The following is a 56,437-nucleotide window of genomic DNA, read 5'->3' on the forward strand; positions in this document are numbered from 1 at the left end:
TCGCGGTGGCCGCCACCGCGCTGGTCGCCCTCGTGCTGGGAGCGGCGCTGCGCGGCCGGCTGGCCACCCGCGCCCGCCGCCGCCAACAGAACTTCTTCGGGCTCCCCGACAACTCCGAGTGCCTGCTGGTCGTCGGCCGCGACACCACAGCCGACGGCGCCGTCGGCCGCAACGACGTGCTGGCGCTGCTGGAGTTGGCCGCCGTGATCAGGAACTGCGGCGCCACCGCCCAGCTGATATCCGGCGAGACCGCCCAACAGGGCTTCGGGGAGCGCACCGAGTTCTGCCTCGGCGGACCCGTCGCCAACCGCCGCACGGCGGCCCACCTCTCCAGCCTGCTGCCGGGCGTGCTGGTGAACACCGACGCCGAGGGGCCCGACCGCTGGGCCCTGCACATCGGCAGCGAGCGCTACCGACTCGACCCCGGCGTCGCCGAGTACGTCCTGCTCGCCCGGCTGACGGCGGGTGAGGGCGACCGCCCGGTCTTCCTGGCCTGCGGCCAGCGCTCGGTCACCAACCAGGCGGCCACCCGCTATCTGGCCAGGCATCACGCGCGGCTGGCCCGCAAGCACGGCTCGTCCGGCACGTTCTGCCTGCTGCTCAAGGTCGTCAACTCCCAGGCATATGGCGCGGATGTGGTGGAACTGGTCGCCGACGTGACCAAGGCGGCCACCACCCGACCGCCGGGGCTCACCACCAGTAAGGAACTCTGACGCGGTGTGACGTAGCCTGTGCGAACGGGTACGTACGCCTCGTGGCCGTGGAAGGGAGTTCCTGGATGGGCGACAGCCGGCCGATGTACCAGCGCATCGCGGACGATCTGCGTCGACAGATCGACGAGGGAGCCCTGCCGGTGGGGGCGCGCATCCCCTCCCGGGCCGAGCTGAAGCGGACCTACGGGGCCAGCGACCAGACGGTGGACCGCGCGGTGCGCGTCCTCAAGGCGGCGGGGTACGCCACCGGCCAGTTCGGGCGCGGGGTCTTCGTCAGCGACCGCGCCCCCATCGGCGCGCTGCTGCGCTCCACGGACGCCGTGGACTCCCCGCTGGCCGCCGGAGTCACCGCGCTGCTCGGCGAGTTGAGCGAGCAGCCCGAGATCACCTGGGAGGCGGTCTCCACGCCCACGGTCGCCCCGCCCGGCATCGCCGAGCGGCTCGGCGTCCCCCACGGGGAGCCGCTGATGTGTACCCAGTACGAGTACCTGGCCGACCGGCGGCCGCTGCAACTGTCCACCAGCTGGGAGCCGTTGGCCCTCACCGAGGGCACGGACGTGGCCTTTCCCGAGCGCGGTCCCTACGCGCGTCGCGGGGTGCGCGGCCGGTTCGCCGCCATCGGGGTGCGGGTGGTGCGGGCCCGCGAGGTCGTCGGCTCGCGGCCGGCGACGGGCGCCGAGGCGGAGGCGCTCGGCTGCTCGCCCGGCCAGTGCGTGACGGCCGTCGAACGCACCCACTACGACGCGGACGACCGCGCCGTGGAGACCTCCGACACCGTTGTCCCCGGGGACCGTTGGCGCCTGGAGTACACGATCGCCTTCGGCGGCTGAGCCGGCTTGGCCGGGCGCCCACCGTGCCCCTGAACGCGCCCGAACGCGCGCCATCGCCCGAGGCCGCGCCCGCTCCCCGGGCCCGCCCCGCCGCCGTCAGTTCTCGGCCACCTCGGCGTAGACCTGGGACAGTTCGGGGGAACCGGCCTCCGCCCACTCCCGGCCTACCTCGACCACGTCGACCCGCCGGCCGGAGGCCATCTCCACCACCGGGCGCCCGTCAGGACCCGGGCCCCAACGGGCCCCCGGCACGCACCGCACGATCACCGTGCCGAGATACAGCCCCGCGTCGTTGGCCAGCCACGGCAACTCCTCGGGATCGTCCCGCCAGCGCGGCTTGAGCTGGTCGAGCGCCTCCAGGGAGACGGGGGTGTCGGCCAGGACGAGCCCCGCCCGCAGCGCCCGGTCCCGCAGCAGCTCGCACTCGCCGAGCAGCTCCGCCACCCCTTCGGTGTCCGACCAGGCGTCGGTCGCGGTGGTCGGCCGCCTACGCCAGTTGTCCAGGAAAGGGATGTTCATGTCCCAAGGGTCGCACTCCGGACACCAAAGGGCGGCATCGGCGCGCGGTTCACGCCAGCCGACGGCACAACCACCACCCCTCGCCGGCCACTTGACGCCCTCCGCGCGCTCAGCGGGCGTCCAGCGTCAGGTCCACCACCACCGGCGCGTGGTCCGAGGCGCCCTTGCCCTTCCGCTCCTCCCGGTCCACATAGGCGTCCGAGACGGCGGCGGCGAACGGCGCGTTCCCGTAGACCAGGTCGATCCGCATCCCCCGGTTCTTCGGGAAGCACAGCTGGCGGTAGTCCCAGTAGGTGAAGGGCCGCTCGTACTTCAACGGGCGCGGCACCACGTCGGTCAGCCCGGTGCCCCGCAGCTCGGCCAGCGCGGTGCGCTCGGCCTCCGTGACATGGGTGGCGCCCTCGAACTCCCCGATGTCCCACACGTCGTGGTCCGTCGGCGCCACGTTGAAGTCGCCGAGCACCGCGAACGGCACCGGGCCCGCCGCGTCCTTGGCCACCGTCTCCCGCAACGCCGAGAACCAGGCCAGCTTGTAGGCGAAGTGCGGGTGGCCCACCTCGCGCCCGTTGGGCACATAGACCGACCAGACCCGGACCCCGCCGCAGGTGGCCGCGACCGCGCGCGGCTCGGCCGAGCCGTTGAACGCCGGCCCGCCGGTCAGGCCCTGGGCCACGTCGGTCAGGCCGACCCGGGAGAGCACCGCCACCCCGTTCCACCGGCCGTCGGCGTGCACGGCCGCCTCGTACCCGGCGGCGCGGAGCGGTTCCGCAGGGAAGGCGGTGGCGTCGCACTTCAGCTCCTGGAGGCACAGCACATCGGTCTGGCTCCGCTCCAGCCAGGCGAGCAGCCGCTCCAGCCGCACGGTGATCGAGTTGACGTTCCAGGTGGCGATGCGCATGACGGCTCTCTCGGGATCAGTGACGGGGACGACGGGCGAACGGGGCGCGAACGGGCTGGCGCCGGTGGGGACTTGGGCGGCGGCTGCGGAGACGGCCTAGGCGAGGGTGACGGACTCGCCCGGGGCCAGCCGCGCGTACTCCGTCGGCCCGACGCCGGGGCCCTGGGGGCCCATGTTCCGTCCGTAGACGGTGAGGCCGATCTCGGAGAGCAGCCCGTCGTGCACGGCGAACGCCCGGCGCGGCGCCAGCTCGCGGACGTACTCCACCACCTCGGAGAACTTGCTCCAGGGCGCGGCCAGCGGCAGCAGCAGCGTGTCCACCGGGCGGCCGGGCACGGTGAACGCGTCGCCCGGGTGGAAGACGGAGCCGCCCTCGGCGGTGACCAGATAGCCGACGTTGGTCACGCGCGGCAGGTCCGGGTGGATCACGGCGTGCAGCTCGCCGTGCACCTCGACCGGGAAGCCCGCGACCTCCAGCGCGTCCCCGTCCCCGACCACCCGCACCCGGCCGGGGAACGCACCCTCCAGCCGCTCGGCGACGGCGCGCGGCGCGTGCACCAGCAGCCCGGGATCGGCCTCCAGCGCGGTGCGCAGCCGCCCCTCGTCGAAGTGGTCGGGATGCTCGTGCGTGATCAACAGCGCGTCCGCGCCCACCGCCGCGTCCGGCTCGCTGAACGCGCCGGGATCGATCACCAGCGTGCGCCCGCCCTCGGTGAGCCGCACACACGCGTGGCCCTTCTTGGTCAGCTCCATGCGGCCCATTGTGCATCGGAGCACTGACAGCCGCCGGGCTCGGCCCGACGGCTGTCAGAGGAGGACTCGGGGGCGCACCGGTTCTCGGCCCGGCGCACCGGTTCATAGTCCGGCGCGCCGGCGATCGGGACGGCGCGTCAGCGCTCAGGGTTGCGCGCCGGCGCGCGCCTCGCGGCGGTTGTCGCGGAAGGCGTAGACCCGGCGGCACATGGCGAACAGCGGGATCACCGCGCCCAGCACCAGCTGGAGCGAGCAGGCGGTCTGAAGCATCAGCAGGCCGCCGGGGGCGTCGAAGGCCCAGGCCGTCAGCAGCGCCATGCTGAGCACGATCCAGGAGAGCATCGCGACGGCCAGGGTGCCGCGCGGCTTGGGGTACTCGACCCGGCTCACCATCAGCCAGGCCACCCCGCCGATCGCCAGCAGCGTGGGCGTGAACGGCAGTTCCAGCAGCACGATCGAGACGACGGTCAGCGCGCCGAACGGGCTGGGCATCCCCTGGAAGACGCCGTCCGGCATCGTCACACAGGAGAATCTCGCGAGCCGCAGCACCACGGCCAGCAGCACCACCGTCGCGGCCAACGCGGAGAGCGGTTCGTGAACGTCGCCGACCACCATGCCCCAGACCAGCACGAAGTAGGCCGGAGCCAGACCGAAACTGATCAGGTCGGAGAGGTTGTCCAGCTCCGCGCCCATCGGCGAGGAGCGCAGCTTCCGCGCGACCAGCCCGTCGAAGAGGTCGAAGACCGAGGCCAGCAACATCAACAGCACGGCCGTTGCCGCGTTGTTGCGCACCACCCCGGCGTCCCCGCTGTTGGTCAGGTGCGGGATGAGCACGCCGGTGGTGGTGAAGTAGACGGCGAGAAAGCCGCAGGTGGCGTTCAGCAGGGTGAGGGTGTCCGCTATCGACAGCCGCATCGACAACGACATGGCGTCGTCGTCGGCGTCACCGTCCTCCTCGACTCCCACCCATCGTCGGGTGAACTTGCGGTCAATCACGGTCAAGACGAGTCACTCCCGCCGTCGTGCGTTGACCGACCTCGACGGCCGGCTCGATGCCCTCGGGCAGGTAGACGTCGACGCGCGAGCCGAAACGGATCAGCCCGATCCGCTCGCCCTGCTCGACCTTGCAGCCCTGCGGCACATACGGCACGATCCGGCGGGCCACCGCGCCGGCGATCTGCACCATCTCCAGGTCGCCCAGCTCGCTGTCGAAGCGCCACACGACGCGCTCGTTGTTCTCGCTCTCCTTGTCGAACGCGGGGATGTAGCCGCCGGGGATGTGCTGCACGGAGGCCACGGTGCCGGCGACCGGCGCCCGGTTGACGTGGACGTTGAGCGGGCTCATGAAGATCGCCACCCGCGTCCTGCCGTCCGGCCAGTCGGTGATCGACTGCACCACCCCGTCGGCCGGGGAGATCACCCGGCCCTGGCCGATCTCGCGTTCCGGGTCGCGGAAGAACCACAGCATTCCGGCGGCCAGCGCGGTGGTCGGCACGGCCACCGTCGCCCAACGAGCGGAGCCGCGCGCCTTGACCAGACTGACGGCCGCGGTGGCGACCGTGGGGAACAGCCAGGCGGAGGCGCCTCGGGCCAGACGTACCCGGCCGCTGGGCAGAGAGGATGAGCGGTGAGGCATGAGAGACCTTCGTAGCGATGTGTGCCGCGCCCGTCAGAGGCGAGGCGGCTTAGGCCCGATGCTATAGGTCCACGGCGGTAACTCGGCAAGCCAGCGGGCTCATCGGCGGCGCGCGGTGGCTTCGGGACGTCGTTGGACGAACGGATGAAACGGATAATCCGCACGCGCTTTCCGGCGGTCGGCGAGGTCGGGAGGGCGGGCCCGGTTCCAAGATCGTTCCAAGACCCTCGCGGCCCCTGGAGGCCCCTTCTTGCCGGTCAACCGGCCGTTGGTGACGCTCTGCTCCGGCTCCGTCACGCGATCCCGCCCACGGGTGAACCGGGTTCGGGCGATCGCTCCCCGCCGGCCCGGGAAATCCGGGGAACTCCCGGTAATTCCCTCGAACTCCCGAAAAGTCCCGGAGAGATCCCCGAAACTCCGCCATGGTCCCGCCCGCGCGGCTCGACCATCATTCGGCAAAGAATCGGCCGCCGGGCGCGCCGTCGCGCGTTCGGCCCCGATATGGCCGAAACGCGTGGGTCGCCGCGCCGGCCCGGAGGACGCCGAGACGCGCGGGCCGCCGCGCCCGCCCCCGTCGCGCCGTTCCCGTTCCCGCCGCGCCCGCCCCCGTCGCGCCCCGTTCCCCGTCGCGTGGTCAGCCCTCCGGGGGCGTGAAGACCGAGGTGCGCCGCAGCCCGGCGGCCCGGCCCTGCCCCGCCACCACCAGCGCCATCTTCCGGCTGGCCTCGTCGATCATCTCCTCGCCCAGCATCACCGCCCCGCGCGCCCCGCCCGCCACCGAAGTGGCGTGCGCGTAGGCGTCCAGGATCAGCTCCGCGTGGTCGTAGTCCTCCTGGGACGGCGCGTAGATCTCGTTGGCCAGCTCGATCTGGTCGGGGTGGAGCACCCACTTCCCGTCGAAGCCCAGCGCCGCCGAGCGGCCGGCCGCCGCGCGGAAGCCGTCCGCGTCGCGGATCTGGAGGTAGGGCCCGTCGATCGCCTGGAGGTCGTGGGCGCGGGCGGCCAGCAGGATGCGCATCAGGATGTGGTGGTAGGCGTCGGCCGGGTAGCCCGGCGGCTGCTCGCCCACCACCAGGGTCCGCATCCGGATCGAGGCCATGAAGTCGGCCGGGCCGAAGACCAGCGTCTGGAGGCGGGGCGAGGCGGCGGCGATCTCCTCAACGTTGAGCAGGCCCCGCGCGTTCTCCAACTGGGCCTCGATGCCGATCCGCCCGACCGGCAGGCCCATCGTCCGCTCGATCTGGGTGAGCAACAGGTCGAGGGCCACGACCTGTTGGGCGTCCTGCGTCTTGGGCAGCAGCAGGCAGTCCAGCCGGTCGCCGGCGCCCTCGACCACGGTGATCACATCGCGGTAGGTCCAGTGCGTCGTCCAGTCGTTGACCCGGACCGCGCGCACCCGGTCGCCCCAGTCGCCCTCGTTGAGCGCCTTCACCACCAGGGCGCGCGCCCCCTCCTTGGCGGCCGGGGCACAGGCGTCCTCCAGGTCGAGGAACACCATGTCGGCGGGGAGTCCCTGGGCCTTCTCCAGGAAGCGCGGGTTGCTTCCCGGCACCGCGAGGCAGGAGCGGCGCGGCCGGACAACGGGCGGGGCGGCGTCGGTCATCGGGGGTTCCTCCAGCGAACGGGTGGCGGTGCTGCCGCCGTTGACGCGTCGACGATACGACGCGTCCGGCGCGCGGCCGGCTCAGCCCCGCTGGTCGAGCGCCCGCTCGATGGCGCGCATCACCTCGGGCAGCGGGGCGTCCGTGCGCGCCACCGTGACCAGCACCTCGCCGTCGGTGACCGCGCGCGGCGCGCCCGCGCGCTGCCCGGCGCCCGCCGGCAGGTCGCCGAACGCCCGCCGGACGATGGTGAACGCGTGGTCGAGGGCCGCCTCCACGTCCCCCTGCCCGTCGCGGCGCAGCCAGCGGCGCAGCACATGGTTGTGCGCGGTGACCACGGCCGAGGCGGCGACCTCGGCCAGCAGCGGCTCGTCGCCCAGGTGCGAGTGCTCGTCATAGCGGTTCAACAGGTAGCGGGTGAAGAGGCGTTCGTACCGCGAGACGGAGGCGATCTCGCGCTCCCGCAGCGCGGGCACCTCCCGGGTGAGGCGGTAGCGGGCCACCGAGAGGGAGGGCGAGGCGGCGTACATCCGCATCACCTCCTTGATCCCCCGGCAGACGGTGTCGATCGGGTTCTCCTGCGGGGGCGCGTCGAGGAGCACGGCCTCCACCCGCTCCAGGGTGTCGTCGTGGTCCGGGAAGATCGCCTCCTCCTTGGACCGGAAGTGCCGGAAGAACGTCCGCCGCGCGACGCCGGCCGTGGCGGCGATCTCGTCGACCGTGGTCGCCTCGTACCCCTTGGTCGCGAACAACTCCAGCGCCGCCGCCGCGAGGTCACGACGCACCTTCCGCCGTTGCGAGGACTGCGCTGTGCGAGCGGACTTCACCGGACGAGCCATGTAGGGGAACGTACTCCATCCCTCTGACACCGCGCTCAGGGATACCGGCCGGTGAACGGGAGGCCCGCCGCCGGCCCGGCCCGATGATCGGCTCGCGGGGTGATCGGGGCGCCACTACGGTGGAGCAAAGCCCGCCAAAAGGGGCAGAGCCGTGCATGTCGGGAGGTAGCTGTGAAGGCGGTCGTTTACCACGAGCCCTACTCCGTGAAGGTCGAGGACGTCCCCGACGCGCGGATCGAGGACCCCAACGACGTGGTCATCCGGATCACCACCACCGCCATCTGCGGGTCCGACCTGCACATGTACGAGGGGCGGACCGGCGCCGAGCCCGGCATCGTGTTCGGCCACGAGAACATGGGCGTGGTGGAGGAGGTCGGCCCCGGCGTCGCCCGGATCAGGAAGGGCGACCGCGTGGTCCTCCCGTTCAACGTCGGGTGCGGCTTCTGCAAGAACTGCCTCGCCGGCAAGACCGGCTTCTGCCTCACGGTCAACCAGGGCTTCGCCGGCGGCGCCTACGGCTATGTCTCGATGGGACCCTACCGGGGCGGCCAGGCCGAGTACCTGCGGGTCCCGTTCGCCGACTTCAACTGCCTCACCCTGCCGGCCGGCGAGCAGCACGAGGACGACTTCGCGCTGCTGGCCGACATCTTCCCCACCGGCTACCACGCCACCGAGCTGGCCGGCGTCAGCCCCGGTGAGACGGTCTGCGTCTTCGGCGCGGGGCCGGTCGGCCTGATGGCCGCCTACTCGGCCCTGCTGCGCGGCGCCTCCCGGGTGTTCGTCGTGGACCGGCAGCCCGACCGGCTGGCGCTGGCCGAGCGGATCGGCGCCATCCCGATCGACTACTCGAAGGGCGACGCCGCCCAGCAGATCAAGGACCAGACCGGCGGCGAGGGCACCGACAAGGGCATCGACGCGGTGGGTTACCAGGCAACGGTCCAGGAGGGCGAGGAGCAGCCGGCCATCGTCCTCAACACCCTGATCGAGACGGTGCGCGCGACCGGGGCGCTGGGCGTGGTCGGGCTCTATGTCCCGGCCGACCCCGGCGGGCCGAGCGAGAGCGCCAAGCACGGCGAACTCCTGGTCAAGATGGGCCGGTTCTTCGAGAAGGGCCTGCGCATGGGCACCGGCCAGGCCAACGTCAAGCAGTACAACCGCCAGCTGCGCGACATGATCATCGCCGGCCGGGCGACCCCCAGCTTCGTGGTCTCCCACCGGCTGCCGCTGGCCGAGGCGCCGGAGGCGTACGACCACTTCGACAAGCGCGACCCGGGCTGGACCAAGGTGCTGCTCAAGCCCGACCTGGTCCCGGCCTGAGGGCCTGAGGGCCTGAGGGCCTGAGGGCCGGCGCGGGGGCGCGCGAGCGCTCCGGCGCACGAGCCGGCGCGGGCGGCGACGGTCATCCCCTTCCGTGGACCGTCGCCGCCCGCGCCAACCTGTGCCCCGGGTCCTGGGTCAACGCCCGGTGCCGCACAGGGCGTTGTCGATCAGTTCGAGGGTCGCCTCGTCCTGGGCCTCCTGCCCCTCGGTGTCATCGAAGCGCAGCGTGAACACGGCCGCGCTGGCTGCCGCCGATCCGTCCTCGGTCACCGCCCCCTCGGAGATCGTGCCGAACGACGTTCCGCCGTGGAACCACAGCTCCGGCCCGTCCTCCCCGCAGCGCGGCGCCTTCACCAGGCCGAGACCGTACTCGGCGTCCTCGCCGAAGTCCGGCGCGGGAACGGTGCGGCGCATGTCGGCCAGCCGTTCCTCGGACAGCAGCGTGCCGTCCATCAGCGCCCGCAGGAACGTGTTCCGGTCCGCCGGGGTGCTGATCAGCGCGCCGTCGGCGCCGGCGTCCACCGACAGCGTGGTGTCCGTCAGCTCCTCGTGCCCCGGAAACTGGAGGTAGGCGTGCGCCGTCGGCTGCGGCACATAGGGCGAGGTGCCGGGGGAGAGGGTGTGCGCAAGGCCCAGTGGTTCGATGATCCGGTCGTGCACCTCCTGCTCCCAGCGGTGCCCCGTGGCCTCCTCGATGATCATCCCGGCCAGCACGTAGTTGGTGTTGGAGTACGCCCACCGCGTCTCGCCCGCCGGGTCCTCGGCGTCCGGCAGCCAGCCCGGCGGCTCGGTCATCGCCACCGCGACCGCCTCCTCGGGCGACGTCGACACGAAGCGGTTCTCCTGGTAGCGCTCCGGGGTCAGCGCCCCCGGCTCCCCGAAGATGACGTCGGTGTAGTTGGCCAGCCCGCTGGTCTGGCGCAGCAGGTTCTCCACCGTGATCCGCGAGCCGTCGTTGCCCTCGCCGGCCACCACGCCGGGCAGCCAGTCCTCCACCGTGTCGGAGAGCGAGATCCTTCCCTCGTCGACGAGTTGGAGCGCGACCACCGAGACGAATGTCTTGGTGTCGCTGCCGATCCGGTAGTAACTGCCCCACGGCACCGGCTCGTTGGTCCCCAGCTCCGCCACCCCGGCCCGCGCCCGGGCCCGTTCGCCGTCGGCCCCCTCGACCTCGACCACCATCCCGGTGGCCCCGGTCCCCACCACCTCGTTCGCATCCCTTTGCAGCCGCGACTGGTGCGAGGTGTCGGACGCATCGCTCGTCAGACCGAACGCCGTGCCCTGGGGCGCCACCACCATCGCCGTCCCGGTCGCAAGAACCCCGGCCCCCGCCGTCAACGCCCACGCCCTGGTCAACCGACCGCCGAACCGCGCCATAGCCACCGCCGCCTTCCGCCCGTCGCCGGGCGTCGCTCCCGTTTCCCTGTGCGAGACCAACGGTAGGAACGCGGCGGGACGCGGACCATGGAGCGGGCCCGTCTACCGGGGGTGGGGCTAGCCCCCGCCCCGACCGGGGCTCATCCCCCGTTCGGGAGCCGGTAGACCGAGACATGGGAGCGCGACTCGGCGGTGAACTCGGCGCCTTCCCAGTCGGCATGGCGCGACTCCAGCTCGAATCCGGCCAGTTGGGCCATGAGATCCAGCTCGGCCGGCCAGACGTAGCGGTGTGGGCTGAGGAACACCCCGTGCAACTCGGCCTCCCCGTCCCGGACATCGCCGTACCGGACGTGGTGGGAGACGACGTGCTGGCGCAGCACGTCATAGGTGTCCAGGGCGAGGTAGCCGTCCGCCGTGTGCCAGACCACGGCCCGCTGACCCGGCGGCAGCTTCCGCAGCTCCGGCACCCACAGCTCGATGACGAACCGCCCCCCGGGCGGCAGGTGGCGGGCGGCGTTGCGGAAGCAGGCGACCTGCTCGGCCTGGGTGAGCAGGTTGGAGATCGTGTTGAAGACCAGGTAGACGAGTCGGAACGAGCCCGGGGCGCTGGCGGTCGCCATGTCGCCGAACACCACCGGGACCGTCGCCTCGTCCACCTTGGTGCGCAGTCGCTCCACCATCGGCCGCGACAACTCGATGCCGGTGACCGGCACTCCGCGCTCCGCGAGCGGAACGGCCACCCGGCCGGTTCCGATCGCGAACTCCAACGCCGCGCCCCCGTCGGCGAGTCGCGCGAGGCGCTCCACGGTGGGGCCCAGCACCTCGGGCGCGAACATGCCGGTGCCTGGCGTGTCATAGCTCTGGGCGGCCTTGGCGTCCCAGATGTCCTCCTGTCGCATGTGCGCCAGCCTTCCGGAGGCGGCGGACGGTGTCGAACGGGTTTGGCGCGGGGCGGCCTGGCGCGGCAGCGGGGTTCGCGGAACGAAATCCGTTGGCGCCGGCGCCGGGCGGCGCGGCACCCTCCGCCCATGCCGAACGGAGAGCCGCCCGCGATGCCCGAGGTGCCCACACCGTCCGAGGAGTCCGAGGAGTCCGAGGAGTCCGAGGTGCTTCAGGACACCCCCCACCGCCGGGTGGAGCGGGTGGGGAACACGGTCCGCCGCCCCACCCACCCCTGGAGCCCGGCCGTGCACGCCCTGCTCGGGCACCTGGCCGAGGTCGCGTTCCCCTACGCGCCACGCCTGTTGGGCGTCGACGCCGAGGGGCGCGAGATCCTGGAACACCTCGAAGGCGACTCGGGCCAGGACGGCTGGTCCCGGATCGTCGACGAGGACGGCCTGCGCGCCTTCGCCCGGCTGCTGCGCGACTACCACCGGGCGGTGGCCGACTTCCGGCCGTCCGCCGACCTGGCCTGGTGCACCGGGGTCGCCACCTTGAGGCCGGGAGAGATCGTCTGCCACGGGGACTTCGGCCCATGGAACGTCGTCTGGCGCGGCCGCCGCCCCGTCGGCCTGATCGACTGGGACTACGCCCGCCCCGCCGCCCCGCTGCACGACATCGCCTACGCCCTGGAGTACGCCGCGCCCTTCCGCGACGACGCCGAGTGCCTGCGCTGGCTGCGCTACGCCGAGCCGCCGGACCGCCGGCGGCGGATCGCGGTGTTCGCCGAGGGCTACGGCCTGCCCGGGACCGCCGGCCTGGTGGACGCGGTCATCGCCGTTCAGGAGGAGACGGTCGCCCTGGTCGGCCGGCTGGCGGACCAGGGCCGACAGCCCCAGGTCGCCTGGGTCGCCGAGGGCCACCTCGACGAACTGCGCGCCCGCGCGGCCTGGAGCCGCGCGCACCGGCGCCTGCTGGAGTGAACGGGGCGGGCCCCTGGCGGTCAGGAGGCGTCCGGTGGGCGCCCCGCGTCGCGGGGGGAACGGGCCCCGTTCCGGGGCGGGTTGGTCATCTGCCGTCCGGCGGGGCCTCGTTGGGGATCTCGTTGGGGACATAGCCCAGGTGCACCGGGCCCGTGTGGGCATGGTCGGCGAGCAGGGTGGCGAGGGTCGGTGGCCACAACGCCTCGGTGGCGGTGGCCAGTTCGGCCGGTGGCCACCAGCGCCAGGCCAGGATGCCGTCCTCGGCGTGGGCCGCCGTAAGGCCCGGGCCCAGGTCACGGCGCGGGCCGTGGGCGAGGTAGATGTGCTCGTGCTGGCGGACCGGCACCCCGACGCGGGTGTAGTCGTGTTCCCAGGTGCACAGCAGCGGTCCCGGCGTGAGGTCGAACCACCCCGTCTCCTCGCGGAGTTCGCGCAGCGCGCCCTCGCGGGTCGACTCGCCGGGGTCGAGCCCGCCGCCCGGCATCGACCAGTGGACGCCGACCTCCTCGTTGTCGTAGCGGAAGAGGAAGATCGCCCCGGCCGGGTCCAGCACGGCGATCCGCGCCGCGCGGCGCGGCGTGCGGGGGACGGCGGGCGGCGGCCCGGACGGGGGTGGCGTGGGCGGCGTGGGCGGGGGAGTGGACATCACGAACGCGAACACCTCCGGAGGGGCGGCTCAACCGGACGATTCTAGAGCGCGCGCCGGGGCTCCCGCCGGGCCCCCGGGGTGCCGATGCGCCGCCCCGGGCGCCGCCGCGCCGCCTCGTCGCCGAACGCAAATCGCTTGCGTTTCTTGCGGGTTCGCGGCGCGAGGCGTCGGATTCCCGTGAAAGCCGCAGTTCAACGCGCAAGAGGTGCTTGCGTTCCCGGTGCTCCGCCCCGGCGCCCGTCCGCGTCACGCCTGGGATCTCCGGTGCGCGAACGGTGGACAGCCTGGCATGTCCCTGCAACTCTCGAATGGCACTCCGCAAAAACGTGCGCGTGAGGTGAACCTCGCGCGCAGCGTGAACACGCCAGGAACAGCGCGGCGAGGCACCGGAAGGCGGTGCCACAGGGATGACGAGGCCGGAGATGAGGGGCCAGGAGATGAGACCAGGGGCCAGGACGGGCACCAGACCGGGCACGAGACGACGACCAGCACGCCGCCGCGCGGGAGTGGCCGCGCTCACCGCCGCGTTGATCGCCGGCGGGCTCACCGCCGGCACCGCCGCCGGCCAGGAGGCCGGCCACGCGGCTGGGCTGGCCGCCGGCGCGCCGGCGACGGCGAGCAGCGTCGGCGAGGCCGGCCCAGCGGGGCTGGTCACCGACGGGGACCACGACACCTACTGGGAGAGCGCCGCCGGCGACCTCCCCGCCTGGGTCGCCACCGACCTCGGCGAGGTCCACCGGATCGAGTCCGTCGAGCTGAGCCTGCCGGCCGACTGGGACGCCAGGGACCAGACCCTCGCCGTCGAGGGCAGCATGGACGGGCAGAGCTTCACCGCGCTGAGTGCCACCGCTACCCACACCTTCGACCCGTCGGACGACAACCGGGTCACCATCCCGCTCCCGGAGGTCCGCACCCGCTTCGTCCGGGTGGAGATCACCGCCAACAGCGCTGCCGAGACAGCCCAGTTGAGCGAGCTGACGGTCCGTCGGGCCGAGGAGTCCCGGGAGAACCTCGCCGCCTCGGCCACCTTCACCGCCAGCAGCGAGGCGGGCGACCGGCCCGCCGCGTTGGCGGGCGACGGCGCCACGGACAGCTACTGGCAGAGCGAGGCCGGCGAGCTGCCGCAGTGGCTCCAGGCCGACCTGGGCGCCTCGGTCCCGGTGAACCGGGTGGTGCTCGGGCTGCCGGCCGACTTCGAGGCCCGCACCCAGACGTTGACCCTGCTGGCCTCGCAGGACGGCGCGGAGTTCACCGAGCTGACCCCGGCCGAGGACGCGCTCTTCGACGCCGATGCCGCCGAGAACACCGTGACCCTCGCCTTCGACAGCACCACCGCGCGCTATCTGCGGGTCTCGGTCACCGGCAACACCGCCGAAGAGGCGGCCCAGTTGGGCGAGCTGGAGATCTACGGCCCGGCCGGGGGCGACACCCAGGCACCCTCCGCACCAATGGAGTTGACCGCCGCCGCGCCCATCCCGGGCCGGGTGGCGCTGAGTTGGGCGGCGGCCGAGGACGACCACGGGATCGCCGGCTACGAGATCCTGGCCGACGGGGTGTCCCGCACCACCGTCGAGGGCGACGTGACCTCGTTCACCGACACCCAGCCGGCCGACGCCGACGTGGAGTACACGGTGCGCGCGATCGACGCCGCCGGCAACCGCTCGGCGGACAGCGACCCGGCCCGGTACGAGGGCGAACTCGACGCGCAGGCGATCGAGTTGGCCGAGGGCAAGCCGATCAGCGCGTCCTCCTTCGTGCACACCTTTGTCGCGTCCAACGCCAACGACGGCGACCTCGCCACCTACTGGGAGGGCGCGTCCGGCGCCTATCCGAGCCAGCTCACCGTCGAGTTGGGCGCCGAGGCCGAACTCGACTCCCTGGTCGTGGCGTTGAACACGGACAGCGCCTGGGGCGCGCGCACCCAGCGGATCGAGGTGCTGGGCCGGGCGCAGGGCTCGGACGAGTTCACCAGCCTGGTCGGCGCCGCCGACTACGCCTTCGCGCCGGGCAGCGGCAACGCGGTGACCATCCCGGTCAGCGGCCAGGCCGCCGACGTGCGGCTGGCGTTCACCGACAACACGGGCGCCCCCAACGGGCAGGTCGCCGAACTCCAGGTCTATGGCGAGCCGGCACCCAACCCCGACCTGGAGGTCGTCGCGCTGACCGCGCAGCCGCCGGCGCCGCTGGAGTCGGAGCCGTTGACCCTCACCGCCACCGTCCGCAACGGCGGCAGCGAGGCGTCCCCGGCGACCGAGGTGGCGTTCGCCGTGGACGGCGACGAGGCGGCCACCGCCGAGGTCGGTGCCCTGGAGCCTGGCGAGACCGCCGAGGTCGCCGGCGACGTCGGCGTCCATCCGGCCGGCAGCTACCCGGTGAGCGCGGTGGTCGACCCGGAGAACACCGTGGTCGAGCAGGACGAGGACAACAACGCGTACGAGGCGCCCGAGCCCGTCGTGGTCGAGCCGGTGCCCAGCGCCGATCTGGTGGTGGAGCGCGTGAGTTGGGAGCCGGCCACCCCGCAGGCCGGCGACGAGGTCACGTTCTCCGCCCGGCTGGCCAACCGGGGCAGCCTCGACACCGCCGCCGACGCGCACGAGATCACCCTGAACCTGTCCGGTCCCGGCGGTCAGGTCGCCACGCTGAGCGGCACGTTCAACGGGGTGATCGCGGCCGGAGACGTCACCTCGCCCGTGCAGCTGGGGAGTTGGGAGGCGGCGGACGGCTCGTTCACCCTGGCCACCACGGTCGGCGCCGACGAGGCCGAGATCCCCGCCAAGCGGCAGAACAACACCGACACCCGCGCGTTCTCCGTCGGCCGGGGCGCGCAGATGCCGTACGCGCTGTACGAGGCGGAGGACGCCGAGGTCGGCGGCGGCGCCCAGGTGGTCGGCCCCAACCGGGACGTCGGCGACCTCGCGGGCGAGGCGTCGGGCCGGCGGGCGGTCACCCTGGAGTCCACGGGCGAGTACGTGGAGTTCACCACCGCGCAGTCGACCAACACCCTGGTCACCCGGTTCTCCATCCCGGACAGCGCCGGCGGCGGCGGGATCGACTCCACGCTCAACGTCTATGTGGACGGCGAGCAGGCCGGCGTTCTGGAACTGACCTCACGCTATGCCTGGTTGTACGGCAACGAGGCCCAGCCGGGGAACTCGCCGGGCATGGGCGGACCGCGCCACATCTACGACGAGGCGCATCTGCTGCTGGACCGGACCGTTCCGGCGGGCTCCACCATCAGGCTCCAGAAGGACGCGGCGAACGACACCGAGTACGCCATCGACTTCATCAGCCTGGAGCAGGTGGCGCCGCGGGCCAACCCCGACCAGGCCGCCTACACCGAGCCCGAGGGCTTCAGCCACCAGGACGTCCAGGACGCCCTGGACCGGGTGCGGATGGACACCACCGGCACCCTGGTCGGCGTCTACCTGCCGCCGGGCGACTACGAGACGAGCAACAAGTTCCAGGTCTACGGCGGCGCCGTCGAGGTGCTGGGCGCGGGCGTCTGGTACACCCGCTTCCACGCGCCGCAGGGGCAGACCGAGACCGACATCGGCTTCCGCGCGGACAGCACCGCCAGCGGCTCGACGTTCGCCCACTTCACCTACCTGGGCAACTACACCACGCGGATCGACGGGCCCGGCAAGGTCTTCGACTTCTCGAACGTCACCGACATGGTGATCGACGACATCTGGACCGAGCACATGGTCTGCCTCTACTGGGGCGCCAACACCGACCGGGTCACCATCAGCAACTCCCGGATGCGAAACCTGTTCGCGGACGGCCTCAACATGACCAACGGCTCCACGGACAACCACGTGGTCAACAACGAAACAAGGGCGACGGGAGACGACAGTTTCGCTCTCTTCTCGGCCATTGACGCGGGGGGCGCCGACGAGACGGGTAACCTCTACGAGAACCTCACCTCGCTCCTCACCTGGCGAGCCGCCGGCCTCGCCGTCTACGGCGGCTACGACAACACCTTCCGCAACATCCGCATAGCCGACACCCTCGTCTACTCGGGCATCACCATCAGCTCGCTGGACTTCGGGTACCCGATGAACGGCTTCGGTGAGATCCCGACCAACTTCGAGAACATCACCATCGAACGGGCCGGCGGTCACTTCTGGGGCGACCAGGTCTTCCCCGGGATCTGGCTCTTCTCCGCCTCGGAGGTCTTCCAGGGCATCCGGGTCACCGACGTGGACATCATCGACCCGACCTATGTCGGGATCATGTTCCAGACCAACTACGTCGGCGGCCAGCCCGAACACCCGGTGACGGACACGGTGTTGACCAACGTCACCATCTCGGGCGCCCAACGCAGCGGCGACGCCTACGACCACAAGTCGGGCATCGGCGTGTGGGCCAACGAGATGCCCGAGGCCGGTCAGGGTCCAGCCGTGGGCGAGGCCACCTTCCACAACCTGGTACTCAACGACAACGCGGAGGACTTCAGGAACACGACGTCCACCTTCACCTTCCACCTCGACCCCTAGCGGGCGCCCGGGGACTCCCGCCGCCCCGGCCCGGGCCACGACGGCCCGGGCCGGGGCGGGCGGACCGCCGTGGCTCAGCCGCTCAGCCGCTCAGGCGGCGATGACGGCCACACCCACCCGGCCGCCGTCCACGTCGACCACCGTGCCGTGGACAAACGCCGACTCCTCGCCGGCGAGCCAGACGGCCGCGTGCGCGACGGCGTCCGGGCTGCCGGTGGTGCCGGCCGGGGTGCCCCGCACCATGGCGTCGGCCGGGTGCGGGGTGCCCTCGGGCAGCTCGGGGGAGCGGATCACGCCCGGCGCGATGGCGTTCACCCGCACCCCGGCGGGCCCGAACTCGGCCGCCCAGGCCCGGGTCAGGGTCTCCACGGCGCCCTTGGACGAGGCGTAGAGCGCGCCGACCGGCACGGCCAGCCGCGCCACCCACGACCCCAGGTTGATCACGCTGCCGCCGCCGTTCGCCGCCATCCGTGGCGCCACGGCGGCGGTCAGGAAGAACGGCGCCTTCACGTTCACGGCGTAGACCCGGTCGAAGGTCTTCTCGTCGGTGGCTGCGGTGGTGTCGCCGGGGAAGATCCCGGCGTTGTTGACCAGGACGTCGATCCGCCCGCCGAGGGCGGCGAGGGCCCGGTCGGCCAGGTCGCGGGAGGCGTCGGCGCTGCCGTCGAGATCCGCCGGCAGGAACTCGGCCCAGCCGCCAGCCGCGCGGATGCCCTCGACCACCCGCGCGCCCCGCTCGGCGCTGCGCCCGGAGACGATCACCCGCGCGCCCTCCGCGGCGAACGCCTCGGCGATCGCCTGCCCGATGTTGCTCGTCGCTCCGGTGACCAGAGCGGTCCTGTTCTCAAGGCGTGCACCCATGGCGCTGCTCCCGTTGTGCTCGGCTGTGCTCGGCGTCCTCAGGACGGCGCGGCCCGACGGCCGCCCGCCCACTGTGCGTCGCAAAAAATGGACCAGCAAGTCCAGAAGTGCCCGGGGCGATCCTCGGCCCGGGCGCCTAGGGTGGACTCGTCGGTCCAACCAGGAGGGTGCGCATGACGGAGAACCTGACCGCCAAGGGCCGGGCCACCCGCGCCCGGATCGTGGCGGGGGCGGCCGAGGTGCTGCGCGAGCGGGGCGTCGCCCTGGCCACGCTCGACGACATCCGCGCCGCCACCGGGACCAGCAAGAGTCAGCTGTTCCACTACTTCCCCGACGGCAAGGACCAACTGCTGCTCGCCGTCGCCCGGTTCGAGGCCGAGCGCGTGCTGGAGGACCAGCAGCCGCACCTGGGCCGCCTGGACTCCTGGGACGCGTGGTACCGCTGGCGCGATGTGGTGCTGGAGCGGTACGAACGGCAGGGCGACACCTGCCCGTTGGGGGGACTGTTCCACCAGGTCGGGCGGTCCCATCCGGGCGCGCGGGCGATCGTCGCCGAGCTGACCCGCCGCTGGCAGGGACAGCTGGCGGAGGGGATGCGCGCGCTCCGGGCGCGCGGCCTGGTCCCGGAGGACTTCGACGTGGAACGGGCGTCCGCCGCGCTGTTGGCCGGGCTTCAGGGCGGGGTGGCGATCATGATGGCCACCGGCGACTCGGCCCACCTCAGGGCGGCCCTCGACGGGGGCATCGCCTCCCTGCGCGCCTCCGGCACCGCCGCGCGCCCCGCCTGACCCGCCGACCCCTGCCTGCCCTCAACCGTCAACAGCTGTCAACTTCGGGTTGACAGTCGGGGAGTGTCAACCTAGCGTTGACACCATGACGGAACCAACGCGACTGACGCATCCCGTGCGCCTCGACGATCTGATCGACGCGATCAAGAAGGTGCACTCCGACGCGCTCGACCAGCTCACCGACGCGGTGATCGCCGCCGACCACCTGGGTGAGCTGGCCGACCACCTGATCGGCCACTTCGTGGACCAGGCCCGCCGCTCCGGCGCGTCCTGGACCGAGATCGGCAGCCGCATGGGCGTGACCCGCCAGGCGGCCCAGAAGCGGTTCGTTCCCAAGACACCGACGGCGACCCCGGGTTGGGAGGAGGGGGACAAGCAGGGCGCGGCCGAGGGCTTCGGCCGCTACACGGCCAGGGCCAGGAACGTGGTCATGGCCGCGCACAACGCGGCCAGGGACGCGGCCAACGCCGAGGTCGTGCCGGCCCATCTGGTGTTGGGGCTGGTCTCCGACGGCCAGGGCATCGGCTCCGCCGTCATCGTCGACCAGGGCGTGTCCCTGGACGACGTGCGGGAGGCCGCCCGCGCCGCGCTGCCCGCGCCGGTGGAGCAGGCGCCGGCGCTGGTGCCCTACGACACGGCCGCCCGCAAGGTGCTGGAGCTGACCTTCCGGGAGGCGCTGCGGCTCGGCCACAACTACATCGGCACCGAGCATCTGCTGCTGGCGCTGCTGGAGTTCGAGGACGGCTCCGGGCTGCTGAACGACCTCGGTGTCGACAAGGCGACCAGCGAGGAGCACATCCGCCGCGCGCTCAGCGTCTTCGCGGGCGCGGGCGCAGGCGCAGGCGAGGCGCCCGGTGCGGAGGCGCCGGCGCCCGGCGCGGAGGGGCGGGCCTGAGCGCCCGGGCCCGGCCCGCGCGCCCCGGCGCCGCCCTCACAGCAGGGTGAGCTGGGTGGCGCCCGGGTCGGGCTCGGGCTCCGGGGCCGGCGCCTGGGCGCGTTCCGCACGCTCCGCGCGCGGCGAGCGGTGCGCCCCCGGGTAGGCCGGGCCCATCCCGTACTCGGCGGCCAACTCGTGGACCTGGCCCGTGATCCGCCGCTGGTACCAGCGCGGCGCGTAGGAGCCGTCTCCGTAGAGGACCTCGTAGTGCCGCACCAGCCCCGGGTGGTGTTCGGCCAGCCAGGCCATGAACCACTCCCGGGCGCCGGGCCGCAGATGGAGCGCGAGCGGGGTCACCGAGGTGGCCCCGGCGGCGGCGATCGCGCGCACCGTGGCGCGCAACTGGCCCGGCGAGTCCGCGAGATAGGGCAGCACCGGCGCCATCAGCACCGAGCAGCCGATGCCGTGCTCGGCCAGGGCCCGCACCACGTCGAGCCGCCGCTCCGGCGCCGGGGTGCCCGGCTCCACGGTGCGCCACAGCTCCGCGTCGAGCAGCCCGACCGAGACCGAGATCCCCACGTCGGTGACGGCGGCGGCCTCCCGCAGCAGGGGCAGGTCGCGCAGGATCAGCGTCCCCTTGGTGAGGATGGAGAACGGGTTGGCGTGGTCGCGCAGCGCCTCGATGATCCCCGGCATCAACCGGTAGCGCCCCTCCGCCCGCTGGTAGCAGTCGACATTGGTGCCCATCGCGATGTGCTCGCCGCGCCACCGCCGCGCGGACAGCTCGCGGCGCAGCAGCTCGGGGGCGTTCACCTTGACCACGATCTGGGAGTCGAAGCCGAGCCCGGTGTCCAGGTCGAGGTAGCTGTGCGTCTTGCGCGCGAAGCAGTAGACGCAGGCGTGGGTGCACCCCCGGTACGGGTTGACCGTGTAGGTGAACGGCATCCGGGAGGTGCCGGGCACCCGGTTGACGATCGACTTCGCCCGCACCTCGTGGAAGGTCACGCCCCGGAACTCGGGGGTGTCGATGGTCCGGCTGACGACGTCCGTCCCGAAGAGTGCGGCGGGCGTGCTCGCCGTTGCCTCGCTCAGCTGGTTCCAGCGCATGGGGCCTCCTCGCTGCGTTCCTGCGTAATAGAACACAGGTTCGAGTGTGGGTTGTCAAGCCGGGTTTTGGGTGAGATGTCCGAAGAGCTGGTCAACTCCCGGGCGCAAGTCGGTTGTTGGTTCGCACCCGCTTGCCGGGCGTGGACGGCGGGCGCCATGATCGGTTCGTCGACGGCGCACGCCGCGAGAGGAATCCGGGGGAACGGGGGCGCATGGAAGCGTTGGCCGAGGACGACCCGCGCGAGGTGGGCGGCTACCGCCTGTTGGGCCGGCTTGGCGCCGGCGGCATGGGCCAGGTCTATCTGGGGCGTTCGAACGCCGGGCGCCATGTCGCGCTGAAGCGCATCCACCCCTGGCTGGTCGCCGTTCCCGGGTTCCGGGACCGCTTCGCGCGGGAGATCCGCGCGTCCACTCTGCTGACCGGGCCCGGCACGGTCCGGGTGGTCGCCGCCGACGCCGAGGCCGCGAGTCCCTGGCTGGCCACGGCCTATCTGCCGAGCCCCACCCTCGGCGACGTCCTCACCGAGCACGGCCCGCTGCCCGAGCCGGCGGTCTGGCGGCTGCTGGCCGGCCTGGCCGGGGCCCTGGCCGAGGTGCACGGGCACCAGTTGATCCACCGCGACCTCAAGCCGTCCAACGTTCTGCTCCCCCAGTCGGGCCCGCTGCTCATCGACTTCGGGATCGCCAGGGCCGTCGACGAGACCGGCCAGACCGGCACCGGCCTCGCCGTCGGATCGGCCGGCTACATGGCGCCCGAGCAGGCCACGGGGAAACGGGTCGCCTCCGCCGCCGACGTGTTCTCCCTCGGCGCGCTGCTGGTGCACGCGGCGACCGGACGGCCGCCGTTCGGCGTGGGCTCGGCGCCCGAACTCCTCTACCGGGTGGTGCACGAGGAGCCGGACCTGACCGGCCTCTCTCCCGAACTGGCCCGGGTGACCCGGGAGTGCCTGGCCAAGAAGCCGGGCGAGCGCCCGTCGTTGCAGCGCCTGACGGCCGAGGCCGCCCGGCACGACACGGCGGGCCGGGACTGGCTGCCGGGCGCGGTCAGCGCGGAGATCGCGCGCCGCGCCGAGGAGTTGCTGCGCCTGCCGTACCACGACGAGGAGCCCCAGCCCGGCCGGAACGCGACAGCCGCCGCCTCCGCCGCCTCCGAGGCGCCCACCGCCGTCGTGCCGCCCCGGCCCTCGCACCCGCCGACCCGGGTCGACGCGGCAGCCGCCGCCCGCGCGCCCTGGTGGGAGCCGGCCAGGGGCGCCATGGCGGCCACCGCGCGCGGACTGGCCGGCTGGGGCCGGAAACAGGCCGACCGGCGCAGGCAACGCGCCGATCGCGGGCGGCGCACCGCCCCGCCCGGCGAGCCGGGGACCGCGAGCGCCACGCCCGCGCCGCCCAAGCGTGCTCGCCCCGTCGGGCATCTGGCGCCCTGGGTGAAGGACAAGGGCCTCGGCCGGCTCGCGTTCAGCCTCTGGGGGCTGCTGCCGATGATGGCGCTGCCGGCGTTCGCGCCCCAACTGCGCACCGTCATCGACGATTACCCCCAGCACCCGGACGATCGCAACTTCGGCAACCTCACCGAGTGGGCCCAGGAGACGGACTGGTTCCTCTCCCTGCCGCTCGCGCTCTTCGTGGCGCTGCTGGCGCTGTCCTACGCCAGGCCCCGGCTCACCCGCTACACCGAGCGCACCGTCCGGATCTGGGTCGGCCTGACCGCCGGCTACTGGCTGCTCTGGTCCGGCCTGGCCGCGCTCTGCCTGGTGTGGTTCGTGGGCATGGACGACGGCTGGGAGCTGGGCGAGCTACCCGAACTGCCGCCCGTCTTCACGGGGTTCGACATCCTGCTGGCGCTGCTCCTCCTCGGCTGCGGCCTGGCGGCCCCGTTCGTCGCGTTCACCGCCGCGAGCCGGCTCAACCGGGCCTCGCTCCGGGACCTCGGACGGGACGGCACCACCCCGGCCGGCCGCAAGGGCTGACGGGCCGTTACCCCGTCGCCGGCGAACACCCGAGCCCACCCCCGCCCGAGGGGGTGAACCGCCCCACTGCGACGCTTACTTCTGGGTAGGCCCCACTCGCGGGGACCGGAACGACGCAGGGGAGTCAGGGACATGGCGCAGGTTGAGGTCGAGGCGCGGCGGGTCATCGCCGCCCGGCCGGAAGAGGTGTACGCGGCGCTCGCCGACTACCGCGAGGTCCATCCGAGGCTGCTGCCGGAGGAGTTCACCGACTACGAGGTCAGAGAGGGCGGCCAGGGCGCCGGCACCGTGATCTTCCTCCGGCTGCACGCGACCCGCAAGCGGGTGCGGGAGTGCGTGCTGGAGATCAGCGAACCCGAGGAGCGCACCCTGGTCGAGACCGACCGCGACTCCACCCTCGTCACCACCTGGACCATCACCCCGGACGGCGGGGACGACCGCTGCGTCGCCCGGGTCCGCACCGTCTGGGAGGGCTCCGGCGGCATCGGCGGCTTCTTCGAACGGCTCTTCGCACCACGGGTGTTGAAGGGCGTCTACGAGCGGCTGTTGGAGAACCTGGCCGCCGAGGCCGAGCGGGGCTCGCCGACCGCCGGCTGAACGCGCGGGCCGACCACCGGCCGAACGCGACCGGTGGCGGGCCCCGTTGGGGACCCGCCACCAGGGACAACGTTCGGCTCACGCCAGGTGCAGCCCGAGACCCGAGGCGCCCGGCCGCTCGCGGCCCAGCCGCAGCTCCAGCTCCCTGGTGTAGTCCTCCTCGGTCAACCGCCGGTAGGGCAAAGGGCGTTCGGTGAACAGGCCGGCCAGCCGCGCCCGGTAGGCGGCCGCCACCGCGCGGAAGCCCGCCTCGTCCAGCTCGGGCGCCTTGGGCACCGTGAACGGCTCCAGCACCGACATCCCGGTGAAGAACAGCACCCCGTGCTGGATCGGGAAGAGCAGCTCGGACAGCGGGCCGTGGATGCCGCGCGGGCCGACCGAGGGCGCGCCGGCGCCGTGCGTCACCGAGAGCAGCACCCGCCGCCCGGCCAACTCGCCGCCCCCATACGGCCGGACGCCCGGCCCGTAGGCGAAGTCGGCGCCGAAGACCCGGTCCAGCCAGCCCTTGAGTATCGCCGGCACCGAGAACCACCAGAGCGGGAACTGGATGATCACCGCGTCCGCCCAGCGCAGCTTCTCCTGCTCCTCCCGCACGTCGGCGGTCAACGTCCCGGTGTCGTGGGCGTGATGGGAGGCGCCCATCACGTCCAGCCGGTCGTCGCGCGGCCAGCCGGGGAAGTCGTCGGCGTCCGTCGTGGCCTTCCACTTCATCGCGTACAGGTCGGAGGTCCGCACCTGGTGCCCGGCGCCGCGCAGCTCCTCGGCGGCGAGGCCGGCCAGCGCGGCGGTCAACGAACGGGCGTCGGGGTGCGCATGGACGATCAGCACCCGCCGGCCGCCCGCACGCGCCCGGGGAGTGGTCTGCTCGGTCGTGTTCTCGGTCATGGCCCCAGTTCTCGCAGGTCGGCGCCGGGGTAGCCAGCACCCGGTCGAACCGGAGGACGCCCGTTCCCGGTACCGCCAGGACCACCCTCGCGCCGGCGCGCACGCCCCCGCGCGCGCATACTGGGCCCATGACGACGGAGGCGCTGCGGGACAGCGGGCGCGAGTTGGGCGCGTTCCTGAAGGCGCGCCGGGCGCGCGTCGCGCCGGGGAGCGTGGGGCTCGACGCCGGGCGCCGACGCCGGGTGCCCGGGCTGCGCCGCGAGGAGCTGGCCCGGCTCGCCGGCATCAGCGTGGACTACTACGTCCGGCTCGAACAGGGCCGCGCCAACCAGCCCTCAGCCGAGGTGCTGGACGCGCTGGCCCGGGCGCTGCGCCTCGACGGGGTCGAGCGCGCGCATCTGCGCACCCTCGCCCACGGGCGCGGCCCCACCCCGCACGCCGCCGCGCCCTCGACGAAGCCGGTCCGCGACGAGCTGCGCCGGGTCGTGGACGCCCTGCCGGGCCTGCCGGCCGTCGTGCTCGACGAGCGGCTCGACCTGCTGGCCTGGAACCGGCTCGGCGGCGCCCTGTTCGGCGGCCTCGACGAGCCGGGCGCCAGGGACCACAACCAGGCCCGCTTCGTCTTCCTCGACCCGGCCGCCCGCGCCGTCCTCCCCGACCTCGACGACCGGCGGCGGGAGTCCGTCGCGCTGCTCCGCCACGCCGTCGGGCGCTACCCCGAGGACGCCCGACTGGCCGCCCTGGTGCGGGAGTTGCACGCCGGCAGCGACACGTTCGGCGCGCTCTGGGCCGACGGCGAGGTGCGGATGTGCGCGGTCGGCAGCCGGCGCTTCTACCACCCGGCGGTCGGCGTGCTCGACCTCGACGTCGAGACGCTCCATGTGCCGCCGCTGGCCGGCCGGATGGGCCAGCAGCTCCACGTCTTCAGCGCCGCCGGGGACACCCCGGCCGCCGCCGCGCTGCGCCGGCTCGCCGACGAGGTGAACGGCGCACCGTAGGGCGCCCGCGGCCTGGCTGGCGGCCCGACGCGGGGGTAACGTCTCCCCCCATGACCAAGATCCTCATCTCGGCCGACATGGAGGGCGCCACCGGGGTCACCTGGCCGGCCGACTGCCTGCCGGGAACGCCCGAGTGGCAGCGCTGCCGGCCGCTGCTCACCTCGGACGTGAACGCGGCCGTCGCCGGCTTCCTCGCCGGCGGCGCCGACGAGGTGCTGGTCAACGAGGCGCACATGACCATGCGCAACCTGCTGCTGGAGCAACTGGACGACCGCGCCCAACTGCTCACCGGCCGGCACAAGGACCTCAGCATGGTCGAGGGCATCCAACACGGCGACGTCGACGGCATCGCGTTCGTCGGCTACCACACCGGCGCCGGCGACGCCGGGGTGCTCGCCCACACCTACCTCGGCAACTCGCTGACCGGCGTCTTCGTCGACGGGGTCCGCGCCAGCGAGGGACTGCTCAACTCCCTGGTGGCCGCCGAGTACGGCACCCCGGTGGTGCTGGTCACCGGCGACGACCTGACCTGCGCCGACGCCCGCCGCTACGCGCCCGACGCGGTGGGCGTGGCCGTCAAGGACTGCGTCTCCCGCTATGCGGCGGTCTGCCGCACCCCCGCCAGGACCGCCGCCGACATCACCGAGGGCGCCACCCGCGCCGCCGCCCTTGCGGTGCGCCACGAGCCGGCGGGGCCCACCCCGCGCCGGATCGAGATCGAGTTCGACGCCGACCAACTCGCCGGCGCCGCCGCCCTGGTGCCGGGCGTCGAGCAGACCGGCGAGCGGCGCGTCGCCTACACCGCGCCGACCATGTACGAGGGCATCCGGTGCTTCAAGACGGTCACCACCATGGTGTCCGCCGCCGTGGAGGAATGGTATGGCTGACTCCCCGACCCCGACCCCGACCCCGACCCCCGTTCCGGCCGCCGACGAGCGGGACCGGCCCGCCCCGGCCGCGCCCGAGGGGCCCGTCGACGCGACCGCGCTCGACGAGGTGGTCACGTTCACCTCCGAGTTGATCAGGATCGACACCACCAACCGGGGCGGCGGCGAGGGGCACGAGCGGCCGGCGGCCGAGTATGTCGCCGAGCGGCTCGCCGAGGTCGGGCTCGACCCGCTGCTGCTGGAGAAGAGCCAGGGCCGCACCAACGTGGTCGCCAGGATCGAGGGCGCCGACCCGACGGCGGAGGCGCTGCTGGTGCACGGACACCTGGACGTGGTGCCGGCCGACCCCGACGAGTGGCGCGTCCACCCGTTCTCCGGCGAGGTCAGCGACGGGGTGGTCTGGGGCCGGGGCGCGGTGGACATGAAGGACGCCGACGCCATGGTGCTGGCGCTGGTCCGCGCCTGGGCGCGCGCCGGCGTGCGCCCCCGGCGCCCGGTGGTGCTGGCGTTCACCGCCGACGAGGAGGACACCGCCTCGTTCGGCTCCGGGTTCCTGGCCGAGCAGCACGCCGACCTCTTCGACGGCTGCACCCAGTCGATCGGCGAGTCGGGCGCGTTCACCTTCCACCCCGGCGACGGCCGCCGGATCTACCCGCTGGCGGCCGGGGAACGCGGCACCGGCTGGATGACCCTGACCGCGAAGGGCCGCGCCGGGCACGGCTCCAAGATCAACGCGGCGAACGCCGTCACCCGGCTCACCGCCGCCGTCACCCGGATCGGCGAGCACCGCTGGCCCGTGCGGCTGACCGAGACCGTGCGCGCCGGGCTCACCGAGCTGGCCCGGGTCTACGGGCTGCCGCTGCCCGACCTCGCCGACCCCGACCCCGAGCGGCTGGCCGACTCCGTGGACCGGCTGCTGGCGCTGCTCGGCCCGGCCGCCGAGCTGCTCGCGCCCACCGTGCGCAACAGCGCCAACCCCACGATGCTGGACGCCGGTTACAAGGTGAACGTGATCCCCGGCAGCGCCACGGCCCAGGTCGACGGGCGGGTACTCCCGGGCACGGAACGGGAGTTCGCCGCCACCCTGGACCGTCTCACCGGGCCCGACGTCGGGTGGGAGTTCCTGCACCACGAGATCCCGCTCCAGGCGCCGGTCGACTCGCCCACCTACGCCACGCTGCGGGAGGCGCTGCTGCACTTCGACCCCGGGGCCCATGTGGTGCCGTACTGCATGTCGGGCGGCACCGACGCCAAGCAGTTCTCCCGACTCGGCGTGGAGAACTACGGCTTCATGCCGCTGAAGCTGCCCGAGGGCTTCGACTACCAGGCGATGTTCCACGGCGTGGACGAGCGGGTGCCGGTCTCCGCGCTGCACTTCGGCGTCCGGGTGCTGGACCGGGCGATCCGCTCCCTCTGAGAAACCGTCAACCGGTGAGGGACCGTCAACCGGCAGCGCTTGGCCGCGATCTCGGCCGCGCGTTCGCCAACCCGGCTTCTTCCCAGGCCCGTTGACCCCGACCAGGATGCTTCCCATGTCGCAGGCACCGATGTCGCACGCACCGTACGGAAGTTGGCCGTCACCCGTCGACGCGGCGCTGGTCGCCGCGCACGACGGGCACCCCGAGGCGCTCGGCGCGGTCGGCGAGGAGGTCTGGTGGACCGCGCCCCGCCCCGCCGAGGGCGGCCGCCGCGCCCTGCTGCGGCTGCGCCCCGACGCCCCGGCTCCGGTCAGCGTGCTGCCCGCGCCGTGGAACGTCCGCAACCGGGTGCACGAGTACGGCGGCCAGCCCTGGGCCGGCGCGGCGCGGGAGACGGGCGGGCCGCTGGTGGTGTTCACCGACGCCGGCGACCAGCGGCTGTACGCCCTGGAACCCGACCTCGACACCGCGCCCCGGCCGCTCACCCCCGTCTCGGCCGTGGGCGGCGGGCTGCGCTGGTGCGACCCGCTGGTGCTGCCCGAGCGCGGCGAGGCGTGGTGCGTGCTGGAGGAGTTCACCGGGGATGGGCCGGGCGACGTCCGGCGGCTGCTGGCCGCCGTGCCCCTGGACGGTTCGGCCGCCGAAGACCGTTCCGCCGTCCGGGAGTTGACCGACGACGCGCACCGCTTCGTCACCGGGCCCCGGCTCTCGCCGGACGGCACCCGGCTGGCCTGGCTGGTCTGGGACCACCCTCGAATGCCCTGGGACGGCACCGAGTTGCTGGTCGCCGAGGTGGACGCGGCCGGTCGCCCCGGCCCGCCGCGCACCATGCTCGGCGGGCCGGGGGAGTCGGTGGCGCAGGTCGAGTGGGCCGAGGACGGCACCCTGCTGGCGCTCAGCGACCGCGCCGGCTTCTGGCAGCCCTACCGCCTCGACCCGGACATCGGCGAGGCCGTTCAACTCTGCGACCGCCGGGAGGAGTTCGCCGGCGCGCTGTGGAAGGTCGGCTTCCGCTGGATGGTGCCGCTGCCGCACGGCACGCTCGCCGTCCTGCACGGGCTCGGCACCGCGCGGTTGGCCGTACTCGACCCCGACCGGGGGGAGTTGGCCGATGCGGTCGGTCCCTGGACCGAGTGGTGGCCCTCGCTGGCCGCGTGCGGCGAGCGGGTCGTCGGCATCGCCGCCGGGCCCGAACGCGACTACGAGGTCGTCGCGTTGGACACCGCGACCGGCCACTGCCGGGTGCTCGCCGAGCACCACACCGACCGCGTCGACCCCGGCTACCTGCCCCGGCCCGAACCCCGCGTGTTCACCGGGCCCGAGGGGCGGGAGATCCACGCCCAGATCCACCGGCCTCGCCACCCCGAGCTGACCGGGCCGCCCGACTCCGCGCCGCCCTTCGTGATCTGGGCGCACGGCGGGCCCACCGGCTCGGCTCCGCTCGTACTCGACCTGGAGATCGCCTACTTCACCTCGCGCGGCATCGGCGTCGCCGAGGTGAACTACGGCGGTTCCACCGGCTACGGCCGCGCCTACCGGGAACGGCTGCGCGGCCGGTGGGGCGTGGTGGACGTCGAGGACTGCGCCGCCGTGGCCCGCGCGCTGGTCGCCGAGGGCGGCGCGGCGCCCGGCCGGCTGGCGATCCGGGGCGGCAGCGCCGGCGGCTACACGGCCGCCGCCTCGCTCAGCGACCCGGCCACCGCCGACCTCTACGCCGCCGGCACCATCAGCTATCCCCTGCTGGACCTGGCCGGTTGGGCCTCGGACGGCACCCACGACCTGGAGTCGCACTATCTGGAGTCGCTGATCGGCCCGTTGGCGGAGGTGCCCGAGCGCTACCGGGAGCGCTCCCCGGCGTACCGCGCCGAGCGGATCGTCGCGCCGTTCGTGCTGCTCCAGGGGCTCGACGACGTGGTGTGCCCGCCCGAGCAGGCCGAGGCGCTGCTGGCCGCCGTCGCGGGGCGCGGGGTGCCGCACGCCTATCTGAGCTTCGCCGGCGAGGGCCACGGCTTCCGCCGCGCGGCCACCGTCGAGCGCGCCCTGGAGGCTGAACTCGCCCTCTACGCACGGGCGTTCGGCTTCGACCGGAACGATCTGGCGCCGCTGGACCTGGCGGCGGGAAGGGAAGCCCGATGAGGAACGGACCAGCGCGCGAGATCGAGGACCCCGGGCAGCTGCTCGTCGGCTATCTGGTGAGCTACCGAGGCGCCCTGTGGGACAAGCTGGCCGGGCTGGACGAGGAGGCGTTCCACACCTCGCGGGTGCCCTCCGCCTGGACGCCGGCGCAGCTGGTGTGGCACCTGGCGATGATGGAACGCCGCTGGTTCGTCTGGGGGTTCCGGGGCGAGCCGGTCGACGACCCGTGGGGCGACCACGACGCGGAGGGGCGGTGGACCCTACCCGACGGAATCGACGTGGCCGAGCTGCGGCGGCGGTACTGGGAGCAGGCCGAACGGGTCGCGGAGGCCGTCGCGGGCGCGGCGTTGGCCGAACGGGCGGCCGTCGGCGGCCGGTTCGACGGAACGGTCGAGACCCCGCCGACGCTGGGCTGGATTCTCTGCCACGTCCTCCAGGAGTACGCCCGCCACCTCGGCCAGCTGGACGTCGTCCGGGAGCTGACGGACGGCACGGTGGGGGACTGAGGCCTGGCCGGCCGGCTCCGGGGTGGGCCAGCCCGGGGCGGACCGGCGAAAAGGTGCTTTGCCACCCGAATGGCGCATTCCGGGCGCGGCGGGGACCATGGGTGGTGAGGCATGGGATCAGCCGATCCCTTCGAACCGCGACGCAGAGAGGTATGAACCCATGGCCATCGCCGCTGACATCATGAACCCCGGCGCCCAGTGGATTCCCGCCACCGAGAGCCTGGACCGCGCGGCCCAGCTGATGCGCGAGCTGGACGTGGGCGCGCTGCCGGTGAGCGACACCAACGAGCGGCTCTGCGGCATCATCACCGACCGCGACATCGTGGTGCGCTGCGTGGCCGCCGGCCACGACCCCGCCCACACCACCGCCGGTGACCTGGTCCAGGGCACCCCGCGCTGGGTCTCCAGCCTGGCCGAGGAGGACGAGGTGCTGGCCGAGATGGAGACCCACCAGATCCGCCGGCTGCCGGTGATCGACGAGAACAAGCGGCTGGTCGGCATGATCAGCGAGGCCGACCTCGCCAGGACGCTCACCGACGACCAGGTCGCCGAGTTCGTGGAGCGCGTCTACGCCTGAGGCGTCTACGCCTGAGTGCGCCGCGCCGCGCGCCTTCGACCGGTCGGCCGTCCCCCGCCGTGCTCGGCGGGCGGGCGGCCCGCTTCGCTCCCATCCTGAGAGCATGACGACCAGGACCCGCGCTCCGCGCACCAACGAGTTCTTCACGCCCGGCCGGATCATCATGCTGGTGGTCGCCGTGGTCACCCTGATCTTCATCTTCGGCAACACCCGGCAGACCAAGATCAGGCTGCTGGTCCCCGAGGTCACCATGCCGCTCTGGCTGGCCCTCCTCTTCACCCTGGTGATCGGGGCGGCCTGCGGCCTCTACGCGGCCCGCCGTCGCTGAACGCTGCCGCTGGGCGCTGCCGCTGGGCTGTTGCGGATGGGCCTGCGGCCCGCTGGGCCGCCGTGCGCCGGCGCCCGTTGGCCGGCTGCGCCGGCCTGGCGTGTTCTCTGACCGCAGGTCGCGCCGCGCGTGGTCGCGTTCGCACGGGTGGGCCGCGCGTGATCCGCGTGGCGGCCGCCGCGCCGCCGTGCCGGCGGCTCCGTTCACCGGCGGCGCCGGCCTCCCCCGTTGCCTGGCCGCTGGCTGCGCTGGCCAGTCCCGGGCCCCTGGTCGCCGGCCGTTGCCCACCCGCGCCGCGCTCCGCTCGCCTGTGCGGGTGGCTCCCGTTCACCGGCGGCGCCGGGCATGGGTGCGTTCCAGGCCGCCGGCGGCGCCTGTTCCCTGGCCGTTGGCCGCGCTGACTCGGCCCGTTCCCTTGCCGCCGGCCTGGCGGCGCCCGCCCGCACGGTGGCCGGCGTGTGTTCCGCGCGGCTGCCGACGGTGCCCTTGGGCCGGCTGCGCCGGCCCTGCCCACTGCCTGGCCATCGGCCACGCTGATCCCGTCTGTTCCACGGTTGCACCGCGCGCTCGTTCCTCCACGGCTCGGCCGTGCCGCGCCCACGGCCGCCGTGCGCGTTCTCTGGTCGCGCCGTGTCCGGCCGTGCCCGTCCTCTCGGGCGGGGCATGAACCGGCGCCTCGGGCTTCGAACGGCGCATATGCACGGGTGGGCTCCCTCCGCACGCCCCGCGCGGCGGCCGCGTGGCTGCCGTGCCATCCGCCGTGCGCCCGGCTCCCGTTCACTGGCTGCGCCGGCCAGTCCCGGGCCCCTGGCCACCGGCCCGTCGCTCACCGGCGCCGTGCCCGTGCCGCGCTGCGCGCCGCCCACTCGCGCCCCCGCGCTCGCGCCGCGCCCCGCGCGCCCACGCCTCCGCCCTCGCGTCGCGCACGCGCACGCGTGGGCACTGCTGCCCGCCCCGCCCCGCGCGGGCGCCTCGCCCGGGCGGCCAGCGGCCGTCCGGGCGTTCCGCGGGCGCCCGCCGCGGGGGAAACGGGCGTTCGACGGGTCGGACGCCCGCCCCCGCGCGCCGGTTGACCAGGGCGCACGCGCCGGCTCGCGCGCCGGAAAACGGGCAGAAACGGGCGCGATCCCCGGGGAACACCCCCTGTGCGGGGCCGCCCGACCCCGGTACAAATCTCCGTACGGGCCCATTCGGGCACGGGCGACGAGACGACGACCGGAGCGGGAGGCGGCCATGGCGGCGGTGGAGCGGCAACGCGCGATCGTGCGGGCTGCCCGCCGGGCTGGCTCGGTCGAGGTGACCGCGCTCGCCGAGGAGCTGCGGGTGGCCAGGGAGACCATCCGCCGCGACCTGCGCGTGCTGGAGGCCCACGGCCTGCTGCGCCGCACCCACGGCGGCGCCTACCCCGTGGAGAGCGCCGGCTTCGAGACCACGCTCGCCGCCCGTTCCACCCGGCACGTCCCGGAGAAGCGACGGATCGCGGCGGCCGCCGCCGAACTCGTCGGCGACGCCGAGACCATCTTCGTGGACGAGGGCTACACCCCGCAGCTGATCGCCGAGTCCCTGCCGCGCGACCGCCGACTCACCCTGGTCACCGCCTCGTTGGCGGTGGCCAGCGCGATGGCGGCGGTCGACGGCTTCACCGTGCTGCTGCTCGGCGGCCGAGTGCGGGACGCCACGCTGGCGACCGTCGACCACTGGGTCACCGACATGCTCGGCGGCTTCGTGATCGACCTCGGCTTCATCGGCGCCAACGGCATCTCCCGCGAGCACGGCCTGACCACGCCCGACCCGGCGGTCGCCGAGGTCAAACGGCGGGCCGTGGCGGCCTCCCGGCGCCGCGTCTTCGCCGGCATCCACACCAAGTTCGGGGCGGCGAGCTTCTGCCGCTTCGCCGACGTGTCCGACCTGGACACCGTCGTGACCAGCGTGCGCCTCCCCGCAGCCGAGGCCCAGCGCTACGTCCTCAAGGGGCCGCAGGTCATCCGCGTCTGAGCACGCGGCCCCGCCAGCCGACCCGATCAACGGACCCGTTCAACCGACCCCGGCCGCGCGGGTGGGGCGATCCCGCACGGCCGCCACGACCCCAGGAGCCCCCCATGTCCAAGGGAAGACGACGCAGGCGACGCGCCTGGCTGGCCACGGCGGCCGCCGGCGCGCTGCTGACCTCCTGTGCCGGAGCCGGCGGCCCCGGCTCGGGCGGCGCCAACAGCATCAACGTGCTCATGGTCAACAACCCCCAGATGCTGGCCCTCCAGGAGCTGACGGCCGATCACTTCACCGCCGAGACCGGCATCGAGGTGCACTTCACGGTGCTGCCGGAGAACGAGGTCAGGGACAAGATCGGCCAGGACTTCGCCAACCAGTCCGGCCAGTACGACGTGGCCACCATCTCCAACTACGAGACCCCGATCTACGCCAGGAACGACTGGCTCCAGCCGCACGACCCCTACCTCGCCGAAGACCCCGACTACGCCGAGGACGACATCCTGGAGCCGATCCGCACCTCGCTGACCGGCGACGACGGGCAGGTCTACGCGCAGCCGTTCTACGGCGAGTCCTCGTTCCTGATGTACCGCACCGACGTCTTCGCCGAGCACGGGCTGACCATGCCCGAGCGGCCCACCTGGAGCGAGGTCGCCGACCTCGCCGCCGCCGTGGACGAGGCCGAGCCCGAGATGGGGGGCATCTGCCTGCGGGGGCTGCCCGGTTGGGGCGAGGTGATCGCGCCGCTGACCACCGTGGTCAACACGCACGGCGGCACCTGGTTCGACGCCGACTGGCAACCCCGCCTCAACGCACCGGAGTTCGTCGAGGCCACCGAGTTCTACGTCCAACTGGTGCGCGAACACGGCCAGTCGGGCGCCGCCCAGTCCGGATACGCCGAGTGCCTCAACAACATGGTCCAGGGCAACACCGCCATGTGGTACGACGCGACGGCCGGCGCCGGCTCCCTGGAGGCCGACGACTCGCCGGTGCGCGGCAACATCGGCTATGTCGCGGCGCCCGTCGAGGAGACCGACAGCTCGGGCTGGCTCTACACCTGGGCCTGGGGCATCCAGAAGGCGTCCGAAAAGCCGGACAAGGCATGGGAGTTCGTCTCCTGGGCCTCCAGCGCCGAGTACGAGGAGCTGGTCGGCGAGACCCTCGGCTGGGAGAACGTGCCGGCCGGCAAGCGCTCCTCCACCTACGACAACCCGGCCTACCAGGAGGCGGCCGCCGCGTTCTACGAGGTGACCAGGGACGCCATCAACGAGGCCGACCCGATCGACCCCGGCGTGCAGGAACGCCCGGCCCCCGGCGTGCAGTTCGTCGGCATCCCCGAGTTCTCCGACCTGGGCACCCTGGTCTCCCAGGAGATCAGCGCCGCCATCGCCGGCCAACAGACCGTCCAGGAAGCCCTCGACGCCTCCCAGGACATGGCCGAGTCCGCCACGGAGAGGTACCGCGAGCGATGACCACCACAACGGAACCACCCGCAGGGCCGCGCCGGCCCCGGCCCGCCCGTCCCGCCCAGGCCCCCCGGCGGCCCGGCCGCGCCAGGGTCTGGGCCACCCGGGCGCCCCTGCTGCCCGCCCTGGTCTTCCTGATCCTCGTCACCCAACTCCCGTTCGCCGCGACGCTGGTGATCTCCCTCTTCGAGTGGAACGCGCTCTACCCGGAGGACCGGGCGTTCACCGGGCTCGACAACTACGAGTCGGTGCTCGGCGAATCCAGCCTGCGCAACGCGGTGTTCACCACCGCGCTGCTCACCGCCACCGTGGTGATCGTCAGCCTGCTGCTCGGCCTCGCGCTGGCGCTGCTGCTCGACCGCCGCTTCCGGGGGCGCGGCCTGGTGCGCACCATGGCCATCACCCCGTTCCTGGTGGTCCCGGTCGCCGCCGCGCTGATGTGGAAGCATCTGCTGTTCAACCCCGAATACGGCCTGCTCAACGGCCTGTTGGGGAAGTTCGGCGACCTCTTCGGCTTCACCGCGCCACAGCCGGACTGGATCTCGGACATGCCGCTGCTGGCGGTCGAGATCTCGCTGATCTGGCAGTGGACCCCGTTCATGATGCTGATCCTGCTGGCCGGCCTCCAGAGCCGGCCGGCCGAGCTGGCCGAGGCGGCCCGGATCGACGGCGCCGGCGACTGGCAGGTCTTCCGCTATCTGACGCTGCCTCACCTCAGGCGCTACCTCGAACTCGGCGCCCTGCTCGGCTCGATCTACGTGGTGCAGAACTTCGAGGCCGTCTACACCCTCACCGGCGGCGCGCTGGACACCGCCAACCTGCCCTTCGTCATCTACCGCGAGTTCTACCGGGCGCAGGACTACGGGGTCGCCTCGGCGGCCGGGGTGCTGGTGGTCATCGGCTCCCTCGTCATCGCCGTCCTCACGCTGCGCGTGGTGTCCTCGCTCTTCCGGGAGGAGGGAAGCAGGGGATGACCCAACTCACCGCTTCCACGACACAGTTGACGGCCCGTCCGCGACGCCCCCGCTCGCTCAGGGGCTCCGCGCTCGGCCTGGCGGCCTGGCTCGGCGGGCTGGTGCTCTTCCTGCCGGTGGCCTGGATGGTGCTCACCTCGTTCCACAGCGAGGCCGACGCCGCCAGCAACCCGCCGGCGCTCACCGCCCCGTTGACGCTGGAGGGCTACCGTTCGTTCTTCGACAGCGAGCCGTGGCCACCGCTGATCAACTCCGTCACCGCCTCGCTGGCCTCCACCGCGCTGGTGCTGCTGCTGGCGCTGCCGGCGGCCTACGCGCTGGCCATCCGGCCGGTGAAGGGCTGGCGCGACGCGCTGTTCTTCTTCCTGTCCACCAAGATGCTGCCGATCGTCGCCGGCCTGCTGCCGATCTACCTCTTCGCCAGGAACGTGGGCCTGCTGGACAACGTCTGGCTGCTGGTCCTGCTCTACACCTCGATGAACCTGCCGATCGCGGTGTGGATGCTCCAGTCGTTCCTCGCCGAGGTGCCGGTCTCGGTGATCGAGGCGGCCCAACTCGACGGCGCCCGGCTGCCGACGGTCCTCGGCCGGGTCATCGCGCCCGTCGTGCTGCCCGGCGTCGCGGCCACCGCGCTGATCTGCTTCATCTTCAGCTGGAACGAGCTGCTGCTGGCCCGGGTGCTCACGGGCGTGGTCGCGGAGACCGCGCCGGTATTCCTGACCCGGTTCATCACCAGCCAGGGCCTCTTCCTGGCGCAGCTCTCGGCCGCCGCCGTCGCCATCTCCCTGCCGGTGCTCGCCGCCGGCTTCGCCGCCCAGGACAAGCTGGTCCAGGGCCTGTCGCTAGGAGCAGTCAAGTGAAAGCCGCCCTCATCGAGTCCGTCGGCCGGGTCAACGTCACCACCGTGCCCGACCCGACGCCCGGGCCCCGGGAGGTGGTGGTGAAGGTCGCGGCCTGCGGGCTGTGCGGGACCGATCTCCACATCAGGCAGGGCGAGTTCGCGCCGACCCTGCCGGTGGTGCCGGGCCACGAGTTCGCCGGCGAGGTGGTGGCCGTCGGCACCGAGGTCACCGAGCGCGCGGTCGGCGAACGGGTGGCCGTGGACCCCTCGCTCTACTGCCACGAGTGCCGCTACTGCCGCACCGGCCACAACAACCTCTGCGACCGCTGGGCCGCGATCGGGGTGACGGTGCCCGGCGGGGCGGCCGAGTACGCGGTGGCCCCGGTCGCCAACTGCGTTCCGCTGCCCGAGCATGTCGCCACCGAGGACGCCGCGTTGATCGAGCCGCTCTCCTGCGCGGTGCGCGGCTACGACGTGCTGCGCTCCGTGCTGGGCGCCCGGGTGCTGATCTACGGCTCGGGCACCATGGGCCTGATGATGCTGGAGCTGGCCAAGCGGACCGGCGCCAGCGCCGTCGACGTGGTGGACATCAACCCCGAACGGCTCGCCACCGCCGCCGCGTTGGGCTGCTGCCACACGGCCGCCGACGCGGACGAGCTGGACCGGCCCGAGGGCTGGGACATCGTGGTGGACGCCACCGGGAACGCGGCCGCCATCCAGGACGGCCTGGGCCGGGTCGCCAAGGCGGGCACGTTCCTCCAGTTCGGCGTCGCCGACTACGCGACCACCGCCGTGATCGAGCCCTACCTCATCTACAACCGGGAGATCACCATCACCGGCTCGATGGCGGTGCTGCACAGCTACGAGCGGGCCGCCGACCTGTTCGCCGCCGGGGTGCTCGACCCGGCGGTGTTCATCAGCGACCGGCTGCCGCTGGACGACTACCCGGCGGCGCTGGACCGCTTCGCGGCGGGGGAGGGGCGCAAGATCGTGGTCCGGCCCTGACGGGTGGGGGCGGTGCCGGTGCGCGCGGTGCGCGGGGGCTGGACGCTCGCGGGTGGGCTGGACGCTCGCTTATGCGGGGGAGCGGTCCGTTGCTGGTGGGCGGCCCTGCGGCGGGCTTGACTGGGGAACATGACAGCTCTCGCCGCCCTCGCCGCGCTTCTGACCCTGACCCTGGCCGCCGTGATGGCCGGCACGTTCTTCGCCTTCTCCGTCTCCGTGCTGCCGGGCCTCGGCACGGTGCCGCCGGAGCAGGCGGTCGCCGCCATGCGGGGCATGAACGCCAAGATTCTCAACCCGCTGTTTCTGACGCCCTTCATGGCCGTCCCGCTGACGGCCGCGCTCACCGCCGTGGCGCTGTTCGCGCTGGGGCACCGGGCGGCGGCGCTCGCCTTCCTGGCCGCCGCGCTGGTCTATGGCGCGGGCGCGTTCGCGCCGACCGTGGCCGTCAACGTGCCGCTGAACGACGCGCTGGCCGCCGGCGTCGCCGACACGCCGGAGCGGGCGGCCGCCCTCTGGGCGGACTTCGCCCCGCGCTGGACCCGGTTCAACGCGCTGCGCAGCGCGGCCGGGACGGTGACGGTGCTGCTCACCGGCGTGGGGCTCTTCCTCTGGCGCCGGGCGTGAGTGCCCGGGCGTGAGCGGGGCGCGTGGCGTGAACGGTGCGCCGGGCGTGAACGCCGGCCGCTCGCGCGGGCGTTCGGGCCGGCGTCCGCGTGGCCGCCCGCGTCCGCGCGCGGGCCCGGCCGTGCGCCGGCGCGGGGACCGGCGGGCGGAAGACCGCCCGCGCCGGCGGTCACGCCCGGCGGCTCAGGCGCGGCAGAGCAGCTCCCCGTGTGGAACGCAGAACCAGCCGTCCGGGTCGGCGCCCCAGGCGCGCCACGCGGCGGCCGTCCCGGCCAGCTCGGCCTCGGTGGCCAGGCCGGCGGCCAGCGCCCGTTCCGCGAAGGTGGAGGCCACCGTGCGCTCCGCCCACAGCTCGCTCCACCAGGCCCGCTCGTCCTCGGTGGCGAAGCACCAGGTCGCGGCGGACGGGGCGATCTCGGTGAAGCCGGCCGCCCGCGCCCAGGACAGCAGCCGCCGGCCGGCGTCCGGCTCTCCGCCGCTGGCGGCTGCCACCCGGCGGTAGCGCTCCCGCCACGCGTCGAGCCCGGGCGTCGCGGGGAACCAGCTCATCGCGCCGTAGTCGGAGTCCCGGACCGCGACCACCCCGCCGGGCCGGCAGACCCGACGCATCTCGCGCAGCGCGCGCACCGGGTCGGCCAGGTGCTGGAGCACCTGGTGCGCGTGGACCACGTCGAAGGAGTCGTCGGCGAAGTCCAGCGCGTGGGCGTCGCCCGTGGCGAACGTGATCCCGGTCAGCCCGCGCGCCGCCGCCTCGGCCCTGGCCTCGGCGAGGATGCCCTCGGCGTGGTCGATGGCCGTCACCGGCCCGGGCGCGACCCGTTCCGCCAGGTCGGCGGTGATCGTTCCCGGTCCGCAGCCGACGTCCAACAGGGCCTGGCCCGGGCGGAGTTGGGGCAGCAGATAGGCCGCCGAGTTCTCGGCGGTGCGCCAGCGGTGTGACCGCAGCACCGAGTCGTGGTGACCGTGCAGATAGCCGGCTTCTGGCGTGCTTCGCGACATGCGCCCAGCCTGCCGTCGGTCTCGCATCGCGAGCAAGAACGTTTCGCATGATGGACGGCATCGCTGGATCGGCCCAACGCCCGGGCCGCCCGAACGGTCCCGCCGCCGGCCCGGTGGTGCCCTGGAACGGGGCAGCCGGGGACACCGGGAGAGCCGGGCAACCCGCGCGCCCGGGGAGACCGGGGACGCCGGAGCATTCGGAGGCCAGATGACCGACCGGACCGAGGAACCCACCCACCACCAGCCGCCCGCCGCGCCGCCCGAACCCCCGGCGACGCCGCGCCCGCTCTACCAGCGCCGCCCCTGGCCGGGTGGCTTCGCCGAGCGGCTCACCGACCCGCTGCCCGGGCTCGGCGCGATGCTGCGCGCCGCGCGCCAGGGGGCGCTGCGCCCCGGCGCATCGGCGCGCTACGCGGCGGCCGGACTCCCGTTCGCGCCGGAGCCGGTGCCCGAGGTCGACCCGGGAACGGTGGCGGTCAGCTGGGTGGGCCACGCCAGCTGGGTGATCAGGATCGGCGGGCTGACGGTCCTCACCGATCCGGTCTGGTCACGGAAGATCCTCGGCACCCCGCCCCGGCTGACCCCGGTCGGCGTGCCCTGGACCCAACTCCCGCCCGTCGACGCCGTGGTGATCTCCCACAACCACTACGACCACCTGGACGCCCCCACCGTCAAGCGGCTGCCCCGGCTCACGCCGGTCTTCGTGCCGGCCGCGCTCGGCGAGTGGTTCCGCCGCCGTGGCTTCAACCAGGTCACCGAACTCGACTGGTGGGAGACCGCCGAACTCCCCGCGCCCGGCGGCCCGTTGCGCTTCGACCTCGTCCCCGCCCACCACTGGTCGCGGCGCGGCCTGCTGGACACCTGCCGCACCCTGTGGGGCGGCTGGATGCTCACCGACGGCGCCGGGCAGCGCGTCTACTTCGCCGGGGACTCCGGCTACGGCCACTGGTTCGCCGAGATAGGCGCCCGCTACCCCGGCATCGACCTGGCGCTGCTGCCGATCGGCGCCTACGCCCCGCCCTGGCTGCTGCGTTCCGTGCACACCGACCCGGAGGAGGCGGTCCGCGCCTGCGACGACCTGGGCGCCGAGCGGATGGCGCCGATGCACTGGGGCACGTTCTCGCTCTCGGCCGAGCCGCCGCTGGAGCCGCTGGTGCGGGTGCGCGCGGCCTGGCGCGCGGCGGGTCGCCTGCCCGAGGACCTGTGGGACCTCCCGGTGGGCGGCGCCCGGGTGTTGGACTGAACGTGTCGGACCAAACGTGTCGGACGGAACGCGGGCGCCAGCGCGCGCCGGCGTGCACGCTTCCCCGCACCCCGGCGCGCACCCCGGCGCGCACGCCCGCGCCGGCGCTCGTGTCAGCGCTCGTGTCAGCCCGACCTCCGCAGGCGAGGCGCCGCCGCGATCAGCAGGGTCAGCGCCACCGCCGCCACCACGCCCTGCCACGGGTGCGGGAAGAGCGCCCCGCCCACCACGCCCAGCAGGCCGTAGATCCCGGCCCACGCCACCGTCGCCGGCAGGTTGCCCCGCAGATAGGTCCGCGCCGGCATCCCCGACAGCAGACAGGCGAGCATCACCGGCAGCCGCCCGGCCGGCACCAGCCGCGAGACCAGCAGCACCGTCGTTCCCCCGCGTTCCAGCCGGCGCTGCGCCGACGCCAGCGTCGCCGGCGCGACCTGCCCCCTGATCCGCTCCAGCCAGCGGCTGCCCCGCGAGCCCAGCCCGTAGAGCGCCGCGTCGCCGAGGAACGCCGCGCAGGCCGCCACCGCCCAGACCAGCAGCGAGGTTGCCACCGGGTCGCTGTGGTGCACCGCCACCACGGCCGCCGAGCTGACCAGCGCGCCCGTCGGCACCACCGGCACCAGCGAACCCAGCAGCACCAGCGTGAACAGCGAGGGGTAGCCGATCGCCTGCTGGGTGGTCTCGGTGTCCACCGTGTTGACGGTGGTGACGGTGGTGACCGCCGTGTGTACCGTCTCCTCGGCCGCCAGCGCCAGCCCGGCCAGGGCCGCCGGGGCCGCGCTCATCCGCGCACCGCCAGCCGCACGCTCTCGCCGTGCCGCAGCCGGTGCACCGCCACCTCGGGCGCCAGCCGCGCCGCGTGCCGGACGAACTCGTCGCCCGGCGCGTGGAACTCGTGCGGCCGCACCGCCGACATCCCCCACGGCCAGTAGGTGCCGTAGTGCACCGGGACGGCGCAGCGCGGCCGCAGCCTGGTCAGCGCCTCGGCGGCGCGCTCCGCGTTGAGGTGACCGTGCCCGAGCCCCGGGCCCCAGCCGCCGACCGGCAGCAGCGCCGTGTCCACCGGGCCGACCTCCTCGGCCATCCCGCCGAACAGGTCGGTGTCGCCGGCGAAGTACGTCCGGCCCTCGCCCTCCACCACGAAGCCCAGCGGGTCGACGCGGGTCCTGGCGAACGGCAGCCACCGCCCGTCGTGCGCGGCCGGCACCGCGCGCACCGTGACGCCGCCCACCGACAGCCGGTCGCCGGGCGTCAGTTCGTGGATCTCCAGCCGGCCGGCCACCGGCCGCAGCAGCGGCACCGCGCCCAGCGCGCCCCTCGGCAGCAGCAGCGGCGTGCCGGCCGGCAGCCGCGCCAGCGAGCGCGGGTGCAGATGGTCGCTGTGCAGATGGGAGACGAGCACCGCGTCGGCGGCCGTGACCCGCGCCGGCGGCAGCCGGCCACGGCGGCGGCGCAGATGGGCGCAGCGGCGGGTGAGCACCGGGTCGGTGAGCAGCGTGGTGCCGGAGTCCCGCACGGTCGCCGTGGCATGGCCCCACCAGGTGATCTCCACGGGCATCGGGAACTCCTTCGCGCACGGCCACGGCCGACCCAGGTCAAGGATGCCAGCCGCGCCGACGGCGATCGCCCCCGATCCGCAAGGATGGAACGGAGCGGCCCGGCCGTCGCCTCGGGAGGTGGCCCGGCCGCGCCTCGGGAAACGGTCCGGCCACCGCCTCGGGAAACGGTCCCGTCGGCGGTGGCGCGGGACGAGCTGGGATGATCTGGGGCGCCCCGGGCGAGCCGGCGCGCGGACGGGGTTCGGGACAACGAGGGGAACGGTGGTGCGGCGGTGGGACGGTGGCGGAGCGCGGGCGCCGCGATCCTGCGGGTGCTGGCGGTATGGGCGGTGGGCACCGCCACGCTGATCGTGCTCGCGCTGGTGCTGCCCGACTTCCGCCTCCAGTCCGCCGACGGCGACAGCCTGACCAGGGTCGGGCTGACCGCAGCGCTGGGCGCCGGCTTCTTCGGCCTGTTGAACGCGCTGGTGTGGCCGTGGCTGGTGCGCGCGCTGCTGCTGGTGCCGGCGCTGGCGCTGGGCTCGTTGGTCTTCCTGCTCAACGGCTCGCTGCTGCTGTTGGCGCTGAGCGCGGTGCCGGGGCGCGGGCAGGCCGGGGCCGGGACGGCCGTGGTGGTCGCTGCCGTTACCTCGGTCACCTCGTCGGCGACCGGCGCGTTCCTCGCGGTGCGCAACCGGGGCGCGGCCCGGCGTCGGCTGCGCCGGATGGCGGGGCTGCGGTTCGCGCGGTCGGCGCCCGGGCCGGTCAGCCGCACGGCCGGCGTGGTCTTCCTCCAACTCGACGGCATCGGCTACCACGTGCTGCGGGAGGCGACGGCCGGCGAGCGGCCGGCGATGCCGACCGTGGCGGCGCTGACCGCGCGCGGCCACCGGCTCACGCCCTGGCGCACCGACTGGTCCAGCCAGACGGGCGCCTCCCAACTGGGCATCCTGCACGGCAGCAACGAGGACGTGCCCGCGTTCCGCTGGTACGAGAAGGACACCGGCGAGGTGCTGGTGAGCAACCGGCCGTCCAGCGCGGCCACCCTCCAGCGCCGTGCGCAGGCGCGGGTCGGCTCCGCCGGGCTGCTGGCCGAGGACGGCGCCAGCCGGGGGAACCTGTTCACCGGGGGCGCGGGCCAGGCCGCGCTGGTGCTCTCGGTGGCCGCGCGCCGGCGCGCGGGGCAGCGCTCGCGCGCCGGCTACTTCGCCTACTTCTCCGACCCGGCGCACGCGGCGCGCACCGCCGGCTCGTTCCTCGCCGAGCTGGTGCGCGAGATCTGCCAGTCCACCCGCGCGCGCCTCGCCGGCGTGCGCCCGCGCGTACCCCGGGGTGGGCTCTACCCTCTGATCCGGGCGTTCGCCACCGTGGTGCAGCGCGACGTGGTGACGGCGGCCGTGGTCGGCGACATCCTCAACGGGCGCGGCGCCGTCTACGCCGACCTGGTCGCCTATGACGAGGTGGCCCACCACTCCGGCCCGCGCGGGCGGGACACCCGGCAGGTGCTGGCCCGCCTCGACCGCTGCGTCGCGCTGGTCCTCCAGGCCATCGACCACGCCCCGCGCCCCTACCACCTGGTGCTCCTCTCCGACCACGGGCAGAGCGAAGGCCCCACGTTCGCCGGCGCGTTCGGGCTCTCGCTGGAGGAGCTGGTGCGGATCGGCTGCGGCCGGCCGGTGGCGGCCGCCCCGCGCCGGGAGGAGAGCGGGGCCGAGGCCAGGGGCGTGGCCAGGGTCGCGCTGCACCGGCCCGAGCAGCCGGCCGAGCCGGCGCCCGAGCGGCGCGCCGAGCCCGACGCCGCGACCGCCCCCGTGGTCCTGGCCTCGGGCAACCTGGGCCTGGTCGCCTTCCCCGACATCCCGGGGCGGGCCGGCCGGGAGGCCGTCGAACGCCGCTACCCGGCGCTGCTGCGCACCCTGGCCGAGCACCCCGGAATCGGCTTCGTGCTGGTGCGCGACGAGCGGCACGGCCCCGTGGTGCTGGGCGCCGGCGGCGCGGAACACCATCTGGAGAGCGGAAAGGTGCTGGTCGCCGACCCGCTCGCGCCCTTCGGGCCCGGCGCGGCCGACGCGGTGCGGCGCACCGACGCCTTCGCCAACTGCCCCGACCTCATGGTCAACTCCGCGTTCGACCCGGCGACCGGCCGGGTGCACGCCTTCGAGGAGCAGCTGGGCTGCCACGGCGGGCTCGGCGGCGAGCAGGGCCAGGCGTTCCTGCTCTCGCCCTCGCGGCTCTCCCCGCCGACGGACGGGGGCGAACTGGTGGGCGCCGAGGCGGTGCACCGGGTGCTGCGCCGCTGGCTGGCCGAGGCCAGGGCGCACCGCCCGGAGAACGCGCCCCCGTCCGCGCCGTCCCACGGCGCGGAGCGCGCCCGCCGCGCCTAGGCTGGGGCGTGCCAGCGGCACCCCACCGGCGAAGGAGAAACGGATGGCCCCGCAGCCGTTGAACGAGACGCAGATCGGCGAGGTCCTGAGCGGACTGCCCGGGTGGGCGTTCGGCGACGACCGGCTGGTGCGCGAGTACACCCTGGACAGCCATCTGGCGGCGGTCGCGCTGCTGGTCCACATCGCCACCCTCCAGGAGCAGCTGGACCACCACGCCAACCTCACCGTGACCTACAACCAGCTGGGCGTCGCGGTCAACACGCACAGCGTGGGCGGCCTGGTCACCGAGCTGGACACCCAACTGGCCACCCGCATCGAGGAGATCGCCGCCGGCCACGGCGCCCGCTGAACGGCCCGCTGAACGTTCCGCCGAACGCCCCGCCGAACGCCCCGCCGGGCGGCGGAGGAAACGCGGTGGCCGGCGCGCGGGCCGGCCACCCATACTGGGCGCCGTGGTCGACCACCAGTTCGCCGACGCCCAACTCGCCGCGCTCTACGACCGGTTCCATCCCTGGGACGCCAGGGGCGACTTCGCGTTCTATCTGCCCCGGCTGCTCGCCGCCCGTTCGGTGCTGGACGTCGGCTGCGGCACCGGGACGCTGCTGCACCGGGCCAGGGAGGCCGGCCACGACGGGCGGCTGGTCGGACTCGACCCGGCCGAGGGCATGGTGGCGCTGGCGCGCCGGCGCGAGGACGTGGAGTGGGTGCGAGGCGACCTCGACTCCCTCGGCGGGCGGCGGGAGTTCGACCTGGTGGTGATGACCGGGCACGCCTTCCAGGTGCTCCGCACCGACGAAGAGGTGCGCGGCGCGCTCGCCGCCGTCCGCGAACTCCTCACCGAGGACGGGCGGTTCGCGTTCGAGACCCGCAACCCGGCGGCCCGCGCCTGGGATGCGTGGACGCCCGAGCACGCCGTCAGCGTCGTGGACGAGCACGGCGCCGAGGTCACCATGGCCCACCGCGTCGACCTGCCGGTGGCGGGGGAGACGGTCAGCTTCACCACCACCTACACCTGCCCCGACTGGCCGCGCCCGGAGACCAGCCGCAGCACGCTGCGCTTCCTGGCCGCGCCGACGCTCGACCGGCTGCTCGCCGAGGCGGGACTCGTCGTGACGGAGCGTTACGGCGACTTCGCCGGCGGCCCGTTCGTCCCCGAGGGGTCCCAACCGAGCCCGGAGATCGTCACGTTCGCCCGCCGCGCCGCCCCCCGCTGAGGAGGGGCGGCGAACGCCCGGGACGCGCCCGTGGGAACGGGGCGCACCGGGCGTTCGGGGGCCGGCTCAGCGCCAGTTGGCCTCGTCCGGGTCGGAGCCGACCCGGTTCGGGGTGTCCAGGGCGGCGATGGCGGCGAGGTCCTCGTCGTCCAGCTCGAAGCCGAAGACGTCGAAGTTCTCCGTGATCCGGGACGGGGTCACGGACTTGGGGATCACCACGTTGTCCAGCTGGAGGTGCCAGCGGAGCACCACCTGGGCCGGGGTGCGGCCGTGCTTCTCGCCGATCCGGGCGAGCGCCGGGTCGTCCAGCAGCCCCTTGCCCGAACCCAGCGGCGACCAGGCCTCGGTGACGATGCCCAGCTCGCGGTGGAAGGCGCGGGACTCCTCCTGCTGGAAGTTGGGGTGCAGCTCGATCTGGTTGAGCGCCGGCACGATCTGGGTCTCGTCCAGCAGCCGCCGCAGGTGCTTCGGCTTGAAGTTGGAGACGCCGACCGCGCGGGCCTTCCCGTCGGCCAGGATCTTCTCCAGCGCCTTCCAGCTCTCCACGTAGAGGTCGTGGGCCGGCGCGGGCCAGTGGATCAGATAGAGGTCGACGTAGTCGAGGCCCAGCTTGGCGAGCGAGCGGTCGAACGCGGCGAGCGCCGTGTCATAGCCCTGGTCGCTGTTCCACAGCTTGGTGGTGACGAACAGCTCCTCGCGCGGCAGCCCCGAGGTGGCCAGGGCGCGGCCGGTGCCCTCCTCGTTGCCGTAGATGGCGGCGGTGTCGATGCTGCGGTAGCCGGCGGCCAGGGCCCGCCCCACGGCGACCTCGGCCTCGTCGTCGGGCACCTGCCAGACGCCGAAACCGAGCTGGGGCATCTGGACGCCGTTATTGAGAGTGACTTGGGGGACGCTACTCACGTGCGATTTCGTCCTTGTCTGATCGTGAACGATCGGATTAGTGGCCGTCTTACATAATCACGGATCTGACCAGTGGAACCAGGACGGGGGCGTCGTTCTTCCCCGGGGGCTGGGGCCGTGAGGGACCCGTGCCGTTCGGTGAACGGTCAGCCCGCCTCGGCGGCGCGGTCGCCGGGGTCGGCCGCGAGGTCCGCACCCAGGTTCAGGCGCTCGGCGCCGCTGTAGACGTTCATCGAGGAGCCGCGCAGGAAGCCGACCAGGGTCAGGCCGGTCTCCGTCGCCAGGTCGACGGCCAGCGCCGAGGGCGCCGAGACGGCGGCCAGCGTCGGGATGCCCGCCAACACCGCCTTCTGCACCAGCTCGAACGAGGCCCGCCCGGAGACCAGCAGCACCGTGTCGCGCAGCGGCAGCGCCCCGGCCGTCAGGGCGTGGCCGACGATCTTGTCCACCGCGTTGTGGCGGCCCACGTCCTCGCGGACGTCCAGCAGCGCGCCGTCCGTCGAGCACAGGGCCGCCGCGTGCAGCCCGCCGGTGCGGGCGAACACCCGCTGCGCCGCGCGCAGCCGCTCCGGCAGCTCGGCCAGCACCGCCGCGTCGATCCGGGGCCCGGTCGGCAGCGGCAGCTCCCAGCGGGCGGTGGTGCGCACGGTGTCCAGCGAGACCCGACCACACAGCCCGCACGACGAGTTGGTGAACACCCGCCGGTCCAGCGAGACATCGGGCCCCGGCACGCCCTCGGCCAGCCGCACGTCCACCACGTTGTAGGTGTTGGCGTCGTCCGGGCCCGTCGCGCCGGCGCAGTAGGCGATCCGCGCCAGCTCGGCCGGCTCGGCCAGCACGCCCTCGCTCACCAGGAAGCCGCTGGCCAGCGCGAAGTCGTCGCCCGGGGTGCGCATGGTCACGGCGAGCCGGCGCCCGTTGACCCTGATCTCCAGCGGTTCCTCGCCGACCAGGGTGTCGGAGCGCGTGGAGATGGCGCCGTCCCTGACGCGGATGACCCGGCGGCGTTCGGTGACCCGTCCCATGTCCGCCATGATGGCACCGCCGCCCGCCACGACGGCACCGCGCGGCCCGAGCGCGCCGCGGGGGCGGACCGGCGTCGCCCCCCGGTCCGCCCCGCGCCCCGCGCTCAGCCCCTGGCGCGCAGGCTCTCGGGCGGGCCCAGATAGCTGGGCCGCAGCCCGCCGGTGTCCACCACCAGCTTCTGGAGCACCACCGTCGGGTCGACCATCCAGAACTTCAGCAGATGCCGCCCCGCCTCGGCCACGGTGTGCTCGGTGGCGATCACCGTGGCATTGTCCGAGGTGTTGCGGGCCCACTGCGGGTTCATGTTCTGGTCGTCCGAGCCGGTGACGGCGGTGACGTTCACCGATTGCGGGGCCTCGTCGTCCAGCGAGACGGCATAGGTCAGCCCGTCGGTCGGCAGCACGTTGTTGCGCGGCGACAGATAGGCGTACACCCGTACCGGCCCGGTGGTGAAGAGCGTCAGCTCGTACTCCAGCCGGGGGCCGCGCCCGCCGGGCCGCTGGCGGGGCGCCGTCACCGGGAACGGGGTCACCCCGGCGCCGGTGCGGCCGAGGTCGGGCAGTGTCCGCCAGGAGACGCCCGCCGTGTTGACCGCCCGCCGGTAGTGCGCGGCCTCGATTGACACATAGCCGTTGGCCTCGACGAAGCCGGCCAGCCGGCGGAGCGGGACGCCCGGGTTGTCCACCTCGGCGAGCACCTCCACCTCGCTCCCCGCGCCCGAGACGATGACCGGCACCGTGTGCCGGCCCTCGGGCGCCCGGTCGAAGTCCACGCTCAGCTCGACCCGCACCTGGTCGTGAACCGTGCCCGACGGCTCGGTGACGGACAGCCAGGACTCGGCCGGCGTGACGGTGTACGCGAACGGCTCGGTGCCCCGGTTGAACACCTCGATGTACTGGCGGGGTTGACTCTGGTAGGGGCTGAACGTCGGTAGCACCGCCGGCCGTTCGGCCTCGGGCCACCACAGCTCGGAGCCGTCGATCGCCACCCCCAGCTCGGCGCGGGAGGCGGGCTCGATCCGGCGGACCGGCGGGAACACCTCGTCGGGCAGCGCCACATGGTTGGGCGTCTGCGGCTGCTGCCAGGGCGCGTCGGGCCCGTAGCGCTCCACGTCGCCGTAGCCGATCTTCGGCTGGGTCTGGAAGCCGGCCCACTTCCCGTCCGCCAGCTCGTTGTTGTAGTACTCGGACATCGCCTGGTCGTCGGCGAACCTGGCGTCCGTCGCGTCCGCCAGCTCGTTGGTGGCCAGCCGCCCCTGCCGGGCATAGTGCAGGCTGGTGAACTCGGCGGCCCGCAGGGCATAGAGGTTCGCCGTCGCCTCCACCTGGTACTGCACCAGCTGGTAGTAGGCATCCTGGTAGCCCGCCTGGAGCGACTCGCCGATCCGCTGGACCCGGGCGTCCAGTTCCTCCCACTCGGCCGTCACCCGCTCCAGCTCGCGGTAGTCGGTGAGGCTGAACGGGGTCGCCTGGTCGTCGTAGACCACGGCCGTCGGGTCGGTCGCCAGGTCCCTGTCCGGGTCGACGGTGATCCGCCGGTTGAGCAACTCCGGCTTGCGGCGCGCCTGGAGGACCCCGTAGGCGTGCAGCACCTCGGCGATCGCCTCGGCGTGCTCGGGCCCGAAGTTCTGCCGGGCGTACCGGCGTTCCCACTCGCCAAGCGCCTCGATGTCCCAACGCTCCGGGTCCCAGGCGTAGTCGAGGAAGAACTGGAGCGGCATCTCCTCCGCCTTGAGGTCGCCGACGTTGACCACCCACAGCCGGTCGATGCCGTACGCGTACGTCAGGTGCAGCTGTTCCCAGGTGGAGGCCAGGTTGATGGTGTCCACCCACTTGTAGTTGCGGCCCACGCCCACGTAGTCGAAGTGGTAGTAGAGGCCGTAACCGCCCTCGCGCGGCGGGAGTTGGGGGTCGGGGACCTTGCGGAGGTTGCCCCAGTTGTCGTCGCAGAAGATGACGGTGACGTCGTCCGGCGGGCGTAGCCCCTCGTCCCAGTAGTGCTGGACCTCCTTGTAGAGCGTCTGAACCTGCGGGATGCTCGACAGCGCATCGTCGGTCAGCTCGTCCAGGATCTCCCGCTGGCTGGCGATGATGCTCTCCATCAGCTCGATGCCGTCGCCGTCCGGCAGGCTGACGTCGCCGTTGCCGCGCATCCCGAGGGTGACCACGCCCTCGAAGCCCTCCTCCACCATCCGGCGGATGCCGTCGGCCCAGTACTCCCTGATGGCCTCGCCGTTGCGGCGGAAGCTCCACTCGCCGGTGCCGCCGTATGGGTCGCTGCCCGGGGTGACGATCTCGCCGTTCTCGTCCCGCACGGCCGGGGTCGCGTGCCGGTTCCACTCCTCGATGCCGCGCATCATCGGGCCCTCGTGCGAGGTGCCCATCACGATCCCGTACTCGGTCGCGGTCGCGTGGTTGGCCGGGTCGTCCTCGGCGAACGCGCGCCCCCAGACCGCCGGCCACAGGTAGTTGGCCTTCAGCCGCAGCATGACCTCGAAGACCCGGGCGTAGAAGGCGCTGTTGAAGCCGTTCGGGAAGCCGGGGGCGTGCCCGGAGCCGAAGAACGCGGGCGCCCAGGTGCCCAGCGCCGGGTTCTCGTCGTTGATGAACAGACCCCGGTACTTGACGGCCGGGGTGCCCTGGGTGTGCTTGCCCGGCAGCGCGTAGAGGGTGTCGTGGTGCGGGGTCGGCACGTCGTCCCACCAGTACCAGGGGGAGACCCCGGCCTGGCGGGACACCTCGTAGACGCCGAAGATGGTGCCGCGCTGGTCGCTGCCCGCGATCACCAGCGCGCGCCGCACGCCGGGCAGCGGGTCGTGGACGACCTGCTGGCGGCTGGTCTCCCACCGCCCGGCGATGCCCTGGACGTCCAGCTTGCCGGCGGCGACGAGGCGGTCGATCAGGGGACTGCGGCCGACGGTGCCGACGATGACGGCCGCGTCGAGCCGGCCGGCGACCTCCCGCAGGATCTCGGGGGCGCGGCCGGTGACGCGTTCGATGTCGGCGCTCAGGTCGCCGACCACCCGCACGACGCCGGGGAAGTCGTCGTCGCTGACGAGCAGCGGGGCGGCCCGCCCGTCGGCGACGAGCGGCAGGCTGCCGGGCCGCCAGGTCTCGGTGATGAACGTCTCTCGGGAATCGCGGCGGTCGGTGGGACGGGCGGGGGCGGCGGCGTTGGCCGGGACGGTGGGGACGGCGGTGGCAGCGACGGTGAGCGGAAGGATGCTCAGAAAGGCACGCCGGCTCGTCATGTTCAGCTCCGCGCGGTGATGGGGGAACCGATAATTATCGGAATGGTTCCGGAAGGCTATTGACGCTCCCTGGGTGGGTCAAGGGGCGTGCAACGGCCGGATTCCCGCCGGCGGTTGGGGCGCGGGAGGCCGAAAAACTTTCGGTTGTCCTCGGCCTCCCGGCCGGCACCCTCAGCCCGCCGAGGCCGCCCGGTAGGCCCGCCAGCCGCCGTGGTGGGAGATGTCGGGGGCGCCCGCAGCGGCGGCGGCCTCGCAGAGGAAGCCGGTGACCTCCCGGCCGTCACCCAGCCGCACCCGGCCCAGCGCCAGCGGCGCCGGCAGCCCGGCCAACAGCCGCCCCAGCGCCGCCGGCGGCAGCGACCACAGCTCGCCCTCCAGCGCCTGACCCGGCTCGCCCGCCGCCACCCGCAACACCCCGGGCCGGGCCGGCTCGCCCGGCAGCGCCACCATCCGGTACTCCGGCGCCGTGCGCACCGCGCCCGCCAACCGGGCGCCGGCGGAAGTGAGTTGACCGTTGAGCGGCTGTCCCGACAGATGCGCGCCGAAGACCACCAGCGGCAGTCCCGGCGCGCCCAACGCCGGGCGTTCGGCGGACAGTTCCTCGCCGGTGAGCGCGGCGGCCACGTCGGCGGCCACCCGGTCGGCGAAGCCGCGCGCGATCACGGTCACCCCGAACGGCCCGCCGTCCACCTCGCCGGCCGGCACCGCCACGGCCGAAAGGTCCAGCAGGTTCACGAAGTTGGTGAACGTGCCCAGCCGGCTGTTCACCCCTACCGGATCGGCCGCCACCTCGGCCAGCGTCGGATGCTCGGGCGCAGTGGGCAGCAACAGCACGTCACAGCCGTCGAGTTGGGCCATCGCCTCGTGCCGCAGCTCGGCCAGCCTCGCCAGGTCGGCGGCGTAGGCGTGCGCCGACAGCCGCCCGGCCGCCGTGATGATCGACCGCACCGTGGGGTCCACGCCCGGCGCCCCGCCGGTGGCCGGATCGTCGAGGAACGCGCCGACGGCGGCGTACCGTTCGGCCGCGAACGCGCCGCCGTAGAGCAGCTCGGCCGCCCGCAGGAACGGGCCGAGGTCGATCGTCTCGATCCGGGCGCCGGCCGCCGCCAGCCGCCCGACGGCCGCGTCGAACGCCGCCCGCCAGCCCGGCGCCAGCACCCGCAGCGCGCCCTCGGCCGGCACCGCCACCGTAGGCCGCGGCGGCGCCGCCAGCGGCGCGTCCGCCGGCCAGCCCCGGCCGCCCACGCCCGGCCGGCCCTCGGCCATCACCCCGGCGACCTCGCCGGCCAGGCCCAGCGTCGGCGCGAAGACGGTCAGGCAGTCGAACGACCGCGCAGCCGGCACCACGCCCTCGGTCGGCACCAGGCCCAGCGTCGGCTTGACGCCCACGATGCCCTGGAACGCGGCCGGCACCCGCCCCGAGCCCGCCGTGTCCGTGCCCAGCGCGAAGTCCACCACGCCCAGCGCCACCGCCACCGCCGAGCCCGAACTCGACCCGCCGCTGACCCGCTCCGGATCGCCGGCCGAGCGCACCGGCCCGTGCGGGCTGCGCGTGCCGACCAGCCCCGTCGCGAACTGGTCCAGCGCCGTCTTCCCCACCACCAGCGCCCCCGCCGCGCGCAGCCGGGCCACGGCCGGCGCGTCCCGCCCTGGCGCGTAGGCGTAGCCGGGGCAGCCGGCGGTGGTGGGCAGCCCGGCCACGTCGATGTTGTCCTTGACCGCGCAGACCAGGCCGGCCAGCGGCAGCGCCGCACCGGCCGCCACCCGGGCGTCCAACGCGGCGGCCTCCGCGAGCAGTTCGGCCTCGGGACGGACGGCGATCCACGCCTCGGGCCTGGCCCGCTCGGCCAACAGCGCGAGGGCGCGCCGGGTCCGCTCGACGGCGGTGATGGTGCGGTCGGTTCCGGGTCGGTCGGTACGGGGGGCGGTGCTGCGCAACGGAACTCCTGGTGCTGGGCGCGGTGTCGCGTGCGGAACGGTTCGGATGGGGGGCCAATGGGCCGCCGGCTAACGCGTGTTGATGCTCGTGGCGCGGGCCGGGCGGGCGCATCAGCGTTCCCGCAGGGCCTGTTGGGCGATGGCGCGCGCCGCGTGCTCGGCCACCACCTCCAGCGACTCGCCCACATGGCGGCGCAACGCGGCCAGCGCCCCGGCCAGTTCACCCGCCAACACCGCCTCGACGATGGCCAGATGCTCGGCGATGGTGCGCGCCACCCGCTCCTCGCTGAGGTAGTCGTACATCCGCACCGGCCGGATGCGCACGTTCACCGACTCCAGCGTCTCGGTCAGCCGGGGGTTGCCCGAGGCCGCCAACAGCGTCTGGTGGAAGTCCTCGTCCCACAGCACGAACCCCGGGTCGGGCGGCGGCGGTTGGTCCCGCAGCCTCCGCCAGCCGTCGCGCAGCGGCTCCAGCAGCGCGACGTCGTGCGTCACCAGGTCGGACTCCAACGCCCGTGCGATGCCGCGCAGTTCGACGGTGACCCGCAGCTCGTAGAGGTCGCGCAGCTCGCCCAGGCTGGGCCGGGCCGGGTAGTAGCCCTCGTCCCGCCGCTCCACCAGCCCGTCGGCCATCAGCCGCACCAGCGCCTCCCGCACCGGCGTGCGGGAGACCGCCAGGCGCTCGGCCAGCCGCACCTCGACCAGCCGGTGGCGCGCGTCGAACTCGCCCGCCAACAGCAGGTCCCGCAGCCGGACATAGACCTCCGCCCTGCGGTCCCGGCCCGCCCGCGCGCCGGACACGGCGGCCGGCGGGGCCAGCGCCCCGGGCGGCGCGGGCGGCCGGCCCTCGGGTGTCGACGAGGCTGCATACAGCGGTGCGTCCATGGCCGGCGACCCTAGGAAGCGCGCGTTTCCCCCGCTTTGAGCGCGGATCGCGGGCGTGTTACGGACCGCACCCCCGTGTTACGGGCGACCGCCCCGGTCCGGCCCCTGGGCCGTCCCGGCCGGCGGACACCCGTTGACGGGAGCGCCGGCCGCTGTTGCACTGGAACGCATGAACCGCGCGCGCACGCTGGTCACCCGCGACCACATCGACTTCGGTCGGGTGTGGTCCGCCTCCTGTCCCCGCGCCGCGCTCGCCAGCTGACGGCCTTCGCCGCCAACTCGGCGCCCCGCCCGAGGCGTTGACCCGGGCCCCATCGCCGCACGGTTCGTTCCGCCACGCGCCCGGCGTCCCGCACGCCCCCGCGCGTTCCGACCACCCCGCTTGGCACCAACCCCGCCGCGCGCCCCCACCCGGGGCGAGCGCGGCCGAAAGGCGTGATCACCCATGCCCGTCGAGTTCCTCGGCATCGCAGCGACCAACGACGGCTCGGAGACAACCCCGCGCTCAGGGCCCGCCTTCGACCCCGACTACACCGTCCGACTCGGCCGGGCCCACGAGGACCACGGCTGGGACCGGGTGCTCTTCGCCTACAGCTCGGGATCGCCCGACCCCGCCACGGCCGGCGCCCTGCTCGCCTCCCGCCTGGACCGGCTCCAGATCCTCCTGGCCCACCGGCCCAACCTCTCCTACCCCACCTACGCCGCCCGGGTGTTCGCCACCCTCGACCAGATCAGCGGCGGCCGGCTCACCGTCCACTTCATCACCGGCGGCAGCGACCACGAGCAGCGCTGCGAGGGCGACACCCTCACCAAGGACGAGCGCTACGCCCGCACCCGCGAGTACATCGAGATCGTCAAGAAGGTGTGGACCCGACGGGAGGCGTTCGACCACGAGGGCGAGCACTACCGCTTCCACGACTACGTCAGCGATGTCTTCCCCGTCCAACAGCCGCGCCCCGGCGTCTCGTTCGGCGGCTCCTCGCCGGCCGCGCTGGCCGCCGGCGGCGCCGAGGCCGACATCTACTGCCTGTGGGGCGAGCCGCTGGAGCGCACCGCCGAACAGATCGCCGCCGTCCACGCCGCCGCCAGGGCCGCCGGGCGCACCACCCCGCCGCGCATCCAGGTCGCGTTCCGGCCGATCATCGCGGCCACCGAGGAACTCGCCTGGGAGAAGGCCCACCGCACCCTGGCCGCCATCAGGAGCCGAGGCGGCCGCCCGCGCCGCCACCCCAACCCCAACGGCGGCCCGCAGAACACCGGTTCGCAGCGCCTGATCGCCATCGCCGAACAGGGCGAACGCTACGACCGCGCCCTCTGGACCCCGACCGCAGCCGCGACCGGGGGCGGCGGCAACTCCAACGCCCTGGTCGGCACGCCCGAGACCGTCGCCGAGGCGCTGCTGGACTACTACGACCTGGGCGTCGACATCATCTCGGCGCGCGGCTACGACCTGCTGGGCGACGCCATCGACTTCGGCCGCCACGTCATCCCGCTGGTCCGCGCCGAGGTCGCCCGCAGGGACGCCGCAGGGCAGGCGCGCGCCGGGCAGCCGCGCGCCGGGCGCACGGCCGGCGCGTTCGACAGGGAGGCGACGCTCACCACCTCTTGACGCCCCTCCACCCGGACCCGGACAATCCGACGGAGGGCCTGCCCGACGGGCGTGTCGCACGGAAACGGACGGAGCACTCCATGGCGGACGGAACGACGAGGGTGCGCCCAGCCGCTCCTCGGCGCCCCGCGCTGCCCGCTTCGCGCCCCCCGCGACTCTTCTCGCGCCCCGCGCGGCCCGTGTTCGCCGCGCACAGCGCCGCGCTCGCCGCGCTGTGCGCGCTTCCCGCGCCCAGGCTGTTGACCTGCCGGCGCCACATCGATCTGCTGCGCGTCAACAGCGCCGTCTAACCCCGGCCACACGGCGGTCGCGGGCTCCCGCCCCGCGACCGCCCTCTCTCCTGCCCGCCTGCCCTCGCGTGCCCGTCTGCCTCGCGCCCCGCGCGGAGAAACGTCCCCAAGGGAGAGCCATGCCCGCAACGACGCCGACCTCGCCGACGAACGGCCCCTGTCTGGTCCGCGAACGCATCGGCACCGATGCCAAGAGCGGCCACTACCCGGCACCGCACCGCTACCGGCTCCATCTGTCGCTGTCCTGCTCGGACGGCCTGCGGGTGGCGATCACCCACGCACTGCTGGAGCTGTCCGACGTCCTGCCCGTGACCCTCCTGCCGGCGCTCCCCGACGACGAACACGGCCGGGCCGAACTCCGCGCGGCCTACGCGGCCACCGTCCACGGCCACGCCGGGCCCGTCAACAGCCCCGCGCTGACCGACCGTTGGACCGGGCGGCTGGTCAGCAACCACGTCCCCGACATCCTGGCCGACCTCAGCCTCCGCTTCCGCGCGCCCGACCGACCCGAACTGCGTCCCGCCGAACTGGCCGCCGGGATCGACGCGTTGACGCTGCGCTGCGAGCGCGACATCGGCGAGGCCGCCCAGCTCGCGGGGGAGGCCGGCGCCGGCGAGGCGGGGGAGTGGGCGTTGGAGACGCTGCTGGCGACGCTCACCGCGTTCGACCGCCGGGTGGCCGACGCGCCGTTCGTGCTGGGCGACGAGCTGACCGCCGCCGACGTCGAACTCTGGGTCGCGCTGGTGCGGTTGGACACCGTGCACCGCTGCCACCTGGGCGCGGACGCGGTGCACCGGATCGCCGAGCACTCGGCGCTGTGGGCGTACGCGCGGCGGCTGT

At 73.9% G+C, this 56,437-nt stretch carries 49 protein-coding genes (2 of these 49 running past the window's edge); 28 read left to right on the forward strand and 21 right to left on the reverse strand.

Annotated elements, in window-relative coordinates; genetic code table 11:
* Together FH609_RS10435 and FH609_RS10440 are read left to right on the forward strand one after the other, a co-directional pair.
* Positions 1-713, forward strand: partial view of a hypothetical protein gene (locus FH609_RS10435; RefSeq protein WP_139666760.1) — the 3' portion only. Its footprint begins 28 nt before the window's first position; the window shows 713 of its 741 coding nt (coding positions 29-741); the start codon falls outside the window, past its left edge; the stop codon is at positions 711-713.
* Between the two features lie 65 nt (positions 714-778).
* Complete coding sequence (locus FH609_RS10440) at positions 779-1,543, forward strand: GntR family transcriptional regulator (RefSeq protein ID WP_139666759.1); 765 nt, start codon at positions 779-781, stop codon at positions 1,541-1,543.
* 96 nt (positions 1,544-1,639) lie between these two features.
* Here FH609_RS10440 and FH609_RS10445 read toward each other — a convergent pair whose 3' ends face one another.
* The 7 genes from FH609_RS10445 to FH609_RS10475 all read right to left on the reverse strand — a co-directional run bounded on the left by FH609_RS10445 (position 1,640) and on the right by FH609_RS10475 (position 7,789).
* Positions 1,640-2,062, reverse strand: coding sequence for a DUF6278 family protein (locus FH609_RS10445; RefSeq protein ID WP_139666758.1), 423 nt, complete (start codon positions 2,060-2,062; stop codon positions 1,640-1,642).
* A 109-nt stretch (positions 2,063-2,171) separates the two neighbouring features.
* Positions 2,172-2,960 carry an exodeoxyribonuclease III gene (locus FH609_RS10450; protein ID WP_139666757.1) on the reverse strand — a complete coding sequence of 263 codons (789 nt, stop codon included), beginning with the start codon at positions 2,958-2,960 and terminating at the stop codon, positions 2,172-2,174.
* 96 nt (positions 2,961-3,056) lie between these two features.
* Entirely contained in the window at positions 3,057-3,713 is a 657-nt protein-coding gene (locus FH609_RS10455; protein WP_139666756.1) for an MBL fold metallo-hydrolase, read from the reverse strand.
* A gap of 144 nt (positions 3,714-3,857) precedes the next feature.
* On the reverse strand, positions 3,858-4,640 hold the full coding sequence (gene pssA, locus FH609_RS10460) for a CDP-diacylglycerol--serine O-phosphatidyltransferase (RefSeq protein WP_226961562.1): 783 nt from the start codon (positions 4,638-4,640) through the stop codon (positions 3,858-3,860).
* A gap of 61 nt (positions 4,641-4,701) precedes the next feature.
* Positions 4,702-5,349, reverse strand: a complete 648-nt coding sequence (locus tag FH609_RS10465; protein ID WP_139666755.1) for a phosphatidylserine decarboxylase — start codon at positions 5,347-5,349, stop codon at positions 4,702-4,704.
* Between the two features lie 634 nt (positions 5,350-5,983).
* Positions 5,984-6,952, reverse strand: a complete 969-nt coding sequence (locus FH609_RS10470; protein ID WP_139666754.1) for an HpcH/HpaI aldolase/citrate lyase family protein — start codon at positions 6,950-6,952, stop codon at positions 5,984-5,986.
* Between the two features lie 81 nt (positions 6,953-7,033).
* The gene (locus FH609_RS10475; RefSeq protein WP_139666753.1) at positions 7,034-7,789 is read right to left on the reverse strand and encodes a TetR family transcriptional regulator; all 756 of its coding nucleotides are present in this window, start codon (positions 7,787-7,789) and stop codon (positions 7,034-7,036) included.
* Between the two features lie 171 nt (positions 7,790-7,960).
* On the opposite strand from FH609_RS10475, the gene FH609_RS10480 reads away from it, so the two are divergent.
* On the forward strand, positions 7,961-9,106 hold the full coding sequence (locus FH609_RS10480; RefSeq protein ID WP_139666752.1) for a glutathione-independent formaldehyde dehydrogenase: 1,146 nt from the start codon (positions 7,961-7,963) through the stop codon (positions 9,104-9,106).
* 138 nt (positions 9,107-9,244) lie between these two features.
* Here the strand turns inward: FH609_RS10480 and FH609_RS10485 are convergent, their stop codons facing one another.
* The gene (locus FH609_RS10485; protein ID WP_139667008.1) at positions 9,245-10,486 is read right to left on the reverse strand and encodes a serine hydrolase domain-containing protein; all 1,242 of its coding nucleotides are present in this window, start codon (positions 10,484-10,486) and stop codon (positions 9,245-9,247) included.
* Positions 10,487-10,626: 140 nt separating this feature from the next.
* Positions 10,627-11,385: a class I SAM-dependent methyltransferase gene (locus tag FH609_RS10490; RefSeq protein WP_139666751.1), complete on the reverse strand. Its 759-nt coding sequence runs from the start codon at positions 11,383-11,385 to the stop codon at positions 10,627-10,629.
* Positions 11,386-11,514: 129 nt separating this feature from the next.
* Between FH609_RS10490 and FH609_RS10495 the strand changes: the two genes are divergently transcribed.
* Positions 11,515-12,348, forward strand: coding sequence for an aminoglycoside phosphotransferase family protein (locus FH609_RS10495; protein WP_226961547.1), 834 nt, complete (start codon positions 11,515-11,517; stop codon positions 12,346-12,348).
* 85 nt (positions 12,349-12,433) lie between these two features.
* Here the strand turns inward: FH609_RS10495 and FH609_RS10500 are convergent, their stop codons facing one another.
* Positions 12,434-12,994, reverse strand: a complete 561-nt coding sequence (locus FH609_RS10500; protein WP_139666750.1) for an NUDIX hydrolase — start codon at positions 12,992-12,994, stop codon at positions 12,434-12,436.
* Positions 12,995-13,434: 440 nt separating this feature from the next.
* Here FH609_RS10500 and FH609_RS10505 point away from each other — a divergent pair, with 440 nt between their 5' ends.
* The gene (locus tag FH609_RS10505; RefSeq protein ID WP_139666749.1) at positions 13,435-17,493 is read left to right on the forward strand and encodes a discoidin domain-containing protein; all 4,059 of its coding nucleotides are present in this window, start codon (positions 13,435-13,437) and stop codon (positions 17,491-17,493) included.
* A gap of 90 nt (positions 17,494-17,583) precedes the next feature.
* Here the strand turns inward: FH609_RS10505 and FH609_RS10510 are convergent, their stop codons facing one another.
* Positions 17,584-18,354, reverse strand: a complete 771-nt coding sequence (locus FH609_RS10510) for an SDR family NAD(P)-dependent oxidoreductase (RefSeq protein ID WP_139666748.1) — start codon at positions 18,352-18,354, stop codon at positions 17,584-17,586.
* A gap of 173 nt (positions 18,355-18,527) precedes the next feature.
* On the opposite strand from FH609_RS10510, the gene FH609_RS10515 reads away from it, so the two are divergent.
* Both FH609_RS10515 and FH609_RS10520 read left to right on the forward strand, forming a co-directional pair.
* On the forward strand, positions 18,528-19,142 hold the full coding sequence (locus tag FH609_RS10515; RefSeq protein WP_139666747.1) for a TetR/AcrR family transcriptional regulator: 615 nt from the start codon (positions 18,528-18,530) through the stop codon (positions 19,140-19,142).
* 85 nt (positions 19,143-19,227) lie between these two features.
* Complete coding sequence (locus tag FH609_RS10520) at positions 19,228-20,037, forward strand: Clp protease N-terminal domain-containing protein (protein ID WP_139666746.1); 810 nt, start codon at positions 19,228-19,230, stop codon at positions 20,035-20,037.
* A gap of 36 nt (positions 20,038-20,073) precedes the next feature.
* Here FH609_RS10520 and FH609_RS10525 read toward each other — a convergent pair whose 3' ends face one another.
* Positions 20,074-21,126 carry an Rv2578c family radical SAM protein gene (locus FH609_RS10525; RefSeq protein WP_139666745.1) on the reverse strand — a complete coding sequence of 351 codons (1,053 nt, stop codon included), beginning with the start codon at positions 21,124-21,126 and terminating at the stop codon, positions 20,074-20,076.
* A gap of 212 nt (positions 21,127-21,338) precedes the next feature.
* Between FH609_RS10525 and FH609_RS10530 the strand changes: the two genes are divergently transcribed.
* Both FH609_RS10530 and FH609_RS10535 read left to right on the forward strand, forming a co-directional pair.
* On the forward strand, positions 21,339-23,096 hold the full coding sequence (locus FH609_RS10530; RefSeq protein ID WP_139666744.1) for a serine/threonine-protein kinase: 1,758 nt from the start codon (positions 21,339-21,341) through the stop codon (positions 23,094-23,096).
* Positions 23,097-23,228: 132 nt separating this feature from the next.
* A complete protein-coding gene (locus FH609_RS10535; protein WP_139666743.1) occupies positions 23,229-23,693 on the forward strand; it encodes an SRPBCC family protein in 465 nt (154 codons plus the stop codon).
* A 78-nt stretch (positions 23,694-23,771) separates the two neighbouring features.
* Here the strand turns inward: FH609_RS10535 and FH609_RS10540 are convergent, their stop codons facing one another.
* The gene (locus FH609_RS10540; protein ID WP_139666742.1) at positions 23,772-24,578 is read right to left on the reverse strand and encodes an NAD(P)H-dependent oxidoreductase; all 807 of its coding nucleotides are present in this window, start codon (positions 24,576-24,578) and stop codon (positions 23,772-23,774) included.
* A 128-nt stretch (positions 24,579-24,706) separates the two neighbouring features.
* On the opposite strand from FH609_RS10540, the gene FH609_RS10545 reads away from it, so the two are divergent.
* The 13 genes from FH609_RS10545 (at position 24,707) to FH609_RS10605 (ending at position 38,324) form a co-directional block, all read left to right on the forward strand.
* Complete coding sequence (locus tag FH609_RS10545) at positions 24,707-25,576, forward strand: helix-turn-helix transcriptional regulator (RefSeq protein WP_139666741.1); 870 nt, start codon at positions 24,707-24,709, stop codon at positions 25,574-25,576.
* Positions 25,577-25,626: 50 nt separating this feature from the next.
* The gene (locus FH609_RS10550; protein WP_139666740.1) at positions 25,627-26,463 is read left to right on the forward strand and encodes a M55 family metallopeptidase; all 837 of its coding nucleotides are present in this window, start codon (positions 25,627-25,629) and stop codon (positions 26,461-26,463) included.
* The gene (locus FH609_RS10555) at positions 26,456-27,880 is read left to right on the forward strand and encodes a M20/M25/M40 family metallo-hydrolase (protein ID WP_139666739.1); all 1,425 of its coding nucleotides are present in this window, start codon (positions 26,456-26,458) and stop codon (positions 27,878-27,880) included. The genes FH609_RS10550 and FH609_RS10555 overlap by 8 nt, the downstream gene beginning before the upstream one ends.
* 130 nt (positions 27,881-28,010) lie before the next feature.
* Entirely contained in the window at positions 28,011-30,017 is a 2,007-nt protein-coding gene (locus FH609_RS10560) for a prolyl oligopeptidase family serine peptidase (RefSeq protein ID WP_139667006.1), read from the forward strand.
* Positions 30,014-30,523, forward strand: a complete 510-nt coding sequence (locus FH609_RS10565; RefSeq protein WP_139666738.1) for a DinB family protein — start codon at positions 30,014-30,016, stop codon at positions 30,521-30,523. Before FH609_RS10560 ends, FH609_RS10565 begins: the two co-directional genes overlap by 4 nt.
* Positions 30,524-30,683: 160 nt before the next feature.
* Complete coding sequence (locus FH609_RS10570; RefSeq protein ID WP_139666737.1) at positions 30,684-31,100, forward strand: CBS domain-containing protein; 417 nt, start codon at positions 30,684-30,686, stop codon at positions 31,098-31,100.
* Between the two features lie 103 nt (positions 31,101-31,203).
* Positions 31,204-31,428 carry a hypothetical protein gene (locus FH609_RS10575; protein WP_139666736.1) on the forward strand — a complete coding sequence of 75 codons (225 nt, stop codon included), beginning with the start codon at positions 31,204-31,206 and terminating at the stop codon, positions 31,426-31,428.
* A gap of 1,233 nt (positions 31,429-32,661) precedes the next feature.
* Positions 32,662-33,423: a DeoR/GlpR family DNA-binding transcription regulator gene (locus FH609_RS10580; RefSeq protein ID WP_139666735.1), complete on the forward strand. Its 762-nt coding sequence runs from the start codon at positions 32,662-32,664 to the stop codon at positions 33,421-33,423.
* 104 nt (positions 33,424-33,527) lie between these two features.
* Positions 33,528-34,886 carry an ABC transporter substrate-binding protein gene (locus FH609_RS10585; protein WP_139666734.1) on the forward strand — a complete coding sequence of 453 codons (1,359 nt, stop codon included), beginning with the start codon at positions 33,528-33,530 and terminating at the stop codon, positions 34,884-34,886.
* A complete protein-coding gene (locus tag FH609_RS10590) occupies positions 34,883-35,854 on the forward strand; it encodes a carbohydrate ABC transporter permease (protein ID WP_139666733.1) in 972 nt (323 codons plus the stop codon). The genes FH609_RS10585 and FH609_RS10590 overlap by 4 nt, the downstream gene beginning before the upstream one ends.
* Positions 35,851-36,714, forward strand: a complete 864-nt coding sequence (locus tag FH609_RS10595; RefSeq protein WP_139666732.1) for a carbohydrate ABC transporter permease — start codon at positions 35,851-35,853, stop codon at positions 36,712-36,714. Before FH609_RS10590 ends, FH609_RS10595 begins: the two co-directional genes overlap by 4 nt.
* On the forward strand, positions 36,711-37,700 hold the full coding sequence (locus FH609_RS10600; RefSeq protein ID WP_139666731.1) for a zinc-dependent alcohol dehydrogenase family protein: 990 nt from the start codon (positions 36,711-36,713) through the stop codon (positions 37,698-37,700). The genes FH609_RS10595 and FH609_RS10600 overlap by 4 nt, the downstream gene beginning before the upstream one ends.
* Positions 37,701-37,829: 129 nt before the next feature.
* On the forward strand, positions 37,830-38,324 hold the full coding sequence (locus FH609_RS10605) for a DUF1772 domain-containing protein (RefSeq protein ID WP_139666730.1): 495 nt from the start codon (positions 37,830-37,832) through the stop codon (positions 38,322-38,324).
* Between the two features lie 183 nt (positions 38,325-38,507).
* On the opposite strand, the gene FH609_RS10610 is transcribed toward FH609_RS10605, so the two are convergent.
* Positions 38,508-39,323 (reverse strand): methyltransferase domain-containing protein, encoded by an 816-nt coding sequence (locus FH609_RS10610; protein WP_139666729.1) that lies wholly within the window; start codon positions 39,321-39,323, stop codon positions 38,508-38,510.
* 208 nt (positions 39,324-39,531) lie between these two features.
* On the opposite strand from FH609_RS10610, the gene FH609_RS10615 reads away from it, so the two are divergent.
* The gene (locus FH609_RS10615; protein ID WP_139666728.1) at positions 39,532-40,566 is read left to right on the forward strand and encodes an MBL fold metallo-hydrolase; all 1,035 of its coding nucleotides are present in this window, start codon (positions 39,532-39,534) and stop codon (positions 40,564-40,566) included.
* Positions 40,567-40,691: 125 nt separating this feature from the next.
* Here FH609_RS10615 and FH609_RS10620 read toward each other — a convergent pair whose 3' ends face one another.
* Together FH609_RS10620 and FH609_RS10625 are read right to left on the reverse strand one after the other, a co-directional pair.
* Positions 40,692-41,348 carry a DedA family protein gene (locus FH609_RS10620; protein ID WP_139666727.1) on the reverse strand — a complete coding sequence of 219 codons (657 nt, stop codon included), beginning with the start codon at positions 41,346-41,348 and terminating at the stop codon, positions 40,692-40,694.
* Positions 41,345-42,121 carry an MBL fold metallo-hydrolase gene (locus FH609_RS10625; protein ID WP_139666726.1) on the reverse strand — a complete coding sequence of 259 codons (777 nt, stop codon included), beginning with the start codon at positions 42,119-42,121 and terminating at the stop codon, positions 41,345-41,347. Before FH609_RS10625 ends, FH609_RS10620 begins: the two co-directional genes overlap by 4 nt.
* A 273-nt stretch (positions 42,122-42,394) precedes the next feature.
* Between FH609_RS10625 and FH609_RS10630 the strand changes: the two genes are divergently transcribed.
* The 3 genes from FH609_RS10630 to FH609_RS10640 all read left to right on the forward strand — a co-directional run bounded on the left by FH609_RS10630 (position 42,395) and on the right by FH609_RS10640 (position 45,699).
* Positions 42,395-44,485: a phage holin family protein gene (locus FH609_RS10630; protein ID WP_139666725.1), complete on the forward strand. Its 2,091-nt coding sequence runs from the start codon at positions 42,395-42,397 to the stop codon at positions 44,483-44,485.
* A 43-nt stretch (positions 44,486-44,528) separates the two neighbouring features.
* Positions 44,529-44,834 carry a 4a-hydroxytetrahydrobiopterin dehydratase gene (locus tag FH609_RS10635; RefSeq protein WP_139666724.1) on the forward strand — a complete coding sequence of 102 codons (306 nt, stop codon included), beginning with the start codon at positions 44,529-44,531 and terminating at the stop codon, positions 44,832-44,834.
* A 103-nt stretch (positions 44,835-44,937) separates the two neighbouring features.
* Complete coding sequence (locus tag FH609_RS10640) at positions 44,938-45,699, forward strand: class I SAM-dependent DNA methyltransferase (RefSeq protein ID WP_139666723.1); 762 nt, start codon at positions 44,938-44,940, stop codon at positions 45,697-45,699.
* A gap of 66 nt (positions 45,700-45,765) precedes the next feature.
* Here FH609_RS10640 and FH609_RS10645 read toward each other — a convergent pair whose 3' ends face one another.
* From FH609_RS10645 to FH609_RS10665, 5 genes are all read right to left on the reverse strand, one after another.
* Positions 45,766-46,599, reverse strand: coding sequence for an aldo/keto reductase (locus FH609_RS10645; protein WP_139666722.1), 834 nt, complete (start codon positions 46,597-46,599; stop codon positions 45,766-45,768).
* Positions 46,600-46,745: 146 nt separating this feature from the next.
* Positions 46,746-47,624: a formate dehydrogenase accessory sulfurtransferase FdhD gene (gene fdhD / locus FH609_RS10650; RefSeq protein WP_139666721.1), complete on the reverse strand. Its 879-nt coding sequence runs from the start codon at positions 47,622-47,624 to the stop codon at positions 46,746-46,748.
* A gap of 104 nt (positions 47,625-47,728) precedes the next feature.
* On the reverse strand, positions 47,729-50,875 hold the full coding sequence (locus FH609_RS10655) for a glycosyl hydrolase 115 family protein (RefSeq protein ID WP_139666720.1): 3,147 nt from the start codon (positions 50,873-50,875) through the stop codon (positions 47,729-47,731).
* Between the two features lie 171 nt (positions 50,876-51,046).
* Positions 51,047-52,813 (reverse strand): allophanate hydrolase, encoded by a 1,767-nt coding sequence (atzF, locus tag FH609_RS10660; RefSeq protein WP_405378874.1) that lies wholly within the window; start codon positions 52,811-52,813, stop codon positions 51,047-51,049.
* A 111-nt stretch (positions 52,814-52,924) separates the two neighbouring features.
* Positions 52,925-53,698 carry a GntR family transcriptional regulator gene (locus tag FH609_RS10665; protein WP_139666719.1) on the reverse strand — a complete coding sequence of 258 codons (774 nt, stop codon included), beginning with the start codon at positions 53,696-53,698 and terminating at the stop codon, positions 52,925-52,927.
* A 445-nt stretch (positions 53,699-54,143) separates the two neighbouring features.
* On the opposite strand from FH609_RS10665, the gene FH609_RS10670 reads away from it, so the two are divergent.
* Both FH609_RS10670 and FH609_RS10675 read left to right on the forward strand, forming a co-directional pair.
* Positions 54,144-55,307 carry an LLM class flavin-dependent oxidoreductase gene (locus tag FH609_RS10670; protein ID WP_139666718.1) on the forward strand — a complete coding sequence of 388 codons (1,164 nt, stop codon included), beginning with the start codon at positions 54,144-54,146 and terminating at the stop codon, positions 55,305-55,307.
* A gap of 409 nt (positions 55,308-55,716) precedes the next feature.
* Positions 55,717-56,437 carry the 5' portion of a glutathione S-transferase C-terminal domain-containing protein gene (locus FH609_RS10675; protein WP_139666717.1) on the forward strand. 143 nt of this gene lie beyond the right edge of the window, so the window shows 721 of its 864 coding nt (coding positions 1-721); its start codon is at positions 55,717-55,719; the stop codon falls past the right edge of the window.

The sequence above is a fragment of the Streptomyces sp. 3MP-14 genome (genome assembly GCF_006334905.2).
Taxonomy (GTDB): Bacteria; Actinomycetota; Actinomycetes; order Streptomycetales; family Streptomycetaceae; genus Streptomyces; species Streptomyces triticirhizae.

Bases quoted from the DNA above. Each gene is read 5' to 3' on its own strand.
- FH609_RS10440 (WP_139666759.1), top strand. From the start codon at position 779: ATGGGCGACAGCCGGCCGATGTACCAGCGCATCGCGGACGATCTGCGT.
- FH609_RS10445 (WP_139666758.1), bottom strand. From the start codon at position 2,062: ATGAACATCCCTTTCCTGGACAACTGGCGTAGGCGGCCGACCACCGCG.
- FH609_RS10450 (WP_139666757.1), bottom strand. From the start codon at position 2,960: ATGCGCATCGCCACCTGGAACGTCAACTCGATCACCGTGCGGCTGGAG.
- FH609_RS10455 (WP_139666756.1), bottom strand. From the start codon at position 3,713: ATGGAGCTGACCAAGAAGGGCCACGCGTGTGTGCGGCTCACCGAGGGC.
- pssA (WP_226961562.1), bottom strand. From the start codon at position 4,640: ATGTCGTTGTCGATGCGGCTGTCGATAGCGGACACCCTCACCCTGCTG.
- FH609_RS10465 (WP_139666755.1), bottom strand. From the start codon at position 5,349: ATGCCTCACCGCTCATCCTCTCTGCCCAGCGGCCGGGTACGTCTGGCC.
- FH609_RS10470 (WP_139666754.1), bottom strand. From the start codon at position 6,952: ATGACCGACGCCGCCCCGCCCGTTGTCCGGCCGCGCCGCTCCTGCCTC.
- FH609_RS10475 (WP_139666753.1), bottom strand. From the start codon at position 7,789: ATGGCTCGTCCGGTGAAGTCCGCTCGCACAGCGCAGTCCTCGCAACGG.
- FH609_RS10485 (WP_139667008.1), bottom strand. From the start codon at position 10,486: ATGGCGCGGTTCGGCGGTCGGTTGACCAGGGCGTGGGCGTTGACGGCG.
- FH609_RS10490 (WP_139666751.1), bottom strand. From the start codon at position 11,385: ATGCGACAGGAGGACATCTGGGACGCCAAGGCCGCCCAGAGCTATGAC.
- FH609_RS10495 (WP_226961547.1), top strand. From the start codon at position 11,515: ATGCCGAACGGAGAGCCGCCCGCGATGCCCGAGGTGCCCACACCGTCC.
- FH609_RS10500 (WP_139666750.1), bottom strand. From the start codon at position 12,994: ATGTCCACTCCCCCGCCCACGCCGCCCACGCCACCCCCGTCCGGGCCG.
- FH609_RS10505 (WP_139666749.1), top strand. From the start codon at position 13,435: ATGAGACCAGGGGCCAGGACGGGCACCAGACCGGGCACGAGACGACGA.
- FH609_RS10510 (WP_139666748.1), bottom strand. From the start codon at position 18,354: ATGGGTGCACGCCTTGAGAACAGGACCGCTCTGGTCACCGGAGCGACG.
- FH609_RS10515 (WP_139666747.1), top strand. From the start codon at position 18,528: ATGACGGAGAACCTGACCGCCAAGGGCCGGGCCACCCGCGCCCGGATC.
- FH609_RS10520 (WP_139666746.1), top strand. From the start codon at position 19,228: ATGACGGAACCAACGCGACTGACGCATCCCGTGCGCCTCGACGATCTG.
- FH609_RS10525 (WP_139666745.1), bottom strand. From the start codon at position 21,126: ATGCGCTGGAACCAGCTGAGCGAGGCAACGGCGAGCACGCCCGCCGCA.
- FH609_RS10530 (WP_139666744.1), top strand. From the start codon at position 21,339: ATGGAAGCGTTGGCCGAGGACGACCCGCGCGAGGTGGGCGGCTACCGC.
- FH609_RS10535 (WP_139666743.1), top strand. From the start codon at position 23,229: ATGGCGCAGGTTGAGGTCGAGGCGCGGCGGGTCATCGCCGCCCGGCCG.
- FH609_RS10540 (WP_139666742.1), bottom strand. From the start codon at position 24,578: ATGACCGAGAACACGACCGAGCAGACCACTCCCCGGGCGCGTGCGGGC.
- FH609_RS10545 (WP_139666741.1), top strand. From the start codon at position 24,707: ATGACGACGGAGGCGCTGCGGGACAGCGGGCGCGAGTTGGGCGCGTTC.
- FH609_RS10550 (WP_139666740.1), top strand. From the start codon at position 25,627: ATGACCAAGATCCTCATCTCGGCCGACATGGAGGGCGCCACCGGGGTC.
- FH609_RS10555 (WP_139666739.1), top strand. From the start codon at position 26,456: ATGGCTGACTCCCCGACCCCGACCCCGACCCCGACCCCCGTTCCGGCC.
- FH609_RS10560 (WP_139667006.1), top strand. From the start codon at position 28,011: ATGTCGCACGCACCGTACGGAAGTTGGCCGTCACCCGTCGACGCGGCG.
- FH609_RS10565 (WP_139666738.1), top strand. From the start codon at position 30,014: ATGAGGAACGGACCAGCGCGCGAGATCGAGGACCCCGGGCAGCTGCTC.
- FH609_RS10570 (WP_139666737.1), top strand. From the start codon at position 30,684: ATGGCCATCGCCGCTGACATCATGAACCCCGGCGCCCAGTGGATTCCC.
- FH609_RS10575 (WP_139666736.1), top strand. From the start codon at position 31,204: ATGACGACCAGGACCCGCGCTCCGCGCACCAACGAGTTCTTCACGCCC.
- FH609_RS10580 (WP_139666735.1), top strand. From the start codon at position 32,662: ATGGCGGCGGTGGAGCGGCAACGCGCGATCGTGCGGGCTGCCCGCCGG.
- FH609_RS10585 (WP_139666734.1), top strand. From the start codon at position 33,528: ATGTCCAAGGGAAGACGACGCAGGCGACGCGCCTGGCTGGCCACGGCG.
- FH609_RS10590 (WP_139666733.1), top strand. From the start codon at position 34,883: ATGACCACCACAACGGAACCACCCGCAGGGCCGCGCCGGCCCCGGCCC.
- FH609_RS10595 (WP_139666732.1), top strand. From the start codon at position 35,851: ATGACCCAACTCACCGCTTCCACGACACAGTTGACGGCCCGTCCGCGA.
- FH609_RS10605 (WP_139666730.1), top strand. From the start codon at position 37,830: ATGACAGCTCTCGCCGCCCTCGCCGCGCTTCTGACCCTGACCCTGGCC.
- FH609_RS10610 (WP_139666729.1), bottom strand. From the start codon at position 39,323: ATGTCGCGAAGCACGCCAGAAGCCGGCTATCTGCACGGTCACCACGAC.
- FH609_RS10615 (WP_139666728.1), top strand. From the start codon at position 39,532: ATGACCGACCGGACCGAGGAACCCACCCACCACCAGCCGCCCGCCGCG.
- FH609_RS10620 (WP_139666727.1), bottom strand. From the start codon at position 41,348: ATGAGCGCGGCCCCGGCGGCCCTGGCCGGGCTGGCGCTGGCGGCCGAG.
- FH609_RS10625 (WP_139666726.1), bottom strand. From the start codon at position 42,121: ATGCCCGTGGAGATCACCTGGTGGGGCCATGCCACGGCGACCGTGCGG.
- FH609_RS10635 (WP_139666724.1), top strand. From the start codon at position 44,529: ATGGCCCCGCAGCCGTTGAACGAGACGCAGATCGGCGAGGTCCTGAGC.
- fdhD (WP_139666721.1), bottom strand. From the start codon at position 47,624: ATGGGACGGGTCACCGAACGCCGCCGGGTCATCCGCGTCAGGGACGGC.
- FH609_RS10655 (WP_139666720.1), bottom strand. From the start codon at position 50,875: ATGACGAGCCGGCGTGCCTTTCTGAGCATCCTTCCGCTCACCGTCGCT.
- FH609_RS10665 (WP_139666719.1), bottom strand. From the start codon at position 53,698: ATGGACGCACCGCTGTATGCAGCCTCGTCGACACCCGAGGGCCGGCCG.
- FH609_RS10670 (WP_139666718.1), top strand. From the start codon at position 54,144: ATGCCCGTCGAGTTCCTCGGCATCGCAGCGACCAACGACGGCTCGGAG.